Annotated in this window: 32 protein-coding genes and 2 pseudogenes (1 of these 34 cut by a window edge); 20 read left to right on the plus strand and 14 right to left on the minus strand. The window is 65.7% G+C overall.

Annotated elements, in window-relative coordinates; genetic code table 11:
• The 3 genes from M2351_RS26645 to M2351_RS26655 all read left to right on the plus strand — a co-directional run.
• Nucleotides 1-1,481 carry the final stretch of an LPD7 domain-containing protein gene (locus M2351_RS26645; protein WP_264659069.1) on the plus strand. Its footprint begins 4,045 nt before the window's first position, so only the last 1,481 of its 5,526 coding nucleotides appear in the window; the start codon falls outside the window, past its left edge; it ends in the stop codon at nucleotides 1,479-1,481.
• Nucleotides 1,482-2,323: 842 nt separating this feature from the next.
• Nucleotides 2,324-3,460 carry a hypothetical protein gene (locus M2351_RS26650; protein ID WP_264659070.1) on the plus strand — a complete coding sequence of 379 codons (1,137 nt, stop codon included), beginning with the start codon at nucleotides 2,324-2,326 and terminating at the stop codon, nucleotides 3,458-3,460.
• 234 nt (nucleotides 3,461-3,694) lie between these two features.
• The gene (locus tag M2351_RS26655; RefSeq protein ID WP_264659071.1) at nucleotides 3,695-4,093 is read left to right on the plus strand and encodes a ribbon-helix-helix domain-containing protein; all 399 of its coding nucleotides are present in this window, start codon (nucleotides 3,695-3,697) and stop codon (nucleotides 4,091-4,093) included.
• Nucleotides 4,094-4,241: 148 nt separating this feature from the next.
• Here M2351_RS26655 and M2351_RS26660 read toward each other — a convergent pair whose 3' ends face one another.
• Nucleotides 4,242-4,952, minus strand: a complete 711-nt coding sequence (locus M2351_RS26660) for a hypothetical protein (protein ID WP_264659072.1) — start codon at nucleotides 4,950-4,952, stop codon at nucleotides 4,242-4,244.
• An 870-nt stretch (nucleotides 4,953-5,822) separates the two neighbouring features.
• Between M2351_RS26660 and M2351_RS26665 the strand changes: the two genes are divergently transcribed.
• From M2351_RS26665 to M2351_RS26675, 3 genes are all read left to right on the plus strand, one after another.
• A complete protein-coding gene (locus M2351_RS26665) occupies nucleotides 5,823-7,946 on the plus strand; it encodes a hypothetical protein (protein WP_264659073.1) in 2,124 nt (707 codons plus the stop codon).
• 22 nt (nucleotides 7,947-7,968) lie between these two features.
• Nucleotides 7,969-8,643 carry a hypothetical protein gene (locus M2351_RS26670; RefSeq protein ID WP_264659074.1) on the plus strand — a complete coding sequence of 225 codons (675 nt, stop codon included), beginning with the start codon at nucleotides 7,969-7,971 and terminating at the stop codon, nucleotides 8,641-8,643.
• A 376-nt stretch (nucleotides 8,644-9,019) separates the two neighbouring features.
• Nucleotides 9,020-10,195 (plus strand): COG3904 family protein, encoded by a 1,176-nt coding sequence (locus M2351_RS26675; protein ID WP_264659075.1) that lies wholly within the window; start codon nucleotides 9,020-9,022, stop codon nucleotides 10,193-10,195.
• A 363-nt stretch (nucleotides 10,196-10,558) separates the two neighbouring features.
• Here M2351_RS26675 and M2351_RS26680 read toward each other — a convergent pair whose 3' ends face one another.
• From M2351_RS26680 to M2351_RS26695, 4 genes are all read right to left on the minus strand, one after another.
• Nucleotides 10,559-11,971, minus strand: a complete 1,413-nt coding sequence (locus tag M2351_RS26680; RefSeq protein ID WP_264659076.1) for a nucleotidyl transferase AbiEii/AbiGii toxin family protein — start codon at nucleotides 11,969-11,971, stop codon at nucleotides 10,559-10,561.
• Nucleotides 11,972-11,978: 7 nt separating this feature from the next.
• On the minus strand, nucleotides 11,979-12,272 hold the full coding sequence (locus M2351_RS26685; protein ID WP_264659077.1) for a hypothetical protein: 294 nt from the start codon (nucleotides 12,270-12,272) through the stop codon (nucleotides 11,979-11,981).
• Between the two features lie 123 nt (nucleotides 12,273-12,395).
• Nucleotides 12,396-12,884 carry a hypothetical protein gene (locus tag M2351_RS26690; RefSeq protein ID WP_264659078.1) on the minus strand — a complete coding sequence of 163 codons (489 nt, stop codon included), beginning with the start codon at nucleotides 12,882-12,884 and terminating at the stop codon, nucleotides 12,396-12,398.
• Between the two features lie 51 nt (nucleotides 12,885-12,935).
• Nucleotides 12,936-13,424, minus strand: coding sequence for a hypothetical protein (locus tag M2351_RS26695; protein ID WP_264659079.1), 489 nt, complete (start codon nucleotides 13,422-13,424; stop codon nucleotides 12,936-12,938).
• Nucleotides 13,425-13,654: 230 nt separating this feature from the next.
• Between M2351_RS26695 and M2351_RS26700 the strand changes: the two genes are divergently transcribed.
• Nucleotides 13,655-16,033: a DEAD/DEAH box helicase gene (locus M2351_RS26700; protein ID WP_264659080.1), complete on the plus strand. Its 2,379-nt coding sequence runs from the start codon at nucleotides 13,655-13,657 to the stop codon at nucleotides 16,031-16,033.
• A gap of 319 nt (nucleotides 16,034-16,352) precedes the next feature.
• Here the strand turns inward: M2351_RS26700 and M2351_RS26705 are convergent, their stop codons facing one another.
• The gene (locus M2351_RS26705) at nucleotides 16,353-18,464 is read right to left on the minus strand and encodes a hypothetical protein (RefSeq protein ID WP_264659081.1); all 2,112 of its coding nucleotides are present in this window, start codon (nucleotides 18,462-18,464) and stop codon (nucleotides 16,353-16,355) included.
• Nucleotides 18,465-19,301: 837 nt separating this feature from the next.
• Between M2351_RS26705 and M2351_RS26710 the strand changes: the two genes are divergently transcribed.
• From M2351_RS26710 to M2351_RS26745, 8 genes are all read left to right on the plus strand, one after another.
• Complete coding sequence (locus M2351_RS26710; protein ID WP_264659082.1) at nucleotides 19,302-20,507, plus strand: hypothetical protein; 1,206 nt, start codon at nucleotides 19,302-19,304, stop codon at nucleotides 20,505-20,507.
• A gap of 244 nt (nucleotides 20,508-20,751) precedes the next feature.
• Complete coding sequence (locus tag M2351_RS26715; RefSeq protein WP_264659083.1) at nucleotides 20,752-21,075, plus strand: hypothetical protein; 324 nt, start codon at nucleotides 20,752-20,754, stop codon at nucleotides 21,073-21,075.
• A gap of 112 nt (nucleotides 21,076-21,187) precedes the next feature.
• Nucleotides 21,188-21,412 (plus strand): hypothetical protein, encoded by a 225-nt coding sequence (locus M2351_RS26720; RefSeq protein ID WP_264659084.1) that lies wholly within the window; start codon nucleotides 21,188-21,190, stop codon nucleotides 21,410-21,412.
• 125 nt (nucleotides 21,413-21,537) lie between these two features.
• Nucleotides 21,538-22,794, plus strand: a complete 1,257-nt coding sequence (locus M2351_RS26725) for a hypothetical protein (protein ID WP_264659085.1) — start codon at nucleotides 21,538-21,540, stop codon at nucleotides 22,792-22,794.
• Between the two features lie 120 nt (nucleotides 22,795-22,914).
• Complete coding sequence (locus M2351_RS26730; RefSeq protein WP_264659086.1) at nucleotides 22,915-23,979, plus strand: hypothetical protein; 1,065 nt, start codon at nucleotides 22,915-22,917, stop codon at nucleotides 23,977-23,979.
• Nucleotides 23,980-23,990: 11 nt separating this feature from the next.
• A complete protein-coding gene (locus tag M2351_RS26735; RefSeq protein WP_264659087.1) occupies nucleotides 23,991-24,905 on the plus strand; it encodes a hypothetical protein in 915 nt (304 codons plus the stop codon).
• 131 nt (nucleotides 24,906-25,036) lie between these two features.
• Nucleotides 25,037-25,510, plus strand: a complete 474-nt coding sequence (locus M2351_RS26740; RefSeq protein ID WP_264659088.1) for a hypothetical protein — start codon at nucleotides 25,037-25,039, stop codon at nucleotides 25,508-25,510.
• A gap of 218 nt (nucleotides 25,511-25,728) precedes the next feature.
• Nucleotides 25,729-27,792 carry a M10 family metallopeptidase gene (locus M2351_RS26745; protein WP_264659089.1) on the plus strand — a complete coding sequence of 688 codons (2,064 nt, stop codon included), beginning with the start codon at nucleotides 25,729-25,731 and terminating at the stop codon, nucleotides 27,790-27,792.
• Between the two features lie 481 nt (nucleotides 27,793-28,273).
• On the opposite strand, the gene M2351_RS26750 is transcribed toward M2351_RS26745, so the two are convergent.
• The 3 genes and pseudogenes from M2351_RS26750 to M2351_RS26760 all read right to left on the minus strand — a co-directional run bounded on the left by M2351_RS26750 (nucleotide 28,274) and on the right by M2351_RS26760 (nucleotide 31,271).
• A complete protein-coding gene (locus M2351_RS26750) occupies nucleotides 28,274-29,974 on the minus strand; it encodes an IS1634 family transposase (RefSeq protein WP_264658940.1) in 1,701 nt (566 codons plus the stop codon).
• Nucleotides 29,975-30,122: 148 nt separating this feature from the next.
• Nucleotides 30,123-30,500, minus strand: a pseudogene (locus M2351_RS26755) (transposase); the annotation flags it as partial.
• Nucleotides 30,501-31,052: 552 nt separating this feature from the next.
• Nucleotides 31,053-31,271 carry a hypothetical protein gene (locus M2351_RS26760; RefSeq protein ID WP_264659090.1) on the minus strand — a complete coding sequence of 73 codons (219 nt, stop codon included), beginning with the start codon at nucleotides 31,269-31,271 and terminating at the stop codon, nucleotides 31,053-31,055.
• 625 nt (nucleotides 31,272-31,896) lie between these two features.
• Between M2351_RS26760 and M2351_RS26765 the strand changes: the two genes are divergently transcribed.
• On the plus strand, nucleotides 31,897-32,970 hold the full coding sequence (locus M2351_RS26765; protein ID WP_406567446.1) for a MauE/DoxX family redox-associated membrane protein: 1,074 nt from the start codon (nucleotides 31,897-31,899) through the stop codon (nucleotides 32,968-32,970).
• 269 nt (nucleotides 32,971-33,239) lie between these two features.
• Here M2351_RS26765 and M2351_RS26770 read toward each other — a convergent pair whose 3' ends face one another.
• Complete coding sequence (locus tag M2351_RS26770) at nucleotides 33,240-33,581, minus strand: hypothetical protein (protein ID WP_264659092.1); 342 nt, start codon at nucleotides 33,579-33,581, stop codon at nucleotides 33,240-33,242.
• Here M2351_RS26770 and M2351_RS26775 point away from each other — a divergent pair.
• The 3 genes from M2351_RS26775 (at nucleotide 33,580) to M2351_RS26785 (ending at nucleotide 36,489) form a co-directional block, all read left to right on the plus strand.
• Nucleotides 33,580-34,929: an IS701 family transposase gene (locus M2351_RS26775; RefSeq protein ID WP_264659093.1), complete on the plus strand. Its 1,350-nt coding sequence runs from the start codon at nucleotides 33,580-33,582 to the stop codon at nucleotides 34,927-34,929. The genes M2351_RS26770 and M2351_RS26775 overlap by 2 nt on opposite strands.
• A gap of 234 nt (nucleotides 34,930-35,163) precedes the next feature.
• On the plus strand, nucleotides 35,164-35,655 hold the full coding sequence (locus tag M2351_RS26780) for a hypothetical protein (protein ID WP_264659094.1): 492 nt from the start codon (nucleotides 35,164-35,166) through the stop codon (nucleotides 35,653-35,655).
• 711 nt (nucleotides 35,656-36,366) lie between these two features.
• Nucleotides 36,367-36,489: a hypothetical protein gene (locus tag M2351_RS26785; RefSeq protein WP_264659095.1), complete on the plus strand. Its 123-nt coding sequence runs from the start codon at nucleotides 36,367-36,369 to the stop codon at nucleotides 36,487-36,489.
• Nucleotides 36,490-37,448: 959 nt separating this feature from the next.
• On the opposite strand, the pseudogene M2351_RS26790 reads toward M2351_RS26785, so the two are convergent.
• From M2351_RS26790 to M2351_RS26805, 4 genes and pseudogenes are all read right to left on the minus strand, one after another.
• Nucleotides 37,449-37,949: pseudogene (locus M2351_RS26790) on the minus strand (transposase); the annotation flags it as partial.
• Between the two features lie 181 nt (nucleotides 37,950-38,130).
• Nucleotides 38,131-38,463, minus strand: coding sequence for a hypothetical protein (locus tag M2351_RS26795; protein WP_264659096.1), 333 nt, complete (start codon nucleotides 38,461-38,463; stop codon nucleotides 38,131-38,133).
• 98 nt (nucleotides 38,464-38,561) lie between these two features.
• Nucleotides 38,562-38,978, minus strand: coding sequence for a hypothetical protein (locus tag M2351_RS26800; protein ID WP_264659097.1), 417 nt, complete (start codon nucleotides 38,976-38,978; stop codon nucleotides 38,562-38,564).
• Between the two features lie 116 nt (nucleotides 38,979-39,094).
• Nucleotides 39,095-39,574 (minus strand): hypothetical protein, encoded by a 480-nt coding sequence (locus M2351_RS26805; protein WP_264659098.1) that lies wholly within the window; start codon nucleotides 39,572-39,574, stop codon nucleotides 39,095-39,097.
• On the opposite strand from M2351_RS26805, the gene M2351_RS26810 reads away from it, so the two are divergent.
• Nucleotides 39,573-40,872: IS701 family transposase (locus tag M2351_RS26810; RefSeq protein WP_264659099.1), on the plus strand; the 1,300-nt coding region annotated here is incomplete at its 3' end. The genes M2351_RS26805 and M2351_RS26810 overlap by 2 nt on opposite strands.

Here is a 40,872-nt window from a genome sequence, read left to right on the forward strand (position 1 = left end):
ACGCCGCCCGCGTGACGCCGGTGGTCGCCGCCCTGCAAGCCACCAGCCTGCTTGACTGGACCATCGATGCCCACCTCCCGGGTTACCGCGACGCCGGGCTGGCCCGTCAGACCCTGCTGGCCAACGGCCTGCCCTTCCTCGACGGCCCGGCCCGCGCCGACATCCAGGCCGCCGCCGAGGCCGCCGGCCGTGCCAACCGCGCTCTTCTCGCCGCCGATTCCACCATCACACCCGACCACCTCCGCCAGGGCGCGGACCAGCGCATCGCCACCGCGGACGGCATCGTCGCCGCCCTGATCATGGCGCCCGCACCGCTCCCGCGCCCGACCGACCCGACCGCCGTTGCCATCCACGCGACCGCCCGCGCCTTCCTGGCGGCCGCGACGTCGGCCCAGCGCGCTCTGGCCGCCGCCACCCTCCTCGACCTGCTCGTCGAAACCCGCCCCACCGTCGCGTCGCTCGAAACCTCCCTCCTGGCGCCGCTCGCCGCCGCCGAGCGGGAGGAAAGGAACGCCGCGTCCGACCTGAAATTCCGCGCGGTCAACCTGCGCGACGCGGTCACGGCCCTGTACGCCGACCCGGCCGCCGTGCTGGCCGCGCTCGACGCGACGCCGGCCGCCGCCCGCGCCGCGTGGATCGCCACCCCTCCGGCCGTGGCGGACCTCGGCCCGCGGCTCACCGTTGACGAGACCGCGCCACACGCCGACCACCACGCCAGCCAGTTCGCCGAAGCCCACGCGATCTTCCCCGACGCCGTGCGCGCGTGTGCGCAAGCCTCCGTCGCCCACGCCGCCGCCGCCCACGCCGCCACCCAGGCCCGCGCCGCCGTCGCCGAGACCCCGAACGCCCCGGCCGCGCAGGAGATCCGCGCCGCCATCCGCGACGCCATTCCGTGGTCCAGTCTCCCGTCCGCCTCCGGCACCACCACGTCCGACGTCCGCCTCTCCGTCGTCGGCACGACCACCGACCTCGATGCCGCGGCGGCTGTCCTCTATCACGCCGCCGCCCCGGCGTCGCACAGCCTTAGCGCCGCCGACCTGGCCCGCGACCCGACCCTCTCTCCGGCCGATCGCGACACCCTCGTGACCTGGCTGCACCTGGACGACACCCTATCCCAGGCCTCCGAAGCCCAGACCGCCGCGCGGTCCCCCACCGCCGCGCCAGCCGTCCGCCTGCAGGCGCTCACGACCGCCGAGAACGCCATCCTGGAAGTCGCCATCGCCACCCAGCAGCTGGGCGCCACGCCCACGAACCGCGCGTTTCACGTGGCCCTCGGCGATTTCCAGGCGGCCGCGCACGCGCTCGCCCACCAGGCGGCGCGGCTCATCCAAGCCGACCCAGCCAGCCTCCAACACGCCCTCGCCCACGGAGCCGAGTACTCGCTCACCACCCATCGTGCTCCGGATGCTCCCCCCCAGTCCGACCACCGGTCGCCAGAGCACGACCAGGCCGCCGACGCGGTGGAGCCAGAGATGGCGTGATCAACAGGATGGACGAGGCGGCCCGGCCCGCCTCGTTACCGTCACCCGGTCGGTACCGCTTTCCCGCTCCCCCGACGCCCCCTCACCGGTTCTCCTCCCGCGCCGGGCCTCCCCGTCGGTACCGCCGCCGCTGCGCAATGCGGCGATTGGGCCCGACGACCGTCGACCATCGTTGCCGTGGAAACGACCCGTCTCGCGCCTCCGCGGTGCACGGCCCGCGCTCTGCGGCCACGGCTCGCCGCCCCGCCACGCCGCGCGCGCTTGCCGCCTCGTCGTGCGCCACCGTGGCTCGCCGTTCCCGCCATGCCTGCGGCCCGCCGCCCATGCCTCGCTCCCGCCACGACGTCCCTCCTCCGCCTCTCTGACCACGCTCGCTCTCCACTTGGACGGATCCGCCCTCCACCGACTCGCGTGGCCACCGTGTTGGGCCACGCTGCGACTGACCCACCCACGCCATTGAACGGCTCCGAAACGCGCCTTGCATCGTGACTCAGAATCCCCATGACACCTGACCCCGATGCGAGGCCTTCCACGATGGGACCGCTCTTGCAGGCTTGTGACGACAAAGTTTGCTGCGCGGATCCACATCACGGTTCGCCCCGTCTTGGTGGGAACCATGCCCGAAGATGTCGGTTCGACCGCAGCCTGGCTCGGCGCTCGGGCCGTGGTTCCGCATGCCGTGCCAGTTTTACCGTGGTTTCAGGGTCAATTCGTGTGTGGTTCAGGGGGGTCTCCCTATGGTCCGTGTCACCGCCACGCCACCGTTCCCCTTGACCCGCCCGACCCCGCGTGCGCTAATCCGCCATCCGATATCCGCTTCTGACAACGTGAGGCCCGTCGCCATGTCCCGCCGCCGAACGCTCGCCGCCAGTGTCGCCGCCGCCCTTCTGACGACGGCTCTCGCCGCCCAGGCTCAGCCGGTGTCCACACCGACGACCGTCGCGCCCGCGTCTCCGGGCCCGGTCGCCGCTTCGGTGAAGCCTGGCTCGGGCACCAGTTCGGCCGTCGCCACTCCCGAGCATACCGCGGGCGTCGACAGCAAGGATCCCACCGCCGCTCCCGTCCTGGCGCCACTCATCGCCGACAGCGACCGCCTGACCGCCGCCAACGACCCGAACCGTTACTCCAAGCCGCGTTTCCTCACCAACGATCCGCATTCCGGTCTCGACGTGTGGTTCATGGCCACCAAGGACAACGACGTCCGCATCGTCTACACGAACCCGGCCGGCACCGCGATCATCGGCGGCAAGCTGTTCGCGGTGAACCCCACCAATCCCGGCGGCGACCTCGTCTACCTGCTCGGCCAGCACACCATCGCCGCTATTGCCGTCCTCGCCAGCGAAGGCAAGCTCCCGCCCCCCTCCGCCGCGGCGGGGCCCGACCAAACGGCGGCCACGCCCGTCACCCCATCCACATCCCGCCCCTCCACCGCCAGCCCCCAAGCCGTCCAATCCCGCCCGCCGTTGAAGGGAAGTGCCATGCTCGCCGCCTTCGACGCCGCCACCTGGATCGAGTCCGGCACCAACCCCACCGCGCCGCTGATCTACGCGGTGGTCGACCCCGAATGCCCGTACTGCGCCAATTTTACCGCGGCCATTCTCCCGGAACTCGACGCCGGCCGCGTCCGCGTCCGCTGGCTCGTCACCGCCCCGCTCGCTGCCGGCAACGGCGGCAAGAGCTTTGTGTCCGCGACCAACATTCTGTCCGCTCCGGCGGCCGACCGCTCCGCCGCCTGGATTGACCACGCCGAACGCCGGCCCGCCAAGCCGTCCGACGCTGCGGCCCAGTCCACCGCCCGCGCCGAGGTCGCGGCCAACGACCAGATGCGCATGACCATGCTCGACGCCAACGGCCTGTCGGGCGTCCCCTTCCTGTTCTACCGCACCAAGGATGGCCAGATCGGCTATCGTCTGGGCATCAACGCGTCCGACGTCCCCGCCCTGGTCACGTCGCTCGGCCCACTCCACACCGGCCGCTGAGCGCGTTCCCGCGCTCTCCGGCCCGCGACGCGTCACCACGCCCCCGTTTCGCCAGCCCCCGCCCCGGTTCGCCAGGGCGGGTTTTGCGTAGGCCCACCCGCCCGGGCGCCTGTCCCCTTCTTGCTCCACACAACGCCCGTCTCGCGATGTGAAGTATCTCACATTCCGAACGCCTCATACATCGGTATGGTCCGAGGCATTCCACGCTTCCATTCCTCAGCACGAACGCCAGCCATGCCTCGCACCTCGCACGCCGCCCGCACCGCGGGCCCCACAATTTTCAGGATCAACGGCCGCCGCACCTCGCTCGCCTTGGAGGACGCGCTGATTGAAAACCTCCGCGACATTGCGCTGCGCGAAGGCACGACCCCCAGCGCCATACTGTCCGCCGTCGAGACGGAGATCGCGGCCACCGGATCGTCCGCCAATCTGACCAGCGCGATCCGTGTCCACATTGCCAATTACTACCGCCATGCCGCCGAATCCGCCGCCGCGGAACTGGCCGCCCTGAAGCACGCCTTGGCGACCGCCCGGCTCGCCGGCGACCCCCGCCCGCGCGTCCGCAGCGGGAAGGCTGCGCTCAATCGCCCGCCCCTCCCCACCACCCCGGCCGCCCGCTTCGTCGGCGCTTGACGCGGCAAAGCCCGCCGCCGGCCGCCGTAACGTCTGCGCCGAAAGCGGGTTTCATCCCCTACCGGGCGTCCGCACGGCCTCTCGCCCGCCTCGACGCCGCCTGCCCTTAGACGCGCCACGCACCGCGCGGGTCCTGCACCCGGATCGCCTACTCGGCCAGCGGCACGAACACTCCTGTTTTCACCGTCGGCCCCGCTGCAAAGCCTCCGCTGCCGTCGCCGGCGTTCGCCGCCCGCTCGCCCTGTTCGGCCTGTTCGCGGCTCAGACGCTCCACCTGGGCCTGCAGCGCCCGCTCCGCCTCTTGCACCCGCCGTCGCATCCCGTCCGGAGCGGCCAATCCCGAGCCTCCACCTCCTCGGCCCGCCCCATCCGCCGCCGCGGCGGCCGCCGGGCGCGGCGGCAACGGCCCAGGGCCGCCCCAACCCGCCGCCCCGCCCAACACCACCCCGGCCGAGCCCGGCGCCGGCGCCACGCCCATTCCCGCTCCCTGGCCCGGCGTCGAACAGGTCGACGGCCAGACCTTCGCCGCCGCCATCGTTCCCAGCCGGGACCATGATTCCTCGCCGCCCATGGCTGCCGCCCCACTGAGCACCCCGCCCAACCCCGCGATCGCCATCCACGACACTACCGCGGCCACTTTCCAGCTGCTTCTCCCGCTGCCGCTCTCCGCCCGCAGAACCGTGTCGACGAGCAGTTCCGCGAGTGTCACCATCGCCTCCTGTGCCACACCGTGCCGGTGCGCCTCATAGGCCAGCAGCGCCACGTCGGCGAGCCCGCCGCCCCGCCGCCACACGATGGTCACCCGGTCTTCGGTCGTCTCCACGTCCAGGCGCCCGGCCACAAACGTCGCCCTCGGCACCACGACGACTCCACCGTTCAACGCCAGAGGATCGAGGATTACAACGGCTTTCCGCTTCACGCGCAACTCAACCATGACGAGGCTCCTCGACGGGCAGTGTCTCCATTTTTGGCATTATATCCCGTCATCCGTTTTTCGCGAACGGCATTCGTGCCATAACGCCGGTGTTGTCCGCCGACGGCCCCTGCCCCCACCGCAAGCATGGTTGCCCATGAATGGATCTCTGAGCCAGGGGACAAAGCTGATCATCGGGGAAACAGGACAAGGGCGAGAAAACAGCTTGTGCTTTCTCTCCGAACCGTTGGCCATCCCCCTGTTCACATAAAGCACTGACTCTACGGACCCTCATGCTGGCCAACTGCTCTTTCAGACCCTAGGCCAATCTCTCGGGTAAGATGGCATCGGGCTCCTGAGTCCCTTACCCAAGCCAACTGGAGTTTCTGACAACAAACCCCTTTCTCAATTAACATGGCAACGGGTTTCCGAGTCCAAAAGCCAGACAATATGGCACTTAAGGGCAATGAGTCGGATAAGGGCAATGAGTCGGATAAGGGCAATGCCATTTCAGGAACTATCATAAGCGAGACGCGTTGAGTCTATAGCCGAAACCTCATTGCCATTTGTTTTGCGTCGTTTTCCCGGCCGTTCGTCTGTCGGATTACATCGATCATGTTACTACATAAGATCTCATTTGTTTTGAGCGTTGCGGCGAAACACGCCACTACGCGACTTGTTGTGTCTCATGAAAGGCGCGTTGCAACGACCTTTACCGGCCTCGCCCGGTTTTTTTCCGAACGACTTCGCTCTTTCGAGGACAACGAGCGCATACCTGCGTTCTGTCCCGCATTCAATCTTCTGTGGAGGATTACCATGGAGCATCACGTTCTGATGGGCGAACTCCTGTCCGTCCGCGACGAGTTGGGCTGCCGAAACAGCGCTGTGGCCGCCGCCATGGGCATGACCGATTCCAGCTTTTCCAGGGTTTTGAAAAAGAGTGAAGTGGGCCTGACCGAAGCGTACCGCTTCTTGACGGCCTGCGGATTCCCCCACCCCGACAGGTTCCTTAATTTTCAGAACTCCCGATGGGAAAAACTCGGCTTGGACCGAGTAAGCTGGAGGCATCCTGACCGCGACTACCTCTATGACCTTGTCCGTGCTGTGGAACGCCTCGACCTTTTTACCAGCAGCACCAAATGCGATGTAATCCTGATTCCGCGCGTCAAGCGCCTGCGCGAACAGATGGTCGGTGTGGCCAAATTCCTGGCCAACCGCGAGCACACTATTGCCTTCATGGGAGAGGCCGGCCGGGGCAAGACGACCGTCATCTGTTCCCTGATCGGCCTGATGCTGGACGACAGGACCGGGTTGCCCACGAGCGCTGGGCTCACCACCCTGTGCGAGATGGCGTTTTGCTCAGGAGTGGAGCCCGCCGTCGATATCGTGCCCTGCCCAGATGAGGACGTTGCCACATGGGTCAGACAGTGGCTGGATTCCAAATGCAGTCTCAATGAAACACCGGTCACGGCGGAGATCGCCAAGGCGCTCCTCAACATGTCCGACCTGGCCGACCGGGAGAAGCGGGCCAGGTTGAAAACGTCAGGGGGAAGCCCGGCACCGTCGCCGCTCGAAGCGCTGTGTCAGAGTTTTGCGGATCCTGATGAACGTTTCCAGGAAGTCATGCGGCGGGTGAACCTTCCGGGACGTAAGACGGTGCGAATGGTCTGCCCGGACGGCGCTGATCCCACGGAATGGATCTGCAGCACGGTCACGCGCATCAACAACGGCAGCCATCCCGATGTCACGATCCCGCTGAAGATCACCATCACTCTGCCTCGGGAGCTTGCGCCGGACCTCCCGTTCCAAATCTCCATCGTCGACACCAAGGGAATCGACGGCACCACCAAGCGCCAGGACCTCTTCACCCTGGTCGAGGACGCACGAACGCTGTCGGTCCTCTGCTCGGCCTTTACGTCGGTCGACACCGCCGTGCTGGACGTTATCCGCGAAGACGAGGAGCGGGGCACCAAGGCCGCTCGGGACCAGCGCCTGTGCGTGTTGCTGCTCGCAAAGTGGGATGAAGCCCTGCAGGTCCTCGGTGACGATCAACTGCCTGTGGAGGACGCCGAAGAGGGATACGAGGTCAAACGGGTGCAAATCCAACGTTCCCTCACCAGTGGAAAGGTCAGCGACGTTCCGATTTCCCTCTTCAACGCCCGCAAGGACAAACCCGCGACGCTTTGGGCAGAGCTTCTCACCTTCATCGAGACCCTGCGCGAACCGAAGCGTCGGGCCGCCACCGCATACGTGTCTCTCGTCGATCGCTTGGAACAGGACACGGATTTGGTCCGCGTCGAAGAGGGAAACAGAGTCATTGCCCAACACCTAACCGAACTGGTCAAAAGGGTCAGGAGCCTTCCAGCGATCACTCGGGATCCCCGCGCCGGGTTTCTAAAGGGCTTCCGGCGTGCTCACGCAAGCTCTCTGGCCGCGTCTATGCGCCGTCAGGGCCTCTACGCCGGGTTTTCCGTTCCATTGCTCATCGCCACCGAATGCCGCACTATCGCCAATGACGCGTCAGGCCCCGCCATAAAGAGCATCGAGGAAGCCATTCGGCAAATGAATGGCCTGTTCGGTGATTTTGCCCCCGTCCATGTAAGCCTGGAGGCTATGGGCAGCGATTTTGACGACGCCCAAACCATGTTTCTTTTCTTTGTCGAAGATCACGCTCGTCGTCTTTTCGAAAACTTCTTTACGGGCGAAAAGGGCACGGAGTGGTGGAAGCGCATCCAGGACGAATATGGCCGCGGCACGGGCTACAAGGGGCGCGTCCAAACGCGCTTCGACGACTGGCTTGAGCATTGCCCACATTTCACTGAGATGGTTGAGCAGGTCCGCGCGAACATTCATACCCAATGGCAGAGCACCGTGGTCGAATGTCTGGAAAAGGCCATCAAGGATGCCCAGCCGAACGGACAAGACCCAGACGCAAGTTGATCAGGTGCCAGTTGTACCCACTATGGCCCAGGACAATGACGTCCTGGGCCGCCCCGCCAATCGCTTTGATCCGCGTGAGATCATGATTCTGACACCGACGCAAGCTTTGAACGCACTCGCACGGGCATGGCCCACCATCGTTGCCGAGTGCCGGCAGGTCCTCGGCTCCGAGCTGCACTACCAAGCCATGATCTACCATGCCCTGAGAATGACTTCCATTCAGGCCCAGCAGCTTGGCATGAACGTGCGGCAGCGCATCCCGGAACCGTCCACGTGCCACTTCCAAGGACAGGTTATTGTACGCGGGCCGTGCCTGACCGTGGCCGAAACCATCCCGGACATCGTCATCTTCCACCCGTTGGTGAATGGTGACTGGAGAGGCCGGAACTGTACCGAGACCTTGCGCCACATGCTGCTAATCGCCGAGGTCAAGGTGTCAGAGCGTGACGGCGGGCGTCTAGGCTATTCCGAGATTGCCCGCGACATCCGCAAGCTCATCGACAGTCGCCGTGAGGTCGTCCGATTCAACGCTCGTCCGGAAACTGCCATGATAATCGTTGACACAGCCCCCTCGGAAAAAGAGCGGATGCTACTCTCAGGTATCGACGCCGTGATGACGCTGTGCAGGGAACACAATGTGAGCTTTTTCTACATGAATTCGGAAACTGCGACCCACGTTCTGCTAAATTGTTGTTGAGCAGTACTGAAATGCCAAAGCCTCGCGCGATGATCTCGAGCTTCTTCTCAACCAAAGACAAGAGAAGTGGGCTGGCTGAGATATGTCGGCAATGAGACAAATTCCGCATGAAGCGGATCTCGTCGTGTTGTCACATTCGCAGGCGAAAATGGCGATAAGGCGTACTGAGTGGCATGTGCCAGACGGACGCTTGTATGGAGAACGACAGATCCGCCATGCGCGTCTCACTCGATGTAACCATTGCCATCGTCATCGCACGCGCGTGGAAACAGGGGTTATTCGCAATAAGCGACAAACTCGCACGAAAGCTCCACTGCGCTCGCTCCACCACGCTGCTTATACTATTGGAGGCCGCAGACACACGAACATGGGAACAATGATGAAAGCGAGCTTCTGGATGTCGTTGGCGGCTTTGGTGCTCAGTTCGGTGGGCGCCGTCGCCGCTGAGGATCAGCAGCCGAACCGGCGCATCGATCCCAACGCGCCGATGACCTTCACCTACACCGGGAACGGCGGGAACATGAAAGGGTCGGACTGGATCGCGGCCGAGGGCATGATCACGGCCGACACCCCGAAACGCTTCACCGAGTTCATGAAGCAGCACGGCGCCACCGATACGACGGTGCAATTCAATTCGCCCGGCGGCAATCTGCTGGCCGCCCTCAAGCTCGGGGAAATGATTCGTGACGCAAAGCTCGACACCGGCATTGGCCGGACGACCTTCCGCGAGGACGGTCAGAGCTGGTCTGCGAGGTCGCCAGGTATCTGCATTTCGGCCTGTGCCTATGCCTTTCTGGGCGGCGTCACGCGCTTTCTCGACAAAGACGACCGCTACGGGGTCCACCAGTTCTACGATGCTAAGTCCCTCGATGAACCGACGAGGAAGACGTTCTCGGCCGTCGACGTGTCGCTGAACCAGGTGCTCGGTGGGATTGTCCTTGAGTACGTGCAGCGCATGGGGGCGTCCCCGGGCCTCGTGGCGCTCGCGGGTTCCACCCCGCCCACAGAGGTGCGCTTCCTGTCGGAAGCCGAGGCAAAAAAGCTCCTCGTCGACAACACCGGCTCCAGCGACACAGGGTGGCGCATTGAGGCGAAAGGCGGCGGCGCGGTGCTGACAAACGAGGTGACGTATGTACCACGGCCGCCCGTCCATTTTGCCCTATTCTGTCGGGCCGGCAAAGGAGGCACCTTTCTCGGCATTTCCTCTTCAATGGCCTACCTCGACCGCTGGCTCAAGGAGGGATACGGCGTGCCGCAGCCGTTGTCGGCGGAGGAGGTTGCGGGTTCACTGGACCAGATTGAACTGTCGGGACGGGGTTGGAAGACGACGCTGGATACGAAGGCGATCGTTGGGGCCTCCATCGACAAGAACCGTCGGTTCACGATGCTGGTGGCGCTTTCAGCGGAAGTGACCAAGGCCATTCGCAAAAACGCGATTACCCGCGTTCGCTTCGATTTCCCGTTCCAGTACGCCGGCTTCCTGATCAGCGAGTTTCAGTCCGAGGTGCCATCGGAAGCCCTCGACTTGACGCTTAAGAACTGCATCCGCTAACGCTGCGAGGCAATAATTGTCTTTATCTCCGGCGTTCACCCACACGTTGCGCCGCGCGCCATGCCGTCCCGCCCAACGGCGCGCCACGGTGCCCAAACAGGCTGACGCTGCAAGCGAGCAGGTCCGCGGCATCTCCGGCCACAGCACCCGTGTCGGCATGGTCCAAGCCATGGCCGCTTCTGGCATCGATCTCGCCTCCATCACCGGAGCATCCACCCGCCTCGCCGCGGTCCAGGGACGCCGCGCGCAAAAAACGGAGCCTCCGCCTGAGGATCGGCTTTGACGTCGCATTCCGATCAATGTGTTCGGGGCAATGGCCTTGTGTCACCCTCGACACAGGCGGGTTGCTCCTGCGCCGCGAATTTATGCCATGCCCCACTCGTCGGGTTCTTGGTCTTGATCGGCCCCAGGAAGATACGTGCACAAATGATCACGCCACCAGGCCGGTAAATCACAGTCGGTTTGCACGGACTTTATCGTCAAATCCTTCTGCAGGCCAGTGATTGCCGCGATGACCCCAGGAAGAGACTTGTACGGCGACGCGCTGATTGCCGACAACTCGGTTGCCGAAATCGCTTGGGCCGCACTTAGGCGGTCGGGGTCTGGGATGCGGGTCTTCGCGAGGGCGTCTTCGGCGAGGACCAATGCCCCGTGCGCTTTGCTCCACTGCAACGCCGCCGTCGCCACCTCCCCCACCTTGCTCAACGCTTGCCGTCGTTCGCCGCTTTGCCACAGCAGGACCCCGGCCCCCCGCAGATCCCCAAAGCGTTCCGGCGAACGCACCACGTCCGCCAGAATGGCATCGGCCGCCGTTGTCGTGAGGTCGTGCGTGACTCGGGCGACCATGGCTTCGGGAGTCATGTACACCGGCCCAGCGGCGGTCCGAAGGTGTCTTTCCGCGTGTGCCCGCCGGAGGTCTGCGCGCATGACCTCTGTAGTGGCCCGACAGCGCCGCAAGAACGGTGCGTGTGCCGTCTTGGCGGCGGTTTCCAGCGCATGTGCGACGGACACGGCCTGCATGAGCGCCAAAAGCCGCCGCGCTGGTGACGGTTCCGCGGCCGCGATGTCCAGGTATGCGCGAAGCGGCCGTGACGGCGTCGGCGTCTCAGACCTCCACCACCCGGCGTCGCGGAAACTTGGACCCGAAACTGGCGCCCTGCTGCTCTTGGCGGCCGGTTCGGGCACGGCATCGACGAGGGCCTTGACGGCGGGCAGCGCGGTGCGGCGCAGCGGCTCCCACCGCTCAAAAATGACGAGTTCGTCGAGGGCCGCGGCCAAGTAGGGTTCCGGCAGCGCGTTCAGACGCTTGATGAGGGGCGTCTTCATCTCAGCCAGCTTCGGCAGTTGGTTGACCAGCGCCGCCTCATGTTCATGGAGGACGACCGCAACGTCGAAAACATCGCGCGGCGACAGATGTTCGCCCCGGTGATACAGCTTCTTCAACGCGATCTCGACGGGATGCTCCAGAGGAACCGTGTGCGCGCCAATTTCCGCCATGACCGGTGGAATGTCCGTGAACGATCCCGCGGCAATGAAATCGACGGCGCCCTCATCAAAACTGAGCTTGAGGTAATGAGCCGCTTCGCGATACGCGCCGGCATCGACCGCATCATTGAGTCGTGGGCTGAGAAAGGGCAGCAGCTGAGGATCGGGAAGGAAGATGTCGATGTCCTGGCTCTCCCGGTGTTGGTGCTGCGCCATCAGCGCCGTGCCACCGCCGAACGTCCAGCCGGGCACCCGAACGCCAAGTCGCTCGGTCGCGGCGATCGCCGCCATTGCCCGCTTAAGCAGAGACTCCCATACCGGCAAAAGCCACCTCCAGGTCTTTGTTCGTTGTGGCCGTTAGCTGCTCGACCATCCGGTAACTCTGGTACAACGTGGCTTGGTCAATCCCATGCAGCGTGGCAAACGCCACGATCAGGCCTCCATCGACCTCACCGAAGAAGTTCGCCAGGTGCGGGAGCAAACCCCGGTCGACCGTGACCACCGCGTCCGCCAACTCGACGGCACTCAGGTGCCGTTTCCACGGCGCGTTGACGGTGCAGAGCACCAGCCGATCGACCTGTTTCGGTTCCATGATGACGCCTCCCCATTCCACCCGGATCACAGTACACCCGTGAGCGCGCCCTAGTCACCGCACCGACGGTCAACGAAGCCAGGCCCTTACCTTTTTGCGGTCGGTTATCGGGGTTCCTGTCCATCAGTGAATGGTCGTCGTATCGCCCCCCGCTTCTGCCGTCAGCTTGGCGATCGCGTCCGCAACCCGGTCGACCAGGGCCTGATAGGCCTCTTTGGCCGCCACCGCTTCGGGCGATCCTGGAAGCGGCCGGTCGACCGGAGGATGGGCGATGAGGAACCGCTGCCGAATGGCGAGATATTCCGCCGCGGAGACACGATCGCTGGGGACGTGCCCCTCCACGAAGCAGTGCCCGTCCGGCGTCACCAGAAGATAGCGCGCATCGCTCGACGCCACACCGGCACCGCGCCACATGAGACGCACAACGCCGACCGACGCGCACACGGGCATGGCGTCCCAGCATCGCGTGCCGGCGATCCCCGCCATCGCCGCAAAGGTCTCGTCTTGGGTCAGCGGTCTGCCCAGATCCCCGCGGACTTGACCCAATGCCGTCCCGAGTTCGGCGGAAATGGTGGCCGCTTCGTCCGGTGTTCCCCTGAAACCTTCTCCCACGGCGTCCTCCTGTCTGTTGGCTCATGCGGTGCCGTTGCTTGCGGGCGTGGCTCAATGCCGTGTGGCGCTGCCGGTTTCGGCGGAAAGCTCGCGGAGGGCGGCCGAGGCCGTTGCGACCCTCTGAGCCAAATCATCGCTGAACGCGTGTGCGGCGCGAACCTCGGGGGAACCTGGACGGGGGCTACTGCCCGAAGCGCAATGGTCCCGATACCGGCGACGGATCTCCAGGTACACGCTGCGCTGACGCGGGTCTTCGGGAAGTTCGCCTTCGACAAACACGTCCGCACCGATGACCCACAGGTAACGGGCATCAGCAAGCGGCACGTTTTCCCCCCGCCAGACAATCCTCAGCGCTCCGACGGCCTCAACCCCGGGCAGAATGTCCCAGCAGGGGGAGCCGACCACATGATTGATCATGAACGCCAGATCCCACAGACCCGGCGGCGGCCCGCCCTCCGCCATCACAGCCGTCAGTTCGGCGCGCAGCTCCTTCGCAAACGCCGACACGTCGTCGGGCGTGCCGCGGTACACGTTGCTCATAGCGTCTCCAAGAGTCGGGTGTTCGCGGGCGGTTTCACCGCGGGTGGACGGTCTCGTGAACCGTAAGGGCTCTACCCACCCTCTGTTCGTTTTCATCCGTGCCACCATAGCCCACTCGCCGCCACTCGAAAACCGATATTGCCCTTCCGCCGTCCATTTTCGTCCGCTATTATCCGCTCCACCGCTGCCCGCCCGCACGGCGCCCCCTTCAACCAGAGCCACCCCGCCTCATGGACGGTTCCGCCACCATCGCCGCGTCGGCCCACGCCGGTCCTGCGGTTGCCCTCACCGCGGTCGCCTCCCCCTCCGCCGCTTCAGAGACGTCCCCGGCGCCGCTCACAACCGCCACATCCGGCCACCCCCAGCCCTACGTCCTGACCGCCGAGCGCGACCTCTTTGCCCCGGTCCCGACCTTCTGGCTCAGTGGCACCGGCGACACTCGCGCGCTCGCCTCCCGCACTGGCCTCATCCTCGACCGCACCCGCACCCAGTACCGCTGCCCGACGCCCTACCACGCCCGGCTCCTCTGGTGCTACGCGGACGCGGCTGCCGACCAGGCCCTCAAGGACCTGTTCCCCCGCTTCAGCCGCCCCGCGCGTCCCCGTCATGTCCCCTTCGTCATGGCGACCAACGACCGCATCATCTGCCTGACCGGCCCCGACAGCCACCACCTTCCCAAGGCCGCCGGATTCACCTGGAACGAGCATCACCAGCTCTGGCAGACCCACGACCTGCGCCACGCGATCACCCTGCACGACATCGCGGAGGACGACCTGCACCGCCGCCTCCAGGTCATCGCCGCCTTGCCGTTCGATCGCCTTGCCGACGTGGCCGTCGCCGACCTCGTCCAACTGCCCCCGCCCGACGCCAGCGACGGCGACGGCGCGGGGGATGACGGCGCCGACGGCGCCCCCAATCCCGGCAGCGATCCCGTCCTTGAGTTCGACCCGGACTCCGGCCTCTACACCTGCCGCCACCCCGCCGCCAAGGGCGCCGGCTTCCGGCCCCGCGCCGGAACCCACGTCAGCAACGACTTCGAGCAGGCCCAGCAGCTGCGCGCCTACGCCACCGACGCCGCCGAGCTTCGCCTCCAGGCCGAGGCGATGATCCGGTGCGTTCCCGACCCCAACACCCCCGACCCGCGCCCGATCCCGGAATCGCCCACCGCCCCTTTCCCGTTCGGCCCCGATCAGAAGGACGGCATCCGCTTCGCCGGCACCCGCCGCGGCGCCCTGATCGCCGACGACATGGGCACCGGCAAGACCGCCCAGGCCCTCGGCGTCATCAACGTCGAACAACCGCGCCTCGCCCTCATCCTCGCCCCCGCCGGCCTGCTCAAGAACTGGCTCGCGGAGTGCGGCAAATGGCTGGCCCCGCCCAACGTCGCCGCCATTTTCGGCACCGCCGCGCGCCGGAAGAAGGGCGCCCCGCCCCCCGACCGCTCGACCTTGCCGCCCGGCACCAACGTCCTGATCGTCTCCTACGAACTGCTGGCCAAGCTCACGGCCCTGCACGACATCGCCTTCGACATCCTCATCTGCGACGAGGCTCAAGAGATCAAATCCGAAGACACCAAGGCGGGCCGCGTCGTTTACACCCAGATCGCCCCGCGCGCCGGCAAGCTGATCTGGATGACCGGCACCCCCGTCTGGAACCGACCCCAGGATCTCTGGGCCCCGCTGCACGCCCTCGCCCCCGACGTGTTCCCCCACAAGGCCAACTTTCACCGGCTCTACAAGGTCAACGACCCGGAAAAGATCACCCCCGCACAGCGTCAACGTCTGGACTTCCTCGCCAACCTTCTCAAGAGCGGCATCATGATCCGCCGCTTGAAGGAAGACGTCCTGGATTTGCCGCCCAAAGAGCATGACATGATCGACGTCCCGCTCGACCCGGACGTTCTGCAGCGGATCCGGGAGCGCGACGCCAAGGTGGAGGAGGCCCAGCACGCGGCGTCGGACGCCTCGGGCAACGCCGCGAAGGCCAGGCACCGCACCCTCTTCTCGGAGATCGCCCGGCTGCGCAAGGAAGCCGGCGAGGCGAAATACGATCACGTCCTCGGGATGGTCCTCGCCTTCCTGCGGCAGGAGCCGGTGCCACCGGGCGGAGTCCGCGCCCGGCCCGCCGTGATCTTCGGCCGCCACCGTCACCTCCTGCGTCGCATGCACGCCGACCTCACCGCCGCGGGCTACACGGTCGACCTTGCCACCGGCGACGTCACCGCCGGGTCGCGCCAGAAGCGTGTCGACCATTTCCAGGCCGGTCACAGCGACGTCATCGTCGGCAGTCTGGACGGCGCCGGCGTCGGCTACACGATGATCCGCGCCTGCGATTTCTTCGTCTACGAATTGGATTACACCCCCGCTCTGATGAAGCAGGCCATCGATCGCATTCACCGACGCGGGCAGACCCGCGTCTGCCGCATCCGCTGGCCGATCATCAACGGCACGATCGAGGCCCGCGTCGCCCGTCTCTTCGTCGCCAAGGACGCCGTCGCTCAGTCGGCTTTGGGCGATCACCTGGTCGGCATGTTTGCCCCGCACGACCTGCTCCGCCACCCCGCCATCACCGACCCCATCGCCCCCGACATTCCCGCCGACGCCGCGTGAGTCCGCCGCGCGCCGCGTGGCACGGGGGCGGCCAGCTCGTCCCGTGGCCTCTCATCCTGTGGCCACGCACACGGGCAAAGCGCCTGGACGCGGACGCCGCGCGTCCGGCGGGCTGGCCACTCGGCGCCCTGGCGCCGGACACGGGGGGCGCCTTGCCCCTTGATCCCGACAAAGAGAGAGGGGGCGAGGCCACCCCTGACCTCGCCCCCTCGTCCCTCGCCAGGAGATGGAGCCCGCCAGGCCTCCATCTCCACCCTACCGTGGTGGACGGGCGCGCTCGCCGCGCCTCCCGTTCACCACGGCATTCCGTTCCAGCAGCCTACGCGCGGCCGACGGTCGCCGCCGCCTTGCGCCGCCGTTTCTTGGTGCCGGCGTCGGCCACGACGTCGAGCAGCGACGCCTGCGCCTCCGGCACGACCACCTCCGGGAAGCCTGCCTTCTCGACGCCTTTCCACGCCAGCGTGCGGGCCGTGATGGCCTTGCCCTTCACCCAGGCGTTCCAGGCCAGGATCGTCAGCGCCGCCTGATAGATCTGAAGCTCGGTGCCGCCCATCGCGGCGCCCGTCTCACCGCCCTTGCCGGCCCGCGCATTCTTGCGTTCTTCGCGCAAGTCCGTCAGCCGCTCACGCAGCACAAGGATCGGATCCCCTTCCTCCAGCCCGGCGCCGCTTTTCAGCTTCGCCAGAAACTCCGCGGCGAGGGCGGCGTCCGCCTGCTTCAGCCGGTACTCGATCCAGCAGCAGGCCGCCGGCACCATCCGCTGGCGCATCTTGTCGTCGTTGTACCAGTGGCCGTCCTCAAGCCCCGGATTCCGCGCCAGCACCGCCGTCAGCTCGGGGTTCGACGGCGACACGCCGTGCACCTTCTTGAAGCGGCTCTGCTCCCACAGATACTCCAACTTCGTCGCCGCCGCGATGGTCCCCGCGTTGCTGACCTTGCGGTCCAGCAGCACGTCCTTGAACGTCCGCGTGTCCGTGCGGTCCATGGCGACGAACACGGTTTCCGGCAAGCCCTCGACGAAGACGAAGGGCAGCGATTCCCCCGACCGAAGGATCGCTTCCATCCGATGCTGCGCATCGAGCAGCCGCCCCGTCTCCGCCATCTTAACGGTCTGGCCGTTCAGCGAACGGAACTCACCGGCCTCCATGTCGCGGGCGTAGCGCGCCGTGATCGGCTCCACTTTGCCGCGGTTCGAGGTGTTCCGCTCCAGCAGCGTCCGCGCCTCGTCCGGGCCTACCATGCGCAGGACGATGGCTGGCACGGCGCCGTTCGGGAACGCCGCCTGCCAGACCTCCGCGGCCAGCGGATGAACGGCGCCACCGCCAGCGACTTTGAGCATGGCCGAGACCGCCTTGCCCACCTTCGTGCGCCCGGCCCCCTTGCGCGCGGAGGCCTTGGCCGGCGTCGCCGCTGCGGCGAGCGCCCGTTGCCGGGAGCCCAACTGGACCGGCGTCAGCATCTTGGCAGGCGCCAGCGCGTGGCGCTTCTGGTCCCAGCCTGCGATCTTGGGAAACCCGTTCGGATTGTCCTCGGAGTCGGTCGGTTTCCAGCGCAGCGTCTTGACGGCCTCCCCCGACACGAAGGCATTCCACGCCAGGATCATGGCCGCGGCCCCGACCATGCGGTTCCGGTCCAGGCCGTGGCCGATCGACCGTTCATGCATGATGAAATCGTTAAGGACCCGCGCCGGATGCCCTTCGCGCAACCGCTTGTCCGCCTTCTTCTGCGCGAGCGCCGCGCCGTCGTCCATCATGGCCCGGAAGAAGTCGCGCGCCTTGGCGTCGTCCACGTGGTGCAGCAAGAAGTGAAGCGCCGCGTAAAGCTGAAGCCGCATCGTCCGGCCTTTGCCCGCCGCAAACGCCAGGCTCTCGCGCATTTTGGGCATCCGCTCCAGCATGCCGAGCAGCTGTTCATCCGACCCCAGCGTGCCGTCGCGGTCGTATCCACCGTCGCGCATCCGCCACAGGATCTGCAGCATCGTCGCGAACGACCGGTAATTCGGTTCGCCCTGAATGTGCAGGATGTCGGCCAGACGGCGTCCGCGCAGGTTGTCCGAGGTCTCCACGCTGCCCGGGTCGATGCCCGCCAGCACGAGGCTGACGAACGGCCGGTCGGCCTTGATGCACGCCTGCAGGCGGTGCCGCCCCTTCACCAGACCGCCATCGGCATCGAACACGATCGCCTCGCCGGTCGGTTTCCACCGCAGCGCGGCCATATCGCCGGCCATCTGCTCCACGACACGCTCATTGACCGGCTTGATCGACACCGCCCGTGACAGCGCGGCCTCGGCGAACGGCGGATCGATCACCGCCCAGCAGCCCGACAGCGGAATCGCCTCGCCGTTCTCACGATGGAACGTCGCCAGCTTGACCGCTTTCTCGTCCCCCTCCAACGGCACCGGCGCCACGCGATGCCCCGTTTCCATGTCCATCCTGCGTCCTCCGGTTCACCCCCGGCAGCAGCCACGCCCCAAGGGCACCGCGCCAGGTCCAGAACTCCCTCCAGCGCGCCACCGCGCTTTTGTTCGGTCACCATATAGCGTTGCGCGCCCGCCATGCAACATTCGACTTCGCGCACAGACATATTCGCGTGCGGTGCCACCTCGGTCACCAGCCGAACCGGCCAACCGCGCTCCGCCCGCCCCGCACGCCCGCACGCCCGTCCCCAAAAGCGCCGGCCGCCGACGCCGTCACCGCGCCGCCGCCGCCCATGCGGCCGCCCCGACCGGCGCTTTGGCCATGCGGCCAAACGCCCCGCTGCCGAGCACCGCCCAAACGATCGCCACAATCACGAGTCCGCGCATGGCACCCCCTTGCGTCTGCGCGATACCGCCGCACGGCCAGACCGGCCTCACCACCGGCCGCGAGTGTATGCCCGTCACCCCGCATCCACAAGCTTGGCAGCGCTCCTCGGCGGCGCCTGACCTGCGCCTCATCGTGCCCCTAAGCGGTTCTCCAGGCTCACCTCACGACAGGCCCAACGCGCCGCGGTCGCGACCGGCTGGCCACGGCACCCGGACGGCCCTCGTCATGCCCTCGGGCCGTCCGCTCACATCACCACCTCCGCGTCGCCACGCGCCGCGCCATCGCCCGTGTCCCGGTGTCCGGAGCCGCCGCGCCTCGGCGGCCTCCTCCCCACCGCCATCCACTTCTTGCGCGCGCTCGTTTGCCCGGCTATTCTCCATCCACTTTCGACCATCCTGATCGCCATCCTGCCCACGGCCCACCCCCGACTCGGCCGCACCCCATCGCCGCCCGGAGCCGACGCTATGTCCCTGCCGCCTCGCCCCGTCCTCTCATCGCCCGACTACTACACCGCCATCGGCACGGCCGTTGGCTGCTGGGATACCACCCCGCTTCCCCATGCCCCCGGCACCCTGGACCAGTCCGCGCTGGAGCGGTCCATCGCCACCGGCCTCAGCCATCTGTTCCGCCTCGTCAGCGCGCCCCCCTCCCCCATGGCCACCGCGGCCGCCACACCGCCGCTCCTCCCCCTGCCCGCCATCACCGCCGCCATGGCGCACGACGCATCTCTGCCGGAGGCCACCACGGCGGCCCTGCTCGCCCGCCTTTACGTCGATGTCCAGGCCGTTCCCACCGTTCAGGCCGCCTTTGCCAGCCTTCCCCTCCCGGTGCTCCGCGTCTGGGCCGCCGACTGGGCCGACCTTGCCCACGCCGCCTGGGCCGCCGGCTGGTACCCCGAGCTGATCGGCCGCCCGACCTACGCCGCCGGCGCTCTGTCCGGTGGCTGGCCCGTCCTGTTCGAAGCGGCCGCGCGCGCGTTCGACGACATCGACGCCACCGCGCCCGGCGCGCCCGCCGAGGCCCGCCGTCCCACGCTGGCCGCGCCGACGGCGACCCTCCCGCTGCCCCGCCGCGTCGGCCCCGCCAAAGCGCCCCTGAAGCTCCTCATCTCACACCCCGCCAGTTACCTGGACGGCTTGCGCGCCCTGAACTCCGCCACGCCGTCTCTCCCGCCGGACGCCGCAAAGGTCATCGAAGAGTTCGGCACCACCGTCGTCTATCACGCGCTGACCACCGGCAACGTCCCCGTCGCCGCCTGGGTGAGCATGCCCACCGTCGAGCCCAACCACGCGATCACCGTCTACGACGCCCGCCACCAACCGCCGCTCCCGGTCCAGCCCCCGACGCACGCCCCGCCGCACCCCCTCGCCGCCCCGCCGGCGGGTGCTTCGCCGCCGCTCCAGCCGTCCGCCCCGGTCACAGCCACCGCCCCCACCGCTCCCGCTCAGCAGGCCGTTCCCTGCCGCCCGGCCGCCCTGCACCGGCCGCCGGTTGCGCCACCGCTCCAGCCCCGGCCAACCGGCGCCCCACCTGGCGCTCAAGTCCCCGCGCGACCGCGCCCGCCCGCCGCCCGGCCGCCACAATCCGCAACGGCCCGCCCCATCGCCGGCTCCGCCGCAACGCCCGCCGGCCCGCGCAACGCCCCACCCCCTCTCGTTCCAGCGCGGTGAGTTTGGTCGCGCGACCGACCGGCCGAAGGCGCGCCGCGCCGTGCTTGCGCGTACCCGCGAGTCCTGTCGTAGCCGCATGACGCCCACGCGCGCGGCCCCTTCGTCGCCGCCGGGTTGTGCTATCGTGGCGCGCGTCGACGCCCTGCGCGACACAGCGGCACACCGCACCAGACGTCACGTCCAGGAACCGACGGCGCTCCCTCTCGCCTCTCCAGCCCGGTCCTCATGATCACGGAGCCACACCATGAAGCGACTTCCGGCCAGCTTGGCCGCCGCCCTGCTGCTCAGCGCCGCGACCGCCACGGCGTTCGCCGCGGAGGTCACGGTCGCCGGCACGAACGGACCGCACGGGACAACGACCGTCAATGTCGTGGTCGATGACGTCGTCAAGGCCGCCATGAACCTGTGCGAGTACAATTACGCGCTCACGTCGCCCGGCGGCATCGTCGCCATGCCCGTGCACATCCGCGGTGTCACGGATGACCGCAACAGGGCGCGCTGCGTCGAAGGCCGCTGGCTCCCCGCCTCCATCATCCACGCCCCCGGCGACGCCGTCGCGCCCGAGTAGCGGAGGCGGAGAAAGCCCAGGCGCTGTCGCCAGCCAGCATCACGCCACCGACACCAGCACGGGCGCCGTCCGACCCTCCTCCCTTGCCCCTCGTCACCCCGGAGCCCCCGACATGCTTCCACCCGTCACCCGCCGGACGCTCGCCGTCGCCTTGCTCGCCGCGACCACCGCCTGCGCCCGTACACCGGACGGCTCCGCGCAGACCGTGCCAGACGCCGCCGGCGCCATCCTTGCCACCCTCCTCGCCGCACCCGCCCCACCGGACCTTGCCCCAACGCCCGCCGTCGCCCCCGCCACGCGCACCGCGCGCCGGCCGGCCATGGCCGCTTTACCCTGACCGTCAGCCCCCGCCGCCGCACCCACCGCGGCGCCCCCGGCGCACACCCTGCGGCCCCCCATCGGTCGAACGCTGCCGGTCCCGACCCTCGTCGTCCACGTTTCAGCCCAGCCAAGGATCCCTCCATGCACGCACAGCTCTCGGTCCCGCCCAAAACTCTCCTCCTCTGCGACGGCCGCAAGGGCGGCACCGGCAAGACCACCGTCGCCATGGCCGCTGTCGAGTACCTGATGGGCGCGGTCCCGTACGCCGCGCTGCGCGCCTATGACCTCGACGGCATCCGGGGCGACCTGTTCCGCCGCTACCCCGGCATGACGGCGCCGGTGTCCGCCACCAGCGTTGACGCCTTCGGTTCCATCATCGACGACCTGACGAATCCCGCCTCCGGCGTCGAGATCGCGGTCGTCGACGTCGGCGCCCCGGCCGGCGAGGCCATCGACCGCTTCCTGATCGAAGCCGGCCCGCTCTACGCCGCCGAATCCGGCTTTCTGAGGATCGCCGCCCTGTGGGTCGTCGGCAGCACGCCGCGCTCGATGGAGCACCTGTCCGACGCCCTCACGGCCTGGGACGACGCGGGCCTGACGGACCTGGTCGACCTCACCATCGTTGCCAACGAGGGCCAGGGCAGCCGTTTCGATTTCGTCACCGCCTCCACGGCGGCCGCCGACCTCCCGCTCGTCCACTTCCCGCGCCTGGATGAGGAGGCCGCGCAGGAGGCCGCGAACTTCCGCTGCGGCTTCGGCGAGTACGTCAACCACCCGCGCACCGGTGACACACCGCCGTCGTTCGCCCGCCAGTCCATCGTGCGCCGTTGGCTGGGCCGCACCGCGGCGGCCTTCGACCACATCCCCCTGCTGGCGAGCCTGACCCAGGCTCCCTCCCTCGCCGCCTCCCCAGGTCCGGAGCCGCTCGACGCCACGCCGATGCTGACCGACGCCCTGGACGCCGCTCCACCCGCGGCGCAGGAGGCACGCGACGAGAGTCTTGTCACCGACGCCGCCCCGGCGTCCGTCGACCCGACGATGACGGCCGCTCCGACCGACGCCGCCACGGCTCCCCGACCGCAACCGTTGCTGCACACCCAGCCCCTTCCCTCCCAAACCTATCTCACCACCGGCCCGGGCCACCCCGCTCCGCCCCACACCTCGGCCAACCACGGCCTCGGCGGCGCCGGCGACGGTGGCACCGTCCACAGCGCGGCGCCGCTCCCGAACGTTCACCCCCTTCCGCCCGCCCCCGGCCCCTACCTCCAGTCGGCGGCGATCCTATCCACGACTCCCGTCGCCCTGAGCCAACCGGCCAGCCCGCCGCCGCAGACCGCGGGACGCTGGGCGTCCACCGTTGGCGCATCGCCCAACGCCGTGCCGGACGCGGCGGCCTGATCCCCACCGTCGCACCGTTTGCCCCACCACGAGGCCGCGACCGCGGCCTCTTTTCTTTCGCTCACGTTCACGCTATTCTGTCTCCGCCATTTGTATTCGCGACTCGGCGGGTTCGGTTCCATGTCCAACGCTCCCATCATCGCTGCCGCTCTCGCCGGGTCGCTCTCGGTCCTGTACGCCATGGACGGCGCCAACCGGGCGCAAGAGGCCGAGGACGTCCAATTCGACGCCCAGATCGGCGACGACCTCTCGGCGGCCGCCGACGCGCTCTCCACCTTCCTCGCCCCCCGGCAAGCCTACTACACGACCCAGTTCACCCTGAAAGCGGGCGGCGTCGGCACGATTGCGTGGTCCACCATCACAGCCGCCGTTCCCGACGCCCCATCCGCGACCAACCGCTTGGGCCAGTCCCTGTCCGTCGTGCTCCTCGGCAAGACCGGCTTCGACATGGACGGCAACGGCATCGCCTGCGAGTCCGACCCGGCGGAGCCCTGCCCCATCGACGCCTACGTCGTCACCAGCGGCGGCTCCACCGTCCCGGACGCCCGTTTGGCCGCCATCGCCAACCGCGTCACCCAATCCCGCGGCGGCGGCGTTTACGACGTCATCGGCAAGGTCAGCTCCACCGCCCCGCACGACTACGCCGGTAGCGACGCCTGGGCCGTCCCCCGCGGCGCGTTCGGCGCCGCCCCCTGGCCCACCCCCGGCCACCCGGTCGCCCGCGTCGTCATCGGTGGCGCGAACACCGACATCACCACCCCCTCCCGTTATCCCCACCCCACCCGGAACAAATGGCACGCCAGCCAGGACTTCGCCGGCTGCGACGATCCCAGCACTCCCGCCGTTGAAACGACCGCCGGCTGCAAGATCACCAACGCCGGCGACGTTACCCTCGCCACCGGCCAGTCCTTGGCGGGCGCGGTCTTCAAGCCCTACCCCGCCGCCGACGGCGCCGTGCTGACCAAGCCGACCTGCCCGACCGGCACGTCGCCGCAAGCCGTGACCGCCCTCGAACGCGCGGTGCCCGACAGTCTCGGAACGCCCAACGCCGGCCCCCGCTCCTGGCTTGAAGACACCAGCGCCACCACCTGGACCGCCCGCATCCGGTTTGCCACGCAAAATGGCGAAATCGCGCCCTCCGATCCCAGCTACGCCCGCCTCAGCGTCTTTCCTTATTGCAGCTAGAGAGCACCGCCATGCGCAAACGGCTTCTTCTCACGACTTGCTCCGCGGCCTTCGTCCTCGTCGCGCTGCCGGCGGCCTCCTTCGCCCAGCAGAGCCAGTCCTCCGTCCTTCCCGCCGGTCAGGGCCTCACGGTCACCATGCCCGCCGGTTACACCAAACCAGACGCGAAGCACGCCGACACCGCGACCACCGCCGACAACGCAACGGCGGCCGGCTACGCCGACAACGCGGGCAAACTTGGCGGCCAAATCGCGGCCAACCTCCGCGTCAACAGCGCCGCCACCGCGGACAACGCGACCAACGCGACCAACGCGATCAACGCGATCAACGCCAGCAAGGCGACCACGGCCAACGAGGCGAAAGGCCTCGCCAGCGGCGCGACGATCGACGGCTCGATGGTCACCGGCAGCGTGGCCTCCGCTCTGAACGCCAATTACGCCGGGAGTTCTGGCTACGCCACGAGCGCCGGCACCGCCGGCACAGCGACGCAGGCCAATCAGCTGTACAACAATTATACGGGCGCCTACGACTGGGCGAGCAATCTTCGGGTGGGCGTGTCCGGTTATTCCGACAATTCCGGCACAGCGGCGCAAGCCAACCAGTTGTATAACAACTACACGGGCGGCTACGATTGGGCGAGCAACTTGAGAGTCGGCGTGGCCAGCGCTGCGGATCAGGCAACCCGCGCTGTCACCTTGTACAACAACTACACGGGCGCGTATGATTACGCCAGCAACCTCAAGGTTGGAACCTCCGGTTACTCGGACAATTCGGGCTATTCGGGGAGTTCTGGGTACGCGGGCAGTGCCGGATACGCGGGTAGCGCCGGGAACGGGGTATCGGGCTATGTCTCTGCCGGCAACTGCTTCAACATATATATGGCGAACGGCGGCGTTGCGCAGGCGTGCGCCGACCTCGGTCACTGATCCCCGTCAACCGCATCGGCAGCGTGTCCGGGAACCCGCGGATGGCTGACGGGATGCTGACGATTGCCGCTGCGTGCCAGTCCTCGCGGGGACGGCGCTCCGCGGGGGAGCCATCGCAGAAGGAATGCAGGATGGAGCGCGTTGCCAGTCTCATGTCGTGCCACCGTCGCCCCTTGCCCAACGGCGGGTACCGCCTGCATCTCACGGAAGCCGTAAGCCCCGACGGTTCTCCGGTGCCGACTCCCGACGTCATCCTGGTGCTGCCGGAGCATGATGCCGCGCTGTTCCGGGCGTCCACGCGTCATGTGCTCGAGGACCACATGATTGTCCTCGCGCTCGAAGTCCGCTTCGGTGATTTGCGCGACCACCGCGCGATTGCCGCCGCGCTCCACCCTCTCGGTCCGGCGCTTCGGGCCTGGGGCATTGGCCTGGATCTGGATCGCGCCGCTTTGCGCAGCCGCGCTTTGAGCGACAGCGAGATCGAGGCCGCCCTTCCGCCCTTTCACGCGGCGGTCACCGCCTTGTACGGCCTCCTCCGGCTCCCCGCTGCCGGACCATCGCTTCGGTCGCTCACCACACCGCACCTCGCGTGCGGTGCCGTCTGACGGGCCCGCGGACAGCCGCCCCAAGCCCTCCGCCACCGGCGCGACGGCAACTCTATGTTGCCGAGCTTTCGTCGGAGCCTATGCGCCGAGCGCATGACGCCACACCCTGTTCTCCCTTCGCATTCCCGGAATTTCCCCTATACTGCACACCAGAACGCCGAAAGACATCCTACGATTACACTCGCGCCGGAACAAATTGATCAATGGGAGATTGGTTAATGTCCATCACCACCTGGGTTCCCACAACCAGTCCGACGGTCTTCGCCCTGTCCTCGGCGAATCGCCCGACCACGGACGTCGATGGAGGGCCGCTGGGTCGGGACCCGGCGTCGCTGGCGGCCGGCGTGATCACCGTGCCGGTGACCCTGTCCGATCCGTCGCTGGCGTTGATCGAGCCGAGCCAACCGGCTTGGGAAACGCCGTTCCTCTTCGGCAAATGGGGCTCCAGCAGCGCCGCTGCGCCGGTCACGCTGACCTACAGCTTCTACGAGACCGGCAGCCCGGCCATCGGCTCGGCCAGTCAGGCGGCGCCACTGGACGCCGCCCACCGCAACGCCATCCGCAGCGGCTTCGCCGCCTTCGCCGACATTACCAACCTGACGTTTGTGGAGGTTGCGGAGACCGCGCAGACCATCGGCCAATTGCGGTTCATCGACGACCGGGCGCTTGACAACAACACCTTCACCGCCGCTTACACGTCGATGCCACTGATCGGCGACGCCGAGAGCGGCCTCGTTGCCTTCGATGTGGATCGGTTTGGCGTCACCGACGACGTCAGCCGCGGGGGCCTGGTGTACGGGATGATGGTGCATGAGATCGGCCACGCGCTCGGCCTCACCCATTCCTTTGACGCCGACGACGTGAAGCCGAGCGCCGGCGACCCTCGCGCGACTTCCGGACAGTGGCATACCGGCTGGACGATGATGGCCTACACCCGGCCGGGCGCCGACCTGCTGCCCAGTGGCCAACGCCATGATCCGATCGGACCGATGATCGCCGATGTGGCCGTGCTGCAGGCGTACTACGGCGCCAACCGGACCACGCGCACCGGCGACGACGTGTACCACCTGGACGGCCGCTACCCCGCCGCCGCACTGTGGGACGCCGGGGGGACCGACACCATCGATGCCTCGCAGGCGGCCGTCACGTTGCCCGGCGAACAGGGGACGGGCGCCGTTCTTCGGCGCCCGGGCGACCCGCTCCCCGCCGGCGCCACTTATTTCACCACGTGGTCGGGCATCGACCTTGACCTGCGGCCGGGGCAGATCACCCCGCATGTCGCCATTGCCTTCGGGACGGCGATCGAGAACGCGATCGGCAGCCGTGGGCACGACCGCATCACCGGCACTGACCCCGGCGTCCTGACGGCGGGAGACGGCACCACGACGACGACCTCCGGCAACAACCGTCTGGACGGAGGGGCCGGCGACGACACGATCCTGGGCCTGGGCGGCGACGACACACTGATCGGCGGCTCGGGCAACAACCTGCTCGACGGCGGCGCCGGCGACGACACGACGCTGTTCGGCGTCGCCTCCACCGCCGTCACGGTGGCGGTCGAGGGCACGGACCTGATCGTCACGGGTGCCGGATTCGTCGACCGGATGCGCGGCATCGAGCATTTGGGTTTCACCGACCGCACCATCACTGCCGCGGACGCTCCGACGCTGCTCGCGCCGACGACCCCGACGCCGCCAACGACGCCATCAACGCCGACAACGCCCCAGCCGGTGGTGATCGACCCCGGCCGACGGCTGGCGATCACCGTCGGAGGCGTGGCCAAAGAGTTTGCGATGGATCGCTACGTCGGCCCGGTGGGCTACTTGCAGAACAGCTTCGTCGGCAGCGACGACGTCGAGGCGATCGCCGGCACCCCCAACGCCGATTTCATCAACTCCAGGGGCGGCATGGACGCGATCGACGGCGGCGCCGGCGACGACGTCCTCGACGGCGGGACGGAGTCGAACTTCCTCACCGGAGGCGCCGGCTGGGACACCTTCTTCGTCGACGGCCGCGGCGGCGGCGTGACATGGTCGACCGTGACCGACCTGGAGAAGGGCGAGTGGGTCACCGCCTGGGGGTGGCGGCCAGGTGTGTCCAAGATGACCTGGGAAGAAATGGCGGGCGCCGAGGGGGCCAAGGGGGCGACGGCGCGCATCGACCTCAACGGCAACGGCAGCATCGACATGTCGATGACCATCGCCGGCAAAACGTCGGGAGCGATCTTCACCTCGCCCGGGCAGGTTGGCGACTCGGCCTATCTCGCTTTCGCCATCAAATAACCATACCGCCGCGCGCGGGGCCCTCTGTTCCAGTGCGCGGCGAGGCACGTCGCCGAGCGCCATCACCCCCTCCACGATACGCGCTCCTCGATGGCGCACCGGCCCGCAGGTTTTGCCAACCCCAACGCAAAGGTCGCCATTCTGGGCCGCCTTTATCGTCCGTGCGCACCCGTCTCGTCGTGTCATACCGACCGCAAGTGAATGGTTTCAATGAGCCGCTGGCCATCCCATGTTCCTGGGCATGGGAAGCAAGGTTCATTTGGTCCGTCACCTCGATGAAGCGGAACTGTATCGGCTCTATCGGGAAGAGAAGGACGGGACGCAGCGTTCGCATCTGCAGATCATCTGGCTGCCCGGCCCATGCGCAGCAAGGCACGGGTATCCGGCAGGTTCTCCAGCCCCTGTTCGCGGTCGATGGACAGACGCGCCGAGTTCCTTCGGTTTTTCAGGGGCTTGCGCCGGGCGGATTCCGGGCGTGTGTCTAGGAGTTCTCCGAGGTTGGAGTGGCCTCGGCAACGCTCAGAACGAGCTTCGGCGTTGAAACGCCGAGCTTTTTCAGCAGCTCGGCGAGCTCGGAGGCGATCCGGGTGCGCTGAACAATAGTCCGACTTTCCGTCCGGTAGCGCACCGCCTTCAGCGCGGCGAGTGCATGGGCGATACGCGCCCACGGCAGCGCGCAGCGGATCTCGGCGGCCCGCTGCATCTGCAAGGCCAGCACGCACAGCTTGACGTGTGCCTCGATGCGCCGCGCTGTCCAGTGAAACATTGGCCGCACTTCCAGCCCGCTTTGCTTCATGCGGCGGAAACAGGCCTCAATGATCCAGGCGCCTTTGTAGCCCAAGGCGACATCCTCGGCTGACAGCGTGTCGTCGTTGGTGATCACCACGAACTTGCCGTCGAACTTCTCCGCCGCCTTCACCTTCGCCGTGTCCAGCTTCGGGCGACCGCGCCAGTCGGCGCTGAGGTAGCGGCCATACCGGCGCGAGGCCATCAGCTGGCAAGCCGCCTTGGGGTGATCGACGTCCCGCTCGTTGAGCCGCGTGATCTCCGCCTCGAGCTCGGCCAGGATCTGCTCGCGGTGCTGGCGCTGCCGCTCGGCCTCTTGCGGGTTCACGCACAGCACGTAGCGCCGCCGCCGCTCGCCGTCACCGACCCAAACCTCCTTCACCTGCAGGTTCGCCGCCACCGTCTTGTAACGCCCTGGCCGGGTCAGCACCTCGGTCTCGATGTCGCGAACCTTGCGCATCGGCACCGCCAGGATGTAGCGCCCCAGCCCACGGCTAAGCGTCGCCAGGTTTTCGGCCGAGTACATTCCGGCATCGCCGACGAACACGCAGCGCCCAAGCCGCCAAGCCCGCAGGTCGTCCTTGATGCGCGCGACCGTCGTCACGTCGGCGGTGTCGCCCGGCAGCACCCAGGAGCGCACCGGCATGCCGTCGCGCGTCACCGCCATGGCAATGATCACCTGCGGGTGGGTATCACGACCCTCTTTGGAGTGGCCGCGGCGGCGCAGCGGCGCGAACAGCCGTCCGGCCCACTCCTGCTCGTCCTCGTCCGCCTCGGCGATCTCGAAATAGGCGGTGGTGGTGTCGTAGAAGATCAGGTCGACATCGAGGCGGAACAGGTCGGCAGCCTTGAGGAAGACGTCGCGCTCGATCTCGTCGGCCCAGACAGCCAAAAAGTCGAGAGCGCGATAAAGCTGATCGACCTTGAGCCCGCGGGCCTCCGGCATCCAGGCGACGTTTGGCAGCCAACGTTCGGCGCAGGCCAGTTTGGAACCAGGGTCCTCCAGCCGGTTGGCGGCCATGGCGAACAGCGCGATCTCGTGCGGGGCGCTCAGCCCGACCTTGGCGGCGCGCTGCCGGATCGCCTCGCCTATGCCGAGCTCCTCCCACAGCGTGCGCGCGGCGAGCACCACACCGAGATCGAAAACGGCGTCGATCGCGATGTCCGGAACCGCGGTCGCCCCGGTGACCACGGCCTCGCCTTCGTCGAGGACGCGGTTGATGCTCTTCACCAGCCGCTTCAGCGCCTCGCAGTCGACTTGGTCGGCGCGGCCGAAGTTGTGGACAACGCGCGCCTCGGCTCGCCGGGCCTGGGCGTTCCAGGTATTCTCCGCGAGTGCGTAGTAGGTGACGGTCGAGCCGTCCTTGTTCCGGCGTTCGGTGATCCGCAGGTACATGCCCAGAGGATAAGCCGTTGCGCCGTGTTGCCCAACGCCTCTTCTGGCTAGTCGTGTGTCTAGGCATTGCGCGCCGATGCCGCCGCGCGCCGACTCAGCTTCACGTCAAATCAAGCACTTGAGCGCTGCAGGGCCGCTCACGTGTGCCCAGTGACCGCGAACTCGGGTCCAGGCGCGAGATGGTGGCTTGCGAGCATAGGTCGCGCTCGGACGGCAGCCGCTCCAGGGCTATTTTGAACAGCGGATCGGAGCGCAGACTGTCGGCATCGTTGCCGTCCTCGTAGCCCGCGGCGATGGCCAGCAGGCGGAAGCCGATGATGTCGGCCAACGGATGCACGGTGCGCGTAGGATCGCGCGGATCCTTGAGGCAGGCGGCCAACCGTTCGGCCACGCGCAGCCGCTGTTCGACCTCGCGCAGGACCAGCAGCCCACCATCGGAGGACAAGCGGCCGCCATCAAAGCGCCCGATCACCGGCTTTCCAGCCAGGGGTGACAGACCGGGCAGCGTCGGCGTAGGATCAACCATGGCGGGTGGGCGCTCCGGAAACGGCAGGAGTTGGCGTCAGCACCCAAATCCTACGGCCGCTCAACGGATGCCGCTACACCGGCCAACCCCGGTGCATAATCGCAGCTAACAGACCCTAAATTACCATCATTTAACACCGCGATCTAAATTTGGCACCCTGGCGAGCTACCGCAACGGTGAACAGGATCGCAGCAATAATCTTCCCCCCTCCATATGCGCAGCATTGATATGTTTGGAAGCAGCAAACGGCACCACATTCAAATCGGCTGCCGTTCCAGGGAGGATAATACGAACTGCAGCCATCTGTATTGCAGGTTTCGCAATGTTTGCAGCCGTCTATACACACATCGTTAGAACAATGCATGCATGACCAGCATGTTTGCTTACATTCTCCACTTACGCACTCTTCGCATACTTGGCTACATCCGCGACAAGATCTGTTTTCACATACCTGGCAGTCACCACACATTTCCGCGCACGTTTCTGATTGCTCATCGTAGTACTCGCATTTATCAGGGCTGCACCAAGGTACGCATCCTTTTGTTGTACATCTCATCCATGGTTCACAACATTCACTGCCGCATGCACGCTTTCCTGATGGACAGCATGTTGATCCTTGGCAGACGGTTCCTTCCGGGCAGCCCACACATTGGCCGTTTTCACAGTGAGAGCAGGCATCTGAACAGCATGTTCCGCTGCAGCATTCATTGGATTTTGGGCAACAATTATCGCCGCAGCAAAAATGGGTATCCTGATCACAAACAACTTCATGCCCACAGCATACCTGATTGAGCTCTAAGCATTGTCCTCCACAGCACGCATCGCCCCCCATCTGATGGCACTGGACAAAGCAGCCACCACAATTTAAGGCGTCTTTGTTAAAATCAGTACACACCCACGCCGCGTCAATGTTCGAAAAAAGTCCCGTAAATGGACAAATATTGTCAGTCGTGCATGAACGGCATGTTCCTACACAACGTCTTTTACAGGGGGTCCACACCATCTGAAATCCGAACCCAAAGGTAATAGTGCACTTGGGATCGCAAAATTTGTTACATTGATCTAGAGTAAGCGCTTGTGAACGTCCTGGGCGAAAAGTTGCAAATATGGTTGACATTGCGGACAGCGTAAAGACGTAGAACAACCCCGTCAATGCTTTGCGCCGCGAGAGTCCCCCTGCTAATCTAACAGAAATTTCGTCAAAATTTTCTCTTTTCATGTATCACACTGCTGATTATGACATCCGTATGTCGGACCCAACCCGCACCATCCCAGAGTCTACTTGTTTCAGCGGTTCTTGTTTGCGATGGTACTTGTCAGGCGCAGCTTCGTGAAGAGTGAATAGGTGCCTTTTGGCGCGCCAGTTAGGAGATGTACTATGCTCTATATAGTAGACATGATGTGCATATACATGGCTGGCTTATTCCTATTTTCGGGGGTAAGCAAAAGCTTTCATTTTGAAAGTTTCGCCAGGAGCCTGTCAGATTTCGGGGTTCCCGATCGGGTGCGGAATTGGGCAGCAGTTACGGTCGTGTCCATCGAACTCATAGCCGCCATATTGATGCTTTACCACGACACTCGATTCTATGGATTCATGGTCGCCATAGCATTTGTCTCCTCAGTAACATGCGTTTTAATTTACCTTCTTGTCAAGGGGCAGCGACCAAGGTGCCATTGCTTCGGATCAACAAGCATGAAAAGCGTTGGGTGGACTACCGTTCTCAGAAACACTGCTATAATGGCGACAATCAGCGCCTTAGCTTTTCTTTCTAGTGGCCCTGCCACCCTGCTCCAAGTTGCGCAGCTTGCCTTTACGGACAAAATTTTATCTTTTAAGTTTATCGTCTCCTCACTGACGATTATCAACACAGCGCTTCTATTGTTTGTGGCATGGTTATTCACCAACATGCTGGCGCAGTACGGTCGCGTTGTGCTCAGACTTGAGGCCATTGAAGAGCGCAAACAAAAACCTCGGGAAAACAATGGGAATTTTATCGAACCTCCTACTAAGCCTTCGACTCCCACCAAGTTAGGCCTACCACCCGGAACTCCTGCGCCAAACTTCAGCTTGCCCGTCGTAAACGGTGAGTCAGTGGCCTTTTCCAATGAATACAAGAAAGGAGATATCACAATTCTGATATTTGTCGACCCGCGTTGTGGCCCTTGCGAAGCTTTGATGCCGACTATCCAAAAATGGCAGCAAACTTACGACCCAGCACTCAAATTTATCGTCGTTAGCACACAAACTTCCGACAAAGGTGGAGTACAGTTCGGCAAATACAAAGCATTGAAAATTTTAGTTCAAAAAGAGTATGAAGTGGCCAAAATGTACGAGTGCTATGGAACTCCTGGTGCCGTGGCGGTTGATGATTCTGGATTTTTCGCGACTTGGTTGGCGCCCGGCGCCGAGGCGATTGCTGGAATGATTGAGGAAATAGCGGCGACTGTGAATAGTCAAAGTGATGGATGATAATGTTTTTATTTATCTTTGGGTGCGGATTATTGGGTTATGAATTCCGAACACAAGCGATCTTCGCACTCACATCTCGCGCGGCGTCCGGCTACACTCATTGCCGCGATCGCGCCACAACTGCTTTTCGATTGGATTTTGTGGTTTGCAGCGACCGAGCTCTGTCTTGAGCATTGAGGAGGCGTTCCCGCTCAGCTGTAGGTCTGCGGGAGTTCAAGGGAAAGAAGGGTGGCCCTGAGCTGGGCTTTGCACGATTTGAGCGCTTGAGGTCAGGCGTTGATCCAGAAGAAGCCCTCGGTGGCGATGAAGTCGAGCGCCTCGTCGAGCGGCATGATGACCGGCCCGAAGTCGCCGGGAGCAGCCCAGGCCGTGCTGCGCCACCAGAGCACCTGAACCGCGTCGTCGCGTCCGGTCGGGCGTAGGCGAGCCACCGGCCCGCCGGTGCGGCGGCTGTAGAGCGTGTAGCCGCGGTTGGCACGCACCACCTCGATCCCGCCACGCGGAAACGCGAAGGCCGCGATGCGCTCGCGCAGCGCGTCACTTTTGGCGGCCGTCGTGATCTCCTCCACCGGCACGGGTTGCCGTGGCGCCATCCCTCGGAGCGCCTTCATGGTCAACACGGTCCCGCGCCCTTTGGTCCAGTGGCTCTGGCCCTTTGTGGGTTGCTTTTCCGCTGCGAACTGGCAGCACGTGCAGGTGCTGGTCGCCGGGGCCGTGCTGTGCCCCGGCCGGCGCACCGTCACGGGCGCGCTGCGCGTCATGGGCCTGGAGCAGGCCAGCGGCTTCGCCGTCTACCACCGCGTGCTGAGCACCGCCCGCTGGTCGGCTCGGCGCGTCGCGCGCGTGCTGCTGCGCCTGCTCGTCAGCGCTCTGGTGCCGCACGGGCCAGTGGTCATCGCCCTTGATGACACCATCGAGCGCCGCTGGGGCAAACGGATCGCCCTACGCGGCATCTACCGTGACCCGGTGCGCTCCAGCCACGGCCACTTCGTCAAGGTCAGCGGCCTGCGCTGGCTGTGCGTTATGCTGCTCGCCCCCGTGCCGTGGGCCGGCGCCGTCTGGGCTCTGCCCTTCCTCAGCGTGCTAGCGCCCTCCGAACGCGCCGCTCAGACCCGCGGACGGCGGCACAAGAAGCTGACCGACTGGGCGCGCCAAGTGCTGCTGCAAACCGCTCGCTGGCTGCCCGGTCGGACCGTGATCGCCGTGGCCGACAGCGGCTTTTCAGCGATCGAGCTGTTGCGCGCGGTTGCCGCGTACCTCACCGTGGTCACCCGCCTGCGCCTGGATGCCGGGCTGTATGAGCCGGCGCCGGCGCGCACCGCTCGGACCATGGGGCGACCGCGGGTGAAGGGGGCGCGGCTGCCCACGCTGCACGAGCGGCTGGCCGATCCGGCGACCGCGTGGCAGCGAGTAACGCTGCAAGGCTGGTACGGCAAGACGGACCGACGGCTGGACCTCGCCTCGGGCACGGCGCTCTGGCATCACCCCGGCCGCCAAGTGGTGATCCGCTGGGTGCTGGTGCGCGATGGTGAAGGCGAGAAACCGCCGCAGGCGTTTCTCAGCACCGATTCCACCGCCGATCCGGTGGCGATCCTCGGCTGGTTTGTCCAAAGGTGGCGCGTCGAGGTGACGCTGTCGGAAGTCCGTCGCCACCTCGGCGTCGAGACACAGCGGCAATGGTCCGACCTCGCGATCCTACGCACCACGCCGGCCCTGCTCGGCCTGTTCTCGCTCGTCACGCTGTGGGCGGACCGGCTCGCCGCCGACCGCGGTGTTCAGCCGGACGGCGCGCGCTGGTATCGCAAGGCCGAGCCCACCTTCAGCGATGCGCTCGCCCTGGTTCGCCGCGAGCTGTGGACCGCGCCGACTTTCGCAACGTCCCGGCAGGACCGCGACAACCCCGATATCCCGAACAAGCTCCTGGATCGCCTCATTCACATCGCCTGCCGACCGCCCTAAACGTGCAAAGACCAGCTGAGACGCTTGAGGACAAGTTCGAGGGGCATGCGACGGCGCCCCCCCCCGGTGGCTCCCAGGCGCCGTGATGCGAGGAATAGAGCTGGATTACGTCATCGCCCTCGCCGGTCAGCCGCAAGTGCACCAGCGGCATCCCGGAGCGTCTGGCGAAAGGCTGTGACCGTTGGCGCGAAAGCAGATCACCACGCGCCGGCTTGGGCAAAGGAGCAGCGGCGCATGCGTTTGAGCATAGCGGGGTTAGCGAGCATAATACCCTCGTCGGGAGCGAACAGTTTGGGAAACAGCCCCCAACGTCTGCCGCTTCACCCAACGCCCACTGCCTCCATTTCGCTGATCCTAGCCACCCTGATAAGCCCTCTCGCCGCGGCGGTGCTCGGCCGTGCCTGCACCACCTTCACCGAGGTGCTGATCGGCCCTGCCGTCACCAAGGGCGGCAATGTCACCGACGCGAGACTGGCGGTCGGCCTGTCGTGGCCCTGGACCTCAATCGCCTTGCTGCTGCAACGCGGCCGCTGGTTCTCGCTGCGGGTCTGGGAGGCGCTGCTCAGCGCGCTGACGGGGCTTTTCGCCCCGCCGGTGTGGCACGTTATCATCAACGACACTGTGGGGCTCATTACGGCATCTGGGGCGAAGCACTACAGGTCCAGCCGATGCCGGGATGTAGGCGTTCACTATTGGCGAATCGGAGTTATCCGAAGCACAACATGAGGGTCTTCGGCCAAAGTGGCAAAGCCACCTAGGTCTCGTGGTCCCGGATTAGTAAGATGGATCCGTAAGCCTTTAACTAGAATTGCCGGGGAGAGAGACGGAACACTCCAGACAACATTGAACCCCGTTGGCGGCCCCATCGGTATGCTCGCGTCGTATCCGAAGACGGCTGTCTGGTCGTATGGCGTAAAACCGGCTGCTCCCTGGTTTGTAAAGCTTTGTGCCCACGCAACATTGTTATTGATTGGCCCCGGGAATTGGGTCACTCCCTCGCTGGGATGAAAGTGAGCGTAATTCGTGTGTGTGAAAGCGTTGGGACGAGGGACTTTGGGATCTTCGGGACCGAAGACGGAATCGGCGAGCGCGTTCGGGATAGGCAGAACGGGTTGTATGATGTTGATCAGAAAGCCCTGCCAAGAGGCTGCTCCCGTGTTTCGTATTATTAAGTCCATTGAGGTTCGGAAGTCGACGATTCCAAAGAGTCTGATGAAGCGAATGTCGACCCAAGGCTCAAAAATTCCAGCATCTACAACAAGGACGGATGCATTACCGCCGTTCACGACACGGTTTATATGGGAAAATGTGACGTCAGTCGGCGTTTGAGCGATCCACCCGGGAAACCCGAGATTTGACAGATTTGTCAGATGGGTGAATTCCAGAGACCGGGCGAAAACGGGATGTCCCGCGCACACAAACAGGATGTGTCCCAGGATGATCAATGTTGATAACTTCTTCATCCGGCCCTCCAAAAAAAGCATCACCATTTGTGTCCGCCAGAACCGCATCGATCAGCGCCAGGGCACCGCGGTCGTCGATACCCCAAGCGTCACGTGATCGCTGAGCCACACCCCACTTGGCAAGCCCCCCATCCGCGCTATCGCACCGCCCTCCGAAGGTCGTGAATCACGACTTTCAACAGGCGATCGAACTCTAACGATGAAGTATCGGACCTAACAGTCATCTAGCTCCAATAGAATGGTAACAGCTTGGTGACAATGAACGGGAGTTACTCATTCGCATCAGCACGGAAAAAGTACTTTTTGGTAACGTCAGTCTTCCTTCCGATGTACGAATATATGACGTTCACAATGTTCGGAACACTGCTCAGCCACAACGGCGGCACCTCCACCTCGGTCAGCAAGTAGTCCTCCGCCGGCCGATCGATTTCTATGCTGTCCATTGAGGCTGCGGCGCCAGCTGTGGCCTACTGTGGTTGTGCTGCCTGCTGTGGCGTCCGCGGTAGACGCAGTACAAAGACACAGTATTCCAATAATGGAAGTTTATTGTTAGACCGTGCGATCCCGTTATCAAGTGGTACTAAGCACGTATCACGTCCGTATACACCGGTTCTGCCGATTTCGCATAGATCACGAAGATGCATCTATCTTTTTGAGCGGGCTGGCTGCCGGCGATTGCGAGCGATTAGCAATCGACTTTGTCGCTGTAGGCCGTTTTAAATATAGCTACACAGAAATGACGGTTGCTGGATCGCGGATATCAAATATCATTATTCGACATAGGCTCTCCATCTATAACTCCGTCCGTAATGGGCCGTTGGGCGTCAAGTCCCCGGATGGATCACGCCGCCGATTTCATGCTTCCGCCCGTGGTCGGCCCGCCGGCCGCCAGACCATGAGATCACAGGGAACCCGCGAGCCGATCTCACAAAGCGTAATCCCCGCCGACAAAGCAGGTTCATCTGGAGTTACCCGGCCTCATCAGATCCCGCGTCCCGGCGACGGGACCTCGGGCGGCTGGGCTGGTGAGCGGCCCGGCCGGAAACGGTTCGGTTATTATGCGGCGGCAGTCTCCTTCCCGAAACGGAGGTAGGTGCCGTCCACCCACAGACGATGCAGACCACAGGCGAGCTTGCGCGGCAGGGCGACCTTTGCGCGCATCACGCCGCGGCGGTTGGCTACCTCCAGCGCCCAGCGTTTCAGGGTGGAGAATCTCTTGGTCCGGGTCAGCATCACCTGGCCCGCCTCACAAAGAGCAGCTCGCACCAGGGCATCGTCGGTTTTGCTGATGGCGCCGGTGACATCAGTCTCGCCCGACTGGTACGTCATCGGCGTTAGGCCGAAATGCGGCCCCACCGCTTTGGACGAGGCGAAACGGGCTGGGTCGTCGATCACCGACGTGACGGTCAAGGCAACCACAGCGCCGACCCCCGGCACCGTCATCAGCCGTCGGCAGACCGCGTCCTCGCGGACGATCGCCAGCAGGCGCCGATGAAACCGCATGAACTCGCTGTGCAGGTTCGCTCGCGCCGTCAGCACGGCGCCGCTCACCGCCTCCGGCTCCAGCGGAGCCCGCTCCTTTGCCCGCAGTCCTCCTCGATCACCAGTCGCCCGATTTGTGAGCCAACGCCCTGCCAATGTCCTGAAGGGGACAACGAGGCTGCGGCTATCGTCCCCAACGAGCAAACGCCCCTCTCCCGGCCGCCTGCTTTGCTCCCATCTCACCCTCACGGTCGCTTCAGGCGGCCCGCATCGTCCATCGCGGTGCCAAGGCGACGATCGCCGCCCGGTGCCCGGCGTCCTGCCACGGCGCCCCGTCGCCGGGCTTGGCCACCACCCTCCGGGCCGCATCGACCACGACCAGACCGCCCGCCGCGCCCCCCGGTCCCGTCGCTAGGTCGCCTGACTCACGCAGCGCGCCCGCCGCGGCCCCAGCATGGCCACCGCCAAGCTGCCCACCTGCGGGGCCCCGGACCGTCGCGCCGCGGCCTGACGCCCGGTCCTTGGCGACCAGATCGGCTGCGACCTGCGCCGGCGGCAACGCCTCGGCCGCCACCGCCGCCTTGCGCACGACCCCCGGTCCGTCCCCGCCTCCGGCACCGGCCGCCACCGGCCCCGCGTGTTCCGTCCGCCCGCGACGGCGACGCGCGCCACTCCACCAACCGCTGCTCAGATAGACGCTTGTGACCGGCTGGCAAAAAGCGCCTTCCAGTCGTCCAGGCTGATGGACACGGCGTCGTCGGCCCCCTTCGGCCGATGCCACCAGCCTCCGGTCTGCTGCGACAGTGCGATCAACTGCCCAACTTCACCTTGCGACACCTCACTCACCCCGTAGTCACGCGGCCCGCCTTGGACCATGCTCCACAGATCGTATTCCATGCCACTGAGCCAACCAGCGCACCAGCAGTCCTCGCTGATCTCTTCCATGAGGTGGCGGAGGCCGGACTTGGCGTGCTTGGCGAGTGCCGCGCGCAATTCCGCGTTCTCCGCCTCCAACTTCGCCGCTTCGCGTTCAATCTGCTCCGCGAGCCGGGCGTGGCCGTGGACGCGAAGTCCTACGGCTATACGGCGGAGAGCGTCGCTCATTTATCTTGCTCCTCTTGCTCGTGTCAGGCCTGCTGATCAGTGGCGCTCAACGTGCCGCACGGATCGAAGATGTCCCTGTGGTGCGCAGCGGTGAGAGACTAATTGACACCAGCCAATCATTGCTTGTTGATCTCCTCCTCAAGCTGCATTTCCACCTCGTCATGCTCCCAAGTGGTCATTCCGGAGATGCGGGCTTTTGGAGAGCGACGCAGGTACGCCACGAATGTAAACAGGCTCGGATACAACATCTTTAATGATTTCAATTGCTCGTTTGAGAATTTTGACGGCAGAGGTTCGTTATAATCGGCTGGATATCTTGCAAATTCGTATATAACGGAAAGGGCGCTTTCCGGGATGTGCATAAGTTGGTTGTTATCTTCTTGTCGATCAATCGCCGCAGAAACTGATTCGTTGTGTACTGGTGAACCAAAAAAGAATGCGGCTTGCCCGTGAACGTCCATCTTAAGTACATTAGCAAACCTGACGCGATAATCGTCCTTCAATATCTCTAACACTACTTTGGCAGTTCCCGCGTGAGGACGCGAGGTGAGGGCTGTTGTACCGCTCAGGGGGTGACCGGCGCTGGAGGCGATCATGCTGGCGGTGCGGACCTGGGAAGCCGAGTTGGACGCTTGGCTGGAGCCATTTCTGGACGCTCTGGGCCACAAGGCCCGACGGCGCTGGGCCCCGGTGTACATCCGCGGTCTGTACGGCCGCACCGAACGCAAGAGCGTTCAGCCGATCGCCGCGGCGTTGACGCCCGGCGACTACGACCAGCTGCACAACTTCATCGCCAGCCGCTCCTGGGACACGGCTCCACTCGAACCGATCCTGGCGCGAACGGCGGATCAGCTGGTCGGCGGTCCGGATGCGATCCTGGCCATTGACGACACCGCCGTGCTGAAGAAGGGCGAGCATTCCGTCGGGGTCGCCTCGCAGTATGCCGGCGTCGTGGGCAAGACCGCCAACTGTCAGGTCCTGGTCACCCTGACCCTGGCCCGCCGCGAGGTGCCGGTTCCGATGGTCATGCGCCTGTTCCTGCCCGAGGAGTGGACGAGCAAGCCCGATCGGTGCCGGCGCGCGCAGGTACCGGAAGCCCAGCAGAAGCCGCGGACCAAGCCGGAGCTGGCGATCGAGGAAGTGGATCGGGTCCTGGCCCTGGGGGTGCGTTTTGGCTGTGTCGTTGCCGATGCCGGCTACGGCCATGGTGCCCCGTTCCGTCACGCTCTCAGCCAGCGCGGATTGGCCTGGGCGGTGGGGGTGACGAGCACGCAAGCGGTGTACGCCACCACGGTGTCCCTGACCTGGCCGGTCGCCAAGACCGGTCGGCCGCGCAAGCGGGCCGTCGCCAGCGAGAAGCCGGTCACCGCGCAGGCCATGCTGAAGACCGCCGCGTGGCGTCGCATCACGTGGCGCACCGGCACGAAGGGGCCCCTCACGGCCCATTTCGCCGCCGTGCGCGTCCGCGTCGCTGATGGGCCGCGTCAGCGCGGGGGCACCCCGCTGCCGGGTGACGAGGTCTGGCTGGTGGGCGAACTGCGGAACTCGGGCGAGCGCAAGTATTATTTGAGCAACTTGCCCCCGGACACGCCGCTCCGCACCCTGGCGTCTTGGATCAAGGCGCGCTGGGTGTGTGAACAAGGGCACCAGCAAATGAAGGAGGAACTGGGGCTGGATCACTTCGAGGGCCGCAGCTGGCCCGGCTTGCACCATCATGCGCTTCTGGTGATGATCGCCTTGGCGTTCCTCCAGCACCTCCGGCTCGCGGCCGCCCCGGAGTGGGGAAAAAAGGCCAAAGCGCAACAGCGGACCGCCGCCGCAACCGACGCTGCCCGCCGTGCGCCGAGCCATTCTCGCGCACATCCTTCAGACGGCACCGATCCGATGTCCCTGC

The sequence above is a fragment of the Azospirillum canadense genome (genome assembly GCF_025961225.1).
Taxonomy (GTDB): Bacteria; Pseudomonadota; Alphaproteobacteria; order Azospirillales; family Azospirillaceae; genus Azospirillum; species Azospirillum canadense.

Excerpts from the sequence above, each read along its gene's own strand:
- M2351_RS26650 (WP_264659070.1), top strand. The coding sequence starts at position 2,324 with ATGTCCCGCCGCCGAACGCTCGCCGCCAGTGTCGCCGCCGCCCTTCTG.
- M2351_RS26655 (WP_264659071.1), top strand. The coding sequence starts at position 3,695 with ATGCCTCGCACCTCGCACGCCGCCCGCACCGCGGGCCCCACAATTTTC.
- M2351_RS26665 (WP_264659073.1), top strand. The coding sequence starts at position 5,823 with ATGGAGCATCACGTTCTGATGGGCGAACTCCTGTCCGTCCGCGACGAG.
- M2351_RS26670 (WP_264659074.1), top strand. The coding sequence starts at position 7,969 with ATGGCCCAGGACAATGACGTCCTGGGCCGCCCCGCCAATCGCTTTGAT.
- M2351_RS26675 (WP_264659075.1), top strand. The coding sequence starts at position 9,020 with ATGATGAAAGCGAGCTTCTGGATGTCGTTGGCGGCTTTGGTGCTCAGT.
- M2351_RS26680 (WP_264659076.1), bottom strand. The coding sequence starts at position 11,971 with ATGGCGGCGATCGCCGCGACCGAGCGACTTGGCGTTCGGGTGCCCGGC.
- M2351_RS26685 (WP_264659077.1), bottom strand. The coding sequence starts at position 12,272 with ATGGAACCGAAACAGGTCGATCGGCTGGTGCTCTGCACCGTCAACGCG.
- M2351_RS26695 (WP_264659079.1), bottom strand. The coding sequence starts at position 13,424 with ATGAGCAACGTGTACCGCGGCACGCCCGACGACGTGTCGGCGTTTGCG.
- M2351_RS26700 (WP_264659080.1), top strand. The coding sequence starts at position 13,655 with ATGGACGGTTCCGCCACCATCGCCGCGTCGGCCCACGCCGGTCCTGCG.
- M2351_RS26705 (WP_264659081.1), bottom strand. The coding sequence starts at position 18,464 with ATGGACATGGAAACGGGGCATCGCGTGGCGCCGGTGCCGTTGGAGGGG.
- M2351_RS26710 (WP_264659082.1), top strand. The coding sequence starts at position 19,302 with ATGTCCCTGCCGCCTCGCCCCGTCCTCTCATCGCCCGACTACTACACC.
- M2351_RS26715 (WP_264659083.1), top strand. The coding sequence starts at position 20,752 with ATGAAGCGACTTCCGGCCAGCTTGGCCGCCGCCCTGCTGCTCAGCGCC.
- M2351_RS26720 (WP_264659084.1), top strand. The coding sequence starts at position 21,188 with ATGCTTCCACCCGTCACCCGCCGGACGCTCGCCGTCGCCTTGCTCGCC.
- M2351_RS26725 (WP_264659085.1), top strand. The coding sequence starts at position 21,538 with ATGCACGCACAGCTCTCGGTCCCGCCCAAAACTCTCCTCCTCTGCGAC.
- M2351_RS26730 (WP_264659086.1), top strand. The coding sequence starts at position 22,915 with ATGTCCAACGCTCCCATCATCGCTGCCGCTCTCGCCGGGTCGCTCTCG.
- M2351_RS26735 (WP_264659087.1), top strand. The coding sequence starts at position 23,991 with ATGCGCAAACGGCTTCTTCTCACGACTTGCTCCGCGGCCTTCGTCCTC.
- M2351_RS26740 (WP_264659088.1), top strand. The coding sequence starts at position 25,037 with ATGGAGCGCGTTGCCAGTCTCATGTCGTGCCACCGTCGCCCCTTGCCC.
- M2351_RS26745 (WP_264659089.1), top strand. The coding sequence starts at position 25,729 with ATGTCCATCACCACCTGGGTTCCCACAACCAGTCCGACGGTCTTCGCC.
- M2351_RS26750 (WP_264658940.1), bottom strand. The coding sequence starts at position 29,974 with ATGTACCTGCGGATCACCGAACGCCGGAACAAGGACGGCTCGACCGTC.
- M2351_RS26760 (WP_264659090.1), bottom strand. The coding sequence starts at position 31,271 with ATGAAGTTGTTTGTGATCAGGATACCCATTTTTGCTGCGGCGATAATT.
- M2351_RS26765 (WP_406567446.1), top strand. The coding sequence starts at position 31,897 with ATGATGTGCATATACATGGCTGGCTTATTCCTATTTTCGGGGGTAAGC.
- M2351_RS26775 (WP_264659093.1), top strand. The coding sequence starts at position 33,580 with ATGGTCAACACGGTCCCGCGCCCTTTGGTCCAGTGGCTCTGGCCCTTT.
- M2351_RS26770 (WP_264659092.1), bottom strand. The coding sequence starts at position 33,581 with ATGAAGGCGCTCCGAGGGATGGCGCCACGGCAACCCGTGCCGGTGGAG.
- M2351_RS26780 (WP_264659094.1), top strand. The coding sequence starts at position 35,164 with ATGCGTTTGAGCATAGCGGGGTTAGCGAGCATAATACCCTCGTCGGGA.
- M2351_RS26785 (WP_264659095.1), top strand. The coding sequence starts at position 36,367 with ATGATCAATGTTGATAACTTCTTCATCCGGCCCTCCAAAAAAAGCATC.
- M2351_RS26800 (WP_264659097.1), bottom strand. The coding sequence starts at position 38,978 with ATGAGCGACGCTCTCCGCCGTATAGCCGTAGGACTTCGCGTCCACGGC.
- M2351_RS26805 (WP_264659098.1), bottom strand. The coding sequence starts at position 39,574 with ATGATCGCCTCCAGCGCCGGTCACCCCCTGAGCGGTACAACAGCCCTC.